Origin of the sequence: Polynucleobacter sp. AP-Nino-20-G2 (assembly GCF_018688235.1) — a bacterium.
GTDB lineage: Bacteria > Pseudomonadota > Gammaproteobacteria > Burkholderiales > Burkholderiaceae > Polynucleobacter.
The window spans coordinates 282776-340446 of the sequence record NZ_CP061313.1 but is presented as its reverse complement, the minus strand read 5'-3'; the positions used below and the strand labels follow the sequence as shown (position 1 = coordinate 340446).

The 57671-nt window shown below is 41.9% G+C and carries 58 protein-coding genes (2 of these 58 running past the window's edge); 17 read left to right on the top strand and 41 right to left on the bottom strand.

The window, feature by feature from the left end:
* Both FD960_RS01860 and FD960_RS01855 read left to right on the top strand, forming a co-directional pair.
* Nucleotides 1-185, top strand: partial view of a sulfite exporter TauE/SafE family protein gene (locus tag FD960_RS01860; RefSeq protein WP_215299458.1) — the end only. The gene continues 640 nt to the left of window position 1, outside the view; 185 of the gene's 825 nt are visible here — the last part of the coding sequence; the start codon falls outside the window, past its left edge; the stop codon is at nt 183-185.
* An 83-nt stretch (nt 186-268) separates the two neighbouring features.
* Complete coding sequence (locus FD960_RS01855) at nt 269-769, top strand: hypothetical protein (protein ID WP_215299457.1); 501 nt, start codon at nt 269-271, stop codon at nt 767-769.
* 49 nt (nt 770-818) lie between these two features.
* On the opposite strand, the gene FD960_RS01850 is transcribed toward FD960_RS01855, so the two are convergent.
* The 6 genes from FD960_RS01850 to FD960_RS01825 form a co-directional block, all read right to left on the bottom strand.
* Complete coding sequence (locus tag FD960_RS01850; protein WP_215299456.1) at nt 819-1547, bottom strand: ABC transporter ATP-binding protein; 729 nt, start codon at nt 1545-1547, stop codon at nt 819-821.
* A gap of 31 nt (nt 1548-1578) precedes the next feature.
* Nucleotides 1579-3510 carry an ATP-binding cassette domain-containing protein gene (locus FD960_RS01845; RefSeq protein WP_371817437.1) on the bottom strand — a complete coding sequence of 644 codons (1932 nt, stop codon included), beginning with the start codon at nt 3508-3510 and terminating at the stop codon, nt 1579-1581.
* Complete coding sequence (locus tag FD960_RS01840) at nt 3510-4388, bottom strand: branched-chain amino acid ABC transporter permease (protein ID WP_215299455.1); 879 nt, start codon at nt 4386-4388, stop codon at nt 3510-3512. Before FD960_RS01840 ends, FD960_RS01845 begins: the two co-directional genes overlap by 1 nt.
* A gap of 153 nt (nt 4389-4541) precedes the next feature.
* The gene (locus FD960_RS01835; RefSeq protein WP_215299454.1) at nt 4542-5732 is read right to left on the bottom strand and encodes an ABC transporter substrate-binding protein; all 1191 of its coding nucleotides are present in this window, start codon (nt 5730-5732) and stop codon (nt 4542-4544) included.
* 146 nt (nt 5733-5878) lie between these two features.
* Nucleotides 5879-6763, bottom strand: a complete 885-nt coding sequence (locus FD960_RS01830; RefSeq protein WP_215300545.1) for an EamA family transporter — start codon at nt 6761-6763, stop codon at nt 5879-5881.
* A 37-nt stretch (nt 6764-6800) separates the two neighbouring features.
* On the bottom strand, nt 6801-8435 hold the full coding sequence (locus tag FD960_RS01825; protein WP_215299453.1) for a GMC family oxidoreductase: 1635 nt from the start codon (nt 8433-8435) through the stop codon (nt 6801-6803).
* 124 nt (nt 8436-8559) lie between these two features.
* On the opposite strand from FD960_RS01825, the gene yjgA reads away from it, so the two are divergent.
* Nucleotides 8560-9087 (top strand): ribosome biogenesis factor YjgA, encoded by a 528-nt coding sequence (gene yjgA, locus FD960_RS01820; RefSeq protein ID WP_215299452.1) that lies wholly within the window; start codon nt 8560-8562, stop codon nt 9085-9087.
* Between the two features lie 10 nt (nt 9088-9097).
* Here the strand turns inward: yjgA and FD960_RS01815 are convergent, their stop codons facing one another.
* From FD960_RS01815 to pcaD, 7 genes are all read right to left on the bottom strand, one after another.
* The gene (locus tag FD960_RS01815) at nt 9098-10183 is read right to left on the bottom strand and encodes an acyltransferase (RefSeq protein ID WP_251369815.1); all 1086 of its coding nucleotides are present in this window, start codon (nt 10181-10183) and stop codon (nt 9098-9100) included.
* Between the two features lie 29 nt (nt 10184-10212).
* Entirely contained in the window at nt 10213-10800 is a 588-nt protein-coding gene (locus tag FD960_RS01810) for a c-type cytochrome (RefSeq protein WP_215299451.1), read from the bottom strand.
* Complete coding sequence (locus tag FD960_RS01805; protein ID WP_251369814.1) at nt 10797-12029, bottom strand: sorbosone dehydrogenase family protein; 1233 nt, start codon at nt 12027-12029, stop codon at nt 10797-10799. The genes FD960_RS01810 and FD960_RS01805 overlap by 4 nt, the downstream gene beginning before the upstream one ends.
* A 121-nt stretch (nt 12030-12150) precedes the next feature.
* Nucleotides 12151-14307: a TonB-dependent receptor gene (locus tag FD960_RS01800; RefSeq protein ID WP_215299450.1), complete on the bottom strand. Its 2157-nt coding sequence runs from the start codon at nt 14305-14307 to the stop codon at nt 12151-12153.
* A gap of 26 nt (nt 14308-14333) precedes the next feature.
* Nucleotides 14334-14507, bottom strand: a complete 174-nt coding sequence (locus tag FD960_RS01795; protein WP_215299449.1) for a hypothetical protein — start codon at nt 14505-14507, stop codon at nt 14334-14336.
* A gap of 49 nt (nt 14508-14556) precedes the next feature.
* Complete coding sequence (locus tag FD960_RS01790; protein ID WP_215299448.1) at nt 14557-15135, bottom strand: HdeD family acid-resistance protein; 579 nt, start codon at nt 15133-15135, stop codon at nt 14557-14559.
* A 49-nt stretch (nt 15136-15184) separates the two neighbouring features.
* Nucleotides 15185-16000 carry a 3-oxoadipate enol-lactonase gene (gene pcaD, locus FD960_RS01785; RefSeq protein ID WP_215299447.1) on the bottom strand — a complete coding sequence of 272 codons (816 nt, stop codon included), beginning with the start codon at nt 15998-16000 and terminating at the stop codon, nt 15185-15187.
* 119 nt (nt 16001-16119) lie between these two features.
* Between pcaD and FD960_RS01780 the strand changes: the two genes are divergently transcribed.
* The 4 genes from FD960_RS01780 to FD960_RS01765 are packed head-to-tail and all read left to right on the top strand — an operon-like array spanning nt 16120 to nt 18681.
* The gene (locus tag FD960_RS01780; protein WP_215299446.1) at nt 16120-17112 is read left to right on the top strand and encodes a tripartite tricarboxylate transporter substrate binding protein; all 993 of its coding nucleotides are present in this window, start codon (nt 16120-16122) and stop codon (nt 17110-17112) included.
* Nucleotides 17090-18013: an amidohydrolase family protein gene (locus FD960_RS01775; protein WP_215299445.1), complete on the top strand. Its 924-nt coding sequence runs from the start codon at nt 17090-17092 to the stop codon at nt 18011-18013. Before FD960_RS01780 ends, FD960_RS01775 begins: the two co-directional genes overlap by 23 nt.
* 40 nt (nt 18014-18053) lie before the next feature.
* Nucleotides 18054-18281: a hypothetical protein gene (locus FD960_RS01770; protein ID WP_215299444.1), complete on the top strand. Its 228-nt coding sequence runs from the start codon at nt 18054-18056 to the stop codon at nt 18279-18281.
* A gap of 28 nt (nt 18282-18309) precedes the next feature.
* On the top strand, nt 18310-18681 hold the full coding sequence (locus FD960_RS01765; protein ID WP_215299443.1) for a hypothetical protein: 372 nt from the start codon (nt 18310-18312) through the stop codon (nt 18679-18681).
* A gap of 78 nt (nt 18682-18759) precedes the next feature.
* On the opposite strand, the gene FD960_RS01760 is transcribed toward FD960_RS01765, so the two are convergent.
* Nucleotides 18760-19485 carry an RES family NAD+ phosphorylase gene (locus FD960_RS01760; RefSeq protein ID WP_251369813.1) on the bottom strand — a complete coding sequence of 242 codons (726 nt, stop codon included), beginning with the start codon at nt 19483-19485 and terminating at the stop codon, nt 18760-18762.
* Nucleotides 19445-19822, bottom strand: a complete 378-nt coding sequence (locus FD960_RS01755; protein ID WP_215299442.1) for an antitoxin Xre/MbcA/ParS toxin-binding domain-containing protein — start codon at nt 19820-19822, stop codon at nt 19445-19447. The genes FD960_RS01760 and FD960_RS01755 overlap by 41 nt, the downstream gene beginning before the upstream one ends.
* A 197-nt stretch (nt 19823-20019) precedes the next feature.
* Between FD960_RS01755 and FD960_RS01750 the strand changes: the two genes are divergently transcribed.
* From FD960_RS01750 to cobA, 3 genes are read left to right on the top strand one after another with little or no spacing between them, the layout of a single operon-like run.
* The gene (locus tag FD960_RS01750; protein ID WP_215299441.1) at nt 20020-21753 is read left to right on the top strand and encodes a nitrite/sulfite reductase; all 1734 of its coding nucleotides are present in this window, start codon (nt 20020-20022) and stop codon (nt 21751-21753) included.
* Between the two features lie 12 nt (nt 21754-21765).
* Nucleotides 21766-22314: a DUF934 domain-containing protein gene (locus FD960_RS01745; protein ID WP_215299440.1), complete on the top strand. Its 549-nt coding sequence runs from the start codon at nt 21766-21768 to the stop codon at nt 22312-22314.
* Nucleotides 22315-22345: 31 nt separating this feature from the next.
* On the top strand, nt 22346-23227 hold the full coding sequence (gene cobA / locus FD960_RS01740; protein WP_215299439.1) for a uroporphyrinogen-III C-methyltransferase: 882 nt from the start codon (nt 22346-22348) through the stop codon (nt 23225-23227).
* On the opposite strand, the gene FD960_RS01735 is transcribed toward cobA, so the two are convergent.
* Entirely contained in the window at nt 23150-23518 is a 369-nt protein-coding gene (locus FD960_RS01735) for a sirohydrochlorin chelatase (protein WP_215299438.1), read from the bottom strand. The two genes, cobA and FD960_RS01735, sit on opposite strands and share 78 nt — an antisense overlap.
* Nucleotides 23519-23604: 86 nt before the next feature.
* Between FD960_RS01735 and FD960_RS01730 the strand changes: the two genes are divergently transcribed.
* Both FD960_RS01730 and FD960_RS01725 read left to right on the top strand, forming a co-directional pair.
* On the top strand, nt 23605-24624 hold the full coding sequence (locus FD960_RS01730; protein WP_215299437.1) for a calcium:proton antiporter: 1020 nt from the start codon (nt 23605-23607) through the stop codon (nt 24622-24624).
* Between the two features lie 76 nt (nt 24625-24700).
* The gene (locus FD960_RS01725; RefSeq protein ID WP_215299436.1) at nt 24701-25783 is read left to right on the top strand and encodes a glycosyltransferase; all 1083 of its coding nucleotides are present in this window, start codon (nt 24701-24703) and stop codon (nt 25781-25783) included.
* A gap of 59 nt (nt 25784-25842) precedes the next feature.
* On the opposite strand, the gene FD960_RS10505 is transcribed toward FD960_RS01725, so the two are convergent.
* The 3 genes from FD960_RS10505 to FD960_RS01715 form a co-directional block, all read right to left on the bottom strand.
* Complete coding sequence (locus tag FD960_RS10505) at nt 25843-25974, bottom strand: hypothetical protein (RefSeq protein WP_256441753.1); 132 nt, start codon at nt 25972-25974, stop codon at nt 25843-25845.
* Nucleotides 25975-26283: 309 nt separating this feature from the next.
* Complete coding sequence (locus FD960_RS01720; RefSeq protein WP_215299435.1) at nt 26284-27168, bottom strand: hypothetical protein; 885 nt, start codon at nt 27166-27168, stop codon at nt 26284-26286.
* A gap of 3 nt (nt 27169-27171) precedes the next feature.
* On the bottom strand, nt 27172-27411 hold the full coding sequence (locus FD960_RS01715; protein WP_215299434.1) for a helix-turn-helix domain-containing protein: 240 nt from the start codon (nt 27409-27411) through the stop codon (nt 27172-27174).
* A 71-nt stretch (nt 27412-27482) separates the two neighbouring features.
* Here FD960_RS01715 and FD960_RS01710 point away from each other — a divergent pair, with 71 nt between their 5' ends.
* The 3 genes from FD960_RS01710 to FD960_RS01700 all read left to right on the top strand — a co-directional run bounded on the left by FD960_RS01710 (nt 27483) and on the right by FD960_RS01700 (nt 29785).
* A complete protein-coding gene (locus FD960_RS01710) occupies nt 27483-28061 on the top strand; it encodes a site-specific integrase (protein ID WP_215299433.1) in 579 nt (192 codons plus the stop codon).
* Nucleotides 28025-28507, top strand: a complete 483-nt coding sequence (locus FD960_RS10545) for a tyrosine-type recombinase/integrase (protein ID WP_215299432.1) — start codon at nt 28025-28027, stop codon at nt 28505-28507. Before FD960_RS01710 ends, FD960_RS10545 begins: the two co-directional genes overlap by 37 nt.
* A gap of 264 nt (nt 28508-28771) precedes the next feature.
* Complete coding sequence (locus FD960_RS01700; protein ID WP_215299431.1) at nt 28772-29785, top strand: hypothetical protein; 1014 nt, start codon at nt 28772-28774, stop codon at nt 29783-29785.
* 238 nt (nt 29786-30023) lie between these two features.
* Here the strand turns inward: FD960_RS01700 and FD960_RS01695 are convergent, their stop codons facing one another.
* The 6 genes from FD960_RS01695 to FD960_RS01670 all read right to left on the bottom strand — a co-directional run bounded on the left by FD960_RS01695 (nt 30024) and on the right by FD960_RS01670 (nt 35582).
* Complete coding sequence (locus FD960_RS01695) at nt 30024-30773, bottom strand: glycosyltransferase family 2 protein (RefSeq protein ID WP_215299430.1); 750 nt, start codon at nt 30771-30773, stop codon at nt 30024-30026.
* A gap of 184 nt (nt 30774-30957) precedes the next feature.
* Nucleotides 30958-32082 carry a glycosyltransferase family 4 protein gene (locus FD960_RS01690; RefSeq protein WP_215299429.1) on the bottom strand — a complete coding sequence of 375 codons (1125 nt, stop codon included), beginning with the start codon at nt 32080-32082 and terminating at the stop codon, nt 30958-30960.
* Complete coding sequence (rffA, locus tag FD960_RS01685) at nt 32083-33213, bottom strand: dTDP-4-amino-4,6-dideoxygalactose transaminase (protein WP_215299428.1); 1131 nt, start codon at nt 33211-33213, stop codon at nt 32083-32085.
* Nucleotides 33210-33986, bottom strand: a complete 777-nt coding sequence (locus FD960_RS01680; protein WP_215299427.1) for a bifunctional 2-polyprenyl-6-hydroxyphenol methylase/3-demethylubiquinol 3-O-methyltransferase UbiG — start codon at nt 33984-33986, stop codon at nt 33210-33212. The genes rffA and FD960_RS01680 overlap by 4 nt, the downstream gene beginning before the upstream one ends.
* Complete coding sequence (locus FD960_RS01675; protein ID WP_215299426.1) at nt 33979-34914, bottom strand: glycosyltransferase family 2 protein; 936 nt, start codon at nt 34912-34914, stop codon at nt 33979-33981. Before FD960_RS01675 ends, FD960_RS01680 begins: the two co-directional genes overlap by 8 nt.
* A complete protein-coding gene (locus FD960_RS01670) occupies nt 34911-35582 on the bottom strand; it encodes an FkbM family methyltransferase (protein WP_215299425.1) in 672 nt (223 codons plus the stop codon). The genes FD960_RS01675 and FD960_RS01670 overlap by 4 nt, the downstream gene beginning before the upstream one ends.
* A gap of 72 nt (nt 35583-35654) precedes the next feature.
* On the opposite strand from FD960_RS01670, the gene FD960_RS01665 reads away from it, so the two are divergent.
* Nucleotides 35655-37583: an acyltransferase family protein gene (locus tag FD960_RS01665; RefSeq protein WP_215299424.1), complete on the top strand. Its 1929-nt coding sequence runs from the start codon at nt 35655-35657 to the stop codon at nt 37581-37583.
* A 4-nt stretch (nt 37584-37587) separates the two neighbouring features.
* Here the strand turns inward: FD960_RS01665 and FD960_RS01660 are convergent, their stop codons facing one another.
* The 8 genes from FD960_RS01660 to FD960_RS01625 all read right to left on the bottom strand — a co-directional run bounded on the left by FD960_RS01660 (nt 37588) and on the right by FD960_RS01625 (nt 48157).
* Entirely contained in the window at nt 37588-38661 is a 1074-nt protein-coding gene (locus FD960_RS01660; RefSeq protein ID WP_215299423.1) for a Gfo/Idh/MocA family protein, read from the bottom strand.
* Nucleotides 38643-39674 carry a zinc-binding alcohol dehydrogenase gene (locus FD960_RS01655; protein WP_215299422.1) on the bottom strand — a complete coding sequence of 344 codons (1032 nt, stop codon included), beginning with the start codon at nt 39672-39674 and terminating at the stop codon, nt 38643-38645. The genes FD960_RS01660 and FD960_RS01655 overlap by 19 nt, the downstream gene beginning before the upstream one ends.
* Complete coding sequence (locus FD960_RS01650; protein ID WP_215299421.1) at nt 39671-41356, bottom strand: hypothetical protein; 1686 nt, start codon at nt 41354-41356, stop codon at nt 39671-39673. The genes FD960_RS01655 and FD960_RS01650 overlap by 4 nt, the downstream gene beginning before the upstream one ends.
* A gap of 950 nt (nt 41357-42306) precedes the next feature.
* Nucleotides 42307-44100 (bottom strand): ABC transporter ATP-binding protein, encoded by a 1794-nt coding sequence (locus FD960_RS01645; protein ID WP_215299420.1) that lies wholly within the window; start codon nt 44098-44100, stop codon nt 42307-42309.
* Between the two features lie 18 nt (nt 44101-44118).
* Nucleotides 44119-45198 carry a phytanoyl-CoA dioxygenase family protein gene (locus tag FD960_RS01640; RefSeq protein WP_215299419.1) on the bottom strand — a complete coding sequence of 360 codons (1080 nt, stop codon included), beginning with the start codon at nt 45196-45198 and terminating at the stop codon, nt 44119-44121.
* Between the two features lie 497 nt (nt 45199-45695).
* Nucleotides 45696-46379, bottom strand: a complete 684-nt coding sequence (locus FD960_RS01635; protein WP_215299418.1) for a PIG-L deacetylase family protein — start codon at nt 46377-46379, stop codon at nt 45696-45698.
* Nucleotides 46376-47362 carry an N-acetylneuraminate synthase family protein gene (locus FD960_RS01630; RefSeq protein ID WP_215299417.1) on the bottom strand — a complete coding sequence of 329 codons (987 nt, stop codon included), beginning with the start codon at nt 47360-47362 and terminating at the stop codon, nt 46376-46378. The genes FD960_RS01635 and FD960_RS01630 overlap by 4 nt, the downstream gene beginning before the upstream one ends.
* 84 nt (nt 47363-47446) lie before the next feature.
* Nucleotides 47447-48157 carry a WbqC family protein gene (locus FD960_RS01625; protein WP_215299416.1) on the bottom strand — a complete coding sequence of 237 codons (711 nt, stop codon included), beginning with the start codon at nt 48155-48157 and terminating at the stop codon, nt 47447-47449.
* Nucleotides 48158-48329: 172 nt separating this feature from the next.
* Between FD960_RS01625 and FD960_RS10540 the strand changes: the two genes are divergently transcribed.
* Nucleotides 48330-48803, top strand: coding sequence for a GNAT family N-acetyltransferase (locus FD960_RS10540; protein WP_215299415.1), 474 nt, complete (start codon nt 48330-48332; stop codon nt 48801-48803).
* A gap of 91 nt (nt 48804-48894) precedes the next feature.
* Here the strand turns inward: FD960_RS10540 and FD960_RS01615 are convergent, their stop codons facing one another.
* The 8 genes from FD960_RS01615 to gmd form a co-directional block, all read right to left on the bottom strand.
* Nucleotides 48895-50001 (bottom strand): N-acetylneuraminate synthase family protein, encoded by a 1107-nt coding sequence (locus tag FD960_RS01615; protein WP_215299414.1) that lies wholly within the window; start codon nt 49999-50001, stop codon nt 48895-48897.
* A 718-nt stretch (nt 50002-50719) separates the two neighbouring features.
* Nucleotides 50720-51745, bottom strand: coding sequence for a UDP-2,4-diacetamido-2,4,6-trideoxy-beta-L-altropyranose hydrolase (gene pseG / locus FD960_RS01610; RefSeq protein ID WP_215299413.1), 1026 nt, complete (start codon nt 51743-51745; stop codon nt 50720-50722).
* Nucleotides 51738-52463, bottom strand: a complete 726-nt coding sequence (locus FD960_RS01605) for a cytidylyltransferase domain-containing protein (RefSeq protein WP_215299412.1) — start codon at nt 52461-52463, stop codon at nt 51738-51740. Before FD960_RS01605 ends, pseG begins: the two co-directional genes overlap by 8 nt.
* Nucleotides 52460-53641 (bottom strand): UDP-4-amino-4,6-dideoxy-N-acetyl-beta-L-altrosamine transaminase, encoded by a 1182-nt coding sequence (pseC, locus tag FD960_RS01600; protein ID WP_215299411.1) that lies wholly within the window; start codon nt 53639-53641, stop codon nt 52460-52462. Before pseC ends, FD960_RS01605 begins: the two co-directional genes overlap by 4 nt.
* A 2-nt stretch (nt 53642-53643) precedes the next feature.
* Nucleotides 53644-54642 carry a UDP-N-acetylglucosamine 4,6-dehydratase (inverting) gene (gene pseB, locus FD960_RS01595; RefSeq protein WP_215299410.1) on the bottom strand — a complete coding sequence of 333 codons (999 nt, stop codon included), beginning with the start codon at nt 54640-54642 and terminating at the stop codon, nt 53644-53646.
* 193 nt (nt 54643-54835) lie between these two features.
* On the bottom strand, nt 54836-55711 hold the full coding sequence (locus tag FD960_RS01590) for a Wzz/FepE/Etk N-terminal domain-containing protein (protein ID WP_215299409.1): 876 nt from the start codon (nt 55709-55711) through the stop codon (nt 54836-54838).
* A gap of 60 nt (nt 55712-55771) precedes the next feature.
* Nucleotides 55772-56752 (bottom strand): GDP-L-fucose synthase, encoded by a 981-nt coding sequence (locus FD960_RS01585; RefSeq protein ID WP_215299408.1) that lies wholly within the window; start codon nt 56750-56752, stop codon nt 55772-55774.
* 7 nt (nt 56753-56759) lie between these two features.
* Nucleotides 56760-57671: the 3' portion of a GDP-mannose 4,6-dehydratase gene (gene gmd / locus FD960_RS01580; protein WP_215299407.1), read on the bottom strand. 216 nt of this gene lie beyond the right edge of the window; the window shows 912 of its 1128 coding nt (coding positions 217-1128); its start codon lies off the right edge, out of view; the stop codon is at nt 56760-56762.

The window sequence follows — 57671 nt, the reverse complement described above, 5'->3', positions numbered from 1 at the left end:
TGTCTGGCGGCCTCAATGTGATTGTTGCAGCTCCTTTTTCCTTAGCCGCCCTTGGAGGCTTACTCCTTGGACAAGTGTTTGGGAAAAAATTGAGTGGCCCCAATATTCAGATGATTTTTGCAATTTTCACCTTCATCATTGCTGCTACGCTTCTTGTTAACGCGCTGATCAATTTCACTCTTTAAAAGCCATTTAGCATCACGATATGAAACGCCCTATCATTTCTATTCTTCTGATAATTTGCTTCAGCCTATTCGGAGTCCTGCTGATGTCCACCATCAAACCAAGCACTTTTTTATCAAGCTCAGTGAGCGCCATCTCTGGTACGGTGAGCAATCTCAATAATGAATTACTGGAATATGTGAATCCTGAAAAGCCGACTCACGATCATTCTTCCGTTTACTACAAACGTTTCTTTATCTCGAAATTCAATTTGGATCAACGCGCTATCGAAGCCAAGTTTTCCTCACCAATGACTATTCATGATGGTGATACGGTGGTGGTATCTGGCTATACCAAAGGCGATACCTTTCAGGTACTAGCCTATACGAATAAAACTCAACAAGTCAGCGGTACAGAAAACTGGATTGTGCTGGCCATTGGCGCCCTGTTCTTTTTGGCGGTAGCACTTGGATTGCTTAATTCAGAGCTAGTCATAGAGGGGGCCTGGATCCCAACACTCTTTCTCCTAGGCTTTGTCGGAGTAGCTTTCTATATGGGCCATCGTGCCCTGTTGATTAGAGAGGCAGTCAAACTACTGCAACAATAGAAAAAGCCCTCAAATGAGGGCTTTTTTAACAACAGTTCAGACTGATTGCTTAGTGGCCACCTGCACCACCCAAGTAAGCAGCCTTCACCGCTGGATCATGCATCAACTTATCGGCTGGTCCATGAGTCGCAATTTTGCCGTTCTCGAGAACGTAACCATAGTCAGCCACATTCAAAGCTGCAGCAGCAAACTGCTCAACCAACAACATTGTCACGCCCTGAGATTTGAGATTAGAAATAATCTTAAATACTTCCTCAACCAAAATTGGCGCAAGACCCATGGATGGCTCATCCAAGAGGATGATTTCTGGGTTGAGCATCACCGCGCGTGCCATTGCTAGCATTTGCTGCTCACCACCCGATAAAGTTCCAGCCAACTGATTACGACGCTCTTTCAAGCGTGGGAACATTTCAAGTGCACGCTCTAAATCGTTCTTGATATCGCCCTTTGGACGGCTTCCAGTAAAGCGTGGGAAAGCACCCAACAACAAGTTATCAGTCACGGACATTGTCGTGAACACACGACGACCTTCGGGGCTGTGAGCTAAACCTAAGCGGGCGATTTTATGAGAGTCGTAACCATCAATTTTTTCACCACCCAAAGTCACTTCACCAGCGCTGGGTTTAATCATGCCAGTGATAGCACGCATGGTTGTAGTTTTACCTGCGCCGTTAGAGCCAATCAAAGTAATCACTTGCCCTTTAGGCACATCAATATTGATGCCGTGCAACACTTTTACTTTGCCGTAGCCTGCTTCAAGATTCTTAATAGATAACATGGTATTTACCGATTCAATATGGTTCTAGTGATTAAGTACCCAAGTAGGCATGAATCACCTTCTCGTCTGCCTGAACTTCAGCTGGCTTACCTTCTGCAATCTTTTGGCCGAAGTCCAATACAGAAACGGTATCGCAGACTGACATCACCACATCCATGTGATGTTCAATCAAGATAAAGGTAATACCGCTATCGCGGATCTTACGAATAATGCGCAGAAGCTCTTTAATGTCTGGTGCAGTCAAACCAGCGGCTGGCTCATCCAACAAGAGCAATTCTGGGTCGAGGGCCAAGGCACGAGCGATTTCCAATAAACGCTGCTTACCGTAAGGCAAGTTACGCGCCTCTTCATTCGCTAAATCATCCAAACCAACAAACTTGAGTAGCGCCATTGCGCGAGCGTGCGCTTCAGCTTCTTCCTTCTTGTAACGCGGAAGATGCAAAGCGATCTCAACCATATTGGATTTAAAGGTGTGATGCAAACCAACCAAAATATTTTGGATGGCTGTCATTTCACCAAAGAGTTGCACGTTTTGGAAAGTACGGGCGATACCGGAAAGCGCGATATCGGAAGAGGTGCGACCGACAACGCTCTGACCAGCATACAAAACGTTACCGGCTGTTGGTACATAAATACCTGTCAACACGTTCATCATCGTGCTCTTACCGGAACCGTTAGGACCGATCAAGCCATGAATTGTGCCGCGCTTAATGCTGAGGTTAACGTTATTGAGGGCTTTTAAGCCACCAAACTGCATCAATACAGAATCGACCTTCAAGAGCTCTGCACCAGTATTTTGATTGGTAACAGCGCTAATAAAGCTGACAGAATCATCCACCGCCTCAACAGCATCGCCGCGAGTAGTTTTGGTTTTGCCAACGATCGATTGGTAGAAGCTCTTTGCGAAACCAACGATACCGTTTTGCAAGTAGTACACCACCAACAAAATCATGAAGCCGAAAATACTCAAGCGCCAGTCAGCAATATTGTCCAACCAGAATGAGAATGCTGCCAAGCCGATCACACCAGCTAAAGGTACTGCAACACGTCTTGGGGTGGTAACTTTCTTAGACAGGGCCATCGCTGCGCCAACCGCAACTACGATTGCAATCACAGATGCAACGATGCGGAACAAGTTAATGTCATCCAAGAGTTTTGGCAACAACACAATAATCGCTGCACCAATCACCGCCCCCAAACGTGACTTGCGGCCACCCATAATGATGCCGAGCAAAAATAGAACGGCTAATTCATTGTTATAGGTATTTGGTGAGATGTACTGCTCAGAGTATGCATATAAACAGCCAGCCAAACCAGCAAAGCCAGCACTAATCACAAACGCAATCACTTTAAAGCGATATACAGAAACACCCATACAGTCGCAAGCGATTGGGGAATCACGTAAAGCCTCGAAGGCGCGACCCATTTGTGACTTTACAAAACGATCCACCACAATCAAGGCAAGGATCAAAATGACCGATACCAACCAGAAATACTCAGCCTTTGTCATCGGTACGCCCATGAGCTCTGGCTTAGGAATCTTGATGCCCAATGGGCCCTCAGTCAACCATGTCATTTCGTTAATCAAAATCTGCGCGATCGTACCGAATGCCAATGTCACCATCGCCAAATAAGGTCCGACAACCTTGAGCGCTGGGAGTGCCAAGATACCGCCAAAGAACGCTGTTACTAAAACAGAAGAGGGGATAGTGACCCAGATTGGCAGACCAAAGTGGAAGTACAGAACACCTGCTGTATATGAGCCAATACCAAACAGGGCAGCGTGCCCCAAAGACACTTGACCCACATAACCGACCACAATATCCAAACCAAACAAGAGAATGGTGTAGATCAGAATGGTTTCAGCTAAGTGAATGTAATAAGGATTGTGAACGAACAAAGGCAAACACAGCAGACCCAGGATCGCAATTAATAGAGGTAATGGAGACTTCAATTTCATCATTAAACTTTCTTAATTGCAGATTTACCGAAGAGGCCAGATGGTTTGTATGCAAGAACTAGCAAGAGCAAGATCAAACCTGGAACATCTTTATAGCCAGTAGAGACATAGAAACCAGTTGCAGTTTCAACAATGCCCAAAATCAAGCCACCAACGATGATTCCCATACCGCTTGAAAGGCCACCAATAATCGCGACCGCAAAAGCCTTCAGGCCCAAAGCACCGCCCATGGTCGCGCCAGTCAATGTCAACGGTGCAATCAATACACCAGCAAACGCCGCAGTCAATGAAGACAAGGCATAAGAAAAGGTAATCACCATGCTGGTGTTAATACCCATCAGACCAGCAGCATCACGATCGTTTGCTGTAGCAACTACTGCTTTACCGTAAATGGTTTTACGGTTAAAGAACTCTACCAACAACATCATGACCAAAGCGCCAACCACTACCAAGATTTCCATTGGCAAAATGTTCGCGCCCAAGAAACTCATTGGCTCCATTGGCAAAGGTGATGGGAATGGCAATGCATCACGTCCCCAGATATTCTCTGCGACGTTTTTGAAAATAATACCGAGCGCGATGGTAGACATAATCCAACCAAACTCAGATTTAATTTTGATAGCTGGTCGTACACCAATAAGCTCAACAAAACCGCCCTGGAGCATTCCGAACAAACAAACCACCGGAATCATCACCCAGTAATTCATGCCGAATGTATCCACGCAAGTTAAACCGACTAAGGCGCCCAACATCAAGGCCTCGCCTTGACCGAAGTTCAATGTGCCTGAAGTGGCGAAAGTGAGCTGAAAGCCGAAAGCAATGACCGCATAGATCATGCCTACCGCTATACCGCTCGAGAGGATTTGTGCAAACATTTCCATTGTGTAGACCCAAAAAATCTAAAAACTGTTTTATTAACGAATTCGACATTGTAAGCAAAACGCCGCTTTGTGGGCGGCGTTTTGCTATTTCACAAACTTAATGTTGCAGTGCAGAATAAAAACCAGATTCTAGCTGCAAGTTAGGCAGATAAATTACTTCTTCTTAGCGCCTTTTGTAGCGTCTTCAGCATTCAAGAACTCTACGCGGCCATTCTCAACCACGCCCATTACAACGTCGTTCGCGGTAATCGCTTCGTGGTCAGTCTTGCTAAATGGCTTGTTGTAAGTCATCACAACGCCATCTACTGGAGCACTCAGATTTTCCAAAGCTGCCAAAATTTTTGGTCCGTCTGTGTTGCCAGCTTGCTTAATAGCAGCAGCCAACAAATAAACAGAGTCGTAACCTTGAGCAGCTGAAACTGGAGAAGCGATTACACCGTTCTTTGGCTTGAAGTCTTTGAGGTAAGCATCAACGAAAGCTTTACGCTTTGGAGTTGTAGCAGGCTGTTGAATGAAAGTCTCTGGCATTGTGGCGCCGTTACCGTTCTTACCGGCTGTATCAATGAAGCTAGCCATGGACAATGTCCAGCTACCAATCATTGGCTTTTTCCAGCCCAATTTAGCCATACCGTTAGCAATTTGTGCCAACTCAGGTCCAATTGCGTAAGTCAAAATAACTTCTGCGCCAGCATTCTTCGCCTTGAGCAACTGGGATGTCATATCAACGTCGCCAATATTGAACTTCTCAGTAGCTACTGGAGTGACGCCATATTTCTTGAGGGCCTTTTCCAAGTCCTCACGACCCAATTGGCCGTAGTTTGTTGAGTCAGCCAAAATCGCCACCTTCTTGAGGCCACGCTTTTCTACTGCCTCTTTAGCGATCATTGGCGCTTGAATTTCATCAGCCGCAGAAGTACGGAATACATAGTTTTCCGCTGCGTTTGGAAATTGATGAGTAATCAAAGTACCAGTAGCCACGTTGTTAATCACTGGAATCTTTGCATCTTGGAAAAAGCGTTGTGATGCCAAGGCAACACCAGTATTGATGTAACCGAGGGCTGCAGCAACCTTCTCGTTGTTAATTAATTCTTGAGCGATTTGTACGCCACGTTCGTTTTTAGCTTCGTCATCGCGCTCAACTAAAACAATTTTATTGCCGTTGATACCGCCAGCGGCATTGATTTCTTTAGCTGCTAAACGCACGCCATCACGCATGCTCACGCCCATTGAAGAAGAGCCGCCTGTGTAAGGACCAATAACACCAACTTTGATATCGGCAGCGTATGCGCCGGTTGAAAGCATTGCAGCTGTCGCAACTGCAAAAATGTGACGACGAATATTCATAAAGTCTCCATGACTAAAAATGCTAATTAAATAAATACTTTTTTGGGTCAAACCTAAAACGAATAGTCATCTTACTGTTAATGCAGGGGCAAAAAAAGAGGTTTGTATTAGGGTTTTACATTAGCCCCGAGAGATAAAGCGATGCGCTAAAAATACTGACGCGCCCGCTCTCGCAAGCTTGGCCAGAACAGGTTCACGACTAAGCCGGCAATAACCAATCCGGCTGCCATGATTTTCCAAATCGGCAAAGACTCGCCCAAGAAAAAGGCAGATGCCCCCATGCCGAAAATGGGTACTAATAGCGGGGCTGGCGCAACCACTGCAGCCGGGTGCTTGGAAAGCAACCAGGCCCATGCTGAATAACCAAAAATCGTATTACCCCAAGACTGCCAAAGCACCCCAGCCCAGGCACCCATTGGGGCAGAGCCAATGGAGTGACTCATATGAGACCAGCCACCCTCGAAAAGGAAGGAGATCGCAAACAGTGGCGGGATAGCAAAAGCGCTAGCCCAAACCACATAAGAAAGCATATTTACTGCCCCGGCACGGCGGCTTGCAGTATTGGCCACACCCCAAGAAAAGCCCGTAAATACCACCAAAGCCAAACCTAAGAAGGTGGTTGTCGCATCTGTGTGCAGCGCAATAATTCCCAGGCCAGTCATAGCCACCAACACAGCTACTGCCTGATAGCGCTTCAAGCCCTCTTTGGCAAAGAACATCGCAAAGCCAATAGTGAAAAATACCTGCGTCTGAATGACCAGCGAGGCCAAGCCAGGAGAAATTCGACCGTCAATAGCGTAATACAAGACTCCGAACTGCCCCACGCCTACAGCTAAGCCATAAATACAGAGATTGACCCAGGACGTCTTTGGCCTTGGAAGAAAACAGGCTAAGGGCAAGAACGCAAAGGTATACCGCAGTGCAGCAAAAAGAAATGGGGGAAAGCTCGCTAAGGAAAGCTTGATCACTACAAAGTTGGTGCCCCATACCGCCACGATGGCCAAAGCCAAGAGTAAATGGCTGGCCGGCAGCTGGCCATGGGATTGCTTGGCCTGGTGAGTATGTGGACTATTCACCAGCGAGCAATTCAGCAGCGCGTTGCGCAATCATCATGGTGGGTGCCGCAGTATTGCCAGAAGTAATGGTTGGCATGGCGGATGCATCCACGACACGCAAATGCCCGATTCCTCTCACGCGCAATTGAGAATCGAGGACAGCCATCGGATCACCATCGCGTCCCATTTTGCAAGTACCTACCGGATGAAAAATGGTCGTACCAATATCACCGGCCGCCTTGATGAGCTCTTCATTGCTTTGATATTGCTTACCGGGTTTGTATTCATCGGGCGCATAAGGCTTGAGAGCTGGACTCTCCACAATCTTGCGCGTTAAGCGTAATGAATCCGCCGCAACCTTGCGATCTTCGTCGGTCGATAAATAGTTTGGTGCAATGACTGGGGGCGCTTCTGGATCGATCGAGCTGATATGAATACTACCGCGAGAGGTTGGACGTAAATTACAAACGCTGGCAGTAAACGCATTAAAGGAATGCAAATCCTCTCCAAACTTTTCTAGGGAGAGTGGCTGCACGTGGTACTCCACATTGGCTGATGGTTGATCTGGCGAGCTATACGCAAACGCACCCAACTGGGATGGCGCCATCGACATCGGTCCAGAGCGCTTGAATACATACTCCATACCAATGAGTAATTTTCCCAATAGTGAATTCGCTTTGGTGTTGAGAGTTTTAATGCCATTGACTTTATAGATCATGCGCAATTGCAAATGGTCTTGTAAGTTCTCGCCCACGCCTGGCAAGTCAGCCATTACCGGAACACCCAACTTATTCAGATGTGCGGCAGCACCAATACCCGAGCGCTCCAGAATTTGCACACTACCAATCGCACCCGCACTTAAGATGACTTCGCCTCGATTAGCGACATTGCAATGCACTTCTAAAGTCTTGCCATTCTGAATGTATTGAACGCCGTAACAATCTTTTGTTGCGGGATCAATCAAGAGCTTATTGACGACCGCTTCAGTCAATACGGTGAGATTGGGCCGCTTGATAGCATCTCGTAAAAATGCTTTGGAAGTATTCAAGCGCCAACCTTTGCGCTGACTCACATCGAAGTAGCCCACACCAAAGTTGTCGCCTTGATTAAAGTCATCGCTCGCCGGAATGCCGGCCTCTACTGCCGCCTTTTTAAAAACATCCATGATGGGCCAGCGCAAACGCTGCTTAGATACCGTCCACTCACCGCCCTTGCCGTGCCATTCACTGGGAGCGCCGTGATAATCCTCAAACGACTTATAGCGCTTTAAGGCATTTTTCCAAGACCAAGACTCATCACCTGTTGCCGCAACCCATGAGGCGTAATCCCCCTCTTGGCCGCGCATATAAATCATTCCATTAATAGAGGAGCAGCCGCCCAACACTCTGCCGCGGGGATAGAGCAAAGATCTACCATTGAGACCCTTCTCGCTAGCCGTCTTAAAACGCCAATCTGCCCGAGGGTTATCAATACAGTAGAGATAGCCAACGGGAACATGAATCCAGATGTAATTGTCTTTCTTGCCAGCCTCAATTAACAGAACGCGCTTAGCGGGATTCTCGGTCAGACGCTTTGCCAGCATGCACCCTGCACTGCCGGCGCCGATGATGATGTAGTCGTAGGTGTTTGCTGAAGTCGCTAGGGTCATATCTCAGTTATCTAGATGCGGTTTTCAATGTGGGCTCTCAATCTCTATTATTTACCAACTTGTCCTTTAGCAATGAATCCTGGAAATTGGCTCAAATGACGCAATACCCGTCTAAAATGACCTCATGCACGTCAATGAAAAGAACCGCACCCCCAAGAAAGAAGATCTTGACGAGGGACCAAGCAAATCCGAGCTAAAGCGCCAGATGACCGAGCGCCAGAAATTGGCAGAGGTTTTGGCGGCGCTCAGTAGCGATGCTCTCAAGACCATTCCATTGGATGAAGCCATCAAAGCCGCTATTGCGGAAACTAACAAAATCAAAAGCTTCGAAGCGATTCGTCGCCACAAGCAATATCTTGGCAAACTCATGCGCTTCTTAGATGAAGAAGAGTTAGATGCGATTCAGAAGCGTTTAGATGCCATTCAGGGTGTCAGTAAAGCAGAGACTGCGAAACTCCATCATCTCGAGTCTTATCGCGATCGCTTAATTGCGAATGACGATGCATTTACCAAATTGATTGAACAGTATCCGGATATGGATATTCAGAATATGCGCACACTTATTCGTAATGCGCGTAAAGAAAAAGAAACCAACAAACCGCCTAAAGCGTATCGCGAGATCTTTCGCGTACTCAAGGATATGGGTATTTAATTCCCAAGCTTTAAATCTTGAGCTTGGCCGAGGGAACTTCTACCCAGCGGTATAGATAATTTGCCGCAATCCCACTGCTCAGAACCACTCCCAGCATTAAGCCAAGCGCGATCGCACCATTCTCATGATTGTGTAAGCCAGTAGCGATGTAAATCGCATTAGCTAGCAAGATAAAAGCAAAGTGAATCAGGAAGGCGCAGTAAGAGCGCTGACTAGTCCACTTAATAGCGCGCAGTAGAGCCACCTTCAGCTCTGAACTTGCCCCATTGATAGAGGGATAGTGGGTATTGCCTGCGATCAGCAACAGTAGAGCAACAAACCACGCTAAGAAATTACGCAACCAAATTTGGTGAAATGAAGACGCCACAATAATCACGCCAATCAGCATCAGTGCCAACTTTGCAAATCCTTGGATTTTCTTATCCGCAAAGTTCTTAGCCAGATAAGCTAATACGCCCAAGCCATAAGAGCCAATGAAGTAAATGAAATAAGCCTCATATTCACTAGAGCGATTGAAGTAGAGCAAAGAACTTACCGCAGTAATCCCAATCAACCAAATCAATGCTTGATAAGACGAGAAAGAAATCAACAACACTGCGAGGACGGAGTAAAGCTGCCAATCAATTGCCACATACCAAGCTCCCGCTGAAATAGAATCTAATCCCAAAATGCCTTGCAGAAAAAATAAGTGGGCAATAAATTGACTCAGAGTCTCGGTCTCGCCAACGAATTCATCGTTGACCCAAAAGCGCGCAAGCCAAGCGCAGGCGATAGTAAAGAGCAGTGCCGCAATATACGGCGCAAATAAACGTAAATAACGATTAATGATGACCCGTAATAATTGCCGAATGCTGAACTTCGCATTGGCGAAACGTGTGAGAGATTGGCAAGCTAAATATCCCGCCATCACCAAGAAGATTTGCACCGCGTAACGGCCATACTCAAACAGCCAAGTCATGAGCCCCGGCAAGACTGTCCTCGCATCCACCGCCACCTGCCCATAGCTGGAGAGATGATGGAGGATGATCAGGAGTGCTGCAAAGACCTTGAGGAAATCTATGAGTAGATTACTGTTTTTTATGGAGCTAACTTGCAAAGGCTTGACGATTCAAAGAGGTAAGGACCTTAGTTTAGCGAAGCGGCATAAGCTGCTAGAGCTTCAATGTCTTCATCACTCAAGCCACGCGCCGCACTCCCCATGGTGCCATCCATATCGATACGTGCACCGGAGCGAATGTTCTTTAGTTGAGTAATGAGATATTCAGGAGACTGTCCCGCCAATCGAGCGATATGCTTTTGCCCCTGAAACTGCGCTCCATGACAAGAGTTGCAATATTGAGCGCTTGCAATCTGCTGCCCCTTTGCAATCTTCTCAGAGTTACCCGACTTCGAAAGAGGTGCTGGCAACGCTGAATAGTAGGCGGCAATATCCCGCATATCCTGATCCGTCAGAGCCCCCGCCAAAATCTCCATTGCACCACCCTTGCGCTGCTGCCCACGAAATTGAATGAGCTGATAGGTAATTGATAAAGATGGCTGAGCAGCCAAATTAGGAATATCAGCAGAGACAGAAATTCCAGATTCACCGTGACACGCAAAACAGGTTTGGGCCTTTGCTTTTCCAGCGGCAGCATCCGGTGGAGCGGCATTTGCTAGGCCTGCCATGAAAAAGGCCACCACAAGGGTGGCCTTAGCACTAATAGTCAACTTCATTTGGCGTAAGAAACGCGGAAGATCGCGCCAGTCTCATCATCAGAAACCAACATAGAACCATCCTTCAACATTTGCACATCTACTGGACGCCCCCAGAACTTGTCACCGTCCAACCAACCAGTGATAAAGGGCTCTGATTTGACTACCTTATTTTTAGAGTCCAACACTACGCGTACCACTTGATATCCAACGCGTTGGGTTTTATTCCAAGAGCCATGCTCTGCAATAAAGATATTGCCTTTGTATTCAGGGGGAAATTGCTTGCCATTATAAAAACGCATACCCAAAGCCGCTACGTGCGCACCTAAGTTATAGACTGGCTTATCAAACTCATCGCATGAACGGCCTTTACCAAACTCAGGATCCAAGAAGTCGCCTTGATGGCAATGAGGGTAACCAAAGTTCATACCCTTAGGTCGCACCAAGCGATTCAATGTATCGCCAGGCTTATCTTCAGCAACCCAATCGCGGCCATTGTTGGTGAACCAAAGTTCCTTGCTACCAGGTTGGAAATCCATACCAACGCTATTACGAACACCAGTAGCTACAGTTTCCAAGATGTTAGTCTTCAAGTTCAGACGAACAATCGTTGCGTGGGTTGATGGTGGAACTACGATATTGGCTGGCGTGCCAATTTGGAAATACAGATATTGGCCGTCAGGACTCAATTTCATGAACTTCCAGCCATGAGGCTCATCCTTAGGAAGGGCATCAAACACAACTACTGGTGCAGGTGGATTATCTAAATTCTGCTCAATATTGTCGTAACGAATGATGCGTGACAACTCGGCCACATACAGTGAGCCATTTGCAAAAGCCACGCCGTTTGGACGATGCAATCCTTTGGCAATAGTCTTGACTTCGCGCTTGCCATCCTTTGTTACAACCGCATACACATTTCCAGTAAAGCGAGTACCTACAAATACTGTGCCGTTTGCGGATTCGGTCATAGAACGGCCATTTGGCATACCAGATGCCCACAGCTCAACCTTGAATCCTGCTGGCACCTTCAATTTATTGACTGGAATCTCATCGGCTGGCATTGCGGAAATACCAGGAGGGTTAGGTGCCAAAGATGGATTCATACCATCTGCTGTGCGGCCCTGAGCCCAAGTTGGCGGAATGCCGCTAGCTGGAGCGGCGGCAGGTGCTGGTGCCTGTGCCACTGCGAGAGTTGCAGCGGCCATGCCAGCTGCAAACATCAGAGAATGGATTGTCTTAAGTTGCATTACAAATCTCCTGTAGATTTTTTGTATATTTTTGTAATTTCTTGATTACTTACGCAATGCTATAGCATTTTGATAAATGCATTCTAAATAGCCCGTCTTACTGCAGCGCACAAATTGACACTTAAAAATTCATTCGGGCGCCTACGGTAATTGCCTGCGGCATGCCGGACTGATAAGCCGAAGCTTGAGAGGCGATATTAAAGGTGACGTACTGACGATTGAGCAAATTCACTACCGCAGCAAAAATAGACGCCTGTGGAGTCACCTGGTAATTCGCCTTTAAGCCAATTACTGCATAGGCTGGCACCGGCAAGGAGCCGGTAGACATCCAAGAATTACCCACATACCGAACTGTTCCCGTAAGACTAGCTTGTGGCACTGGATAGTAAGTTAGGCCTGCGTTTGCCATATTCTTAGGAACACCCCCAACCTGGGTGTTGATTGGATCGCTAGTGGCACTCCAAGTGAGCACTGTGCGTGTATAGCTATAACCGGCATCTATACCCCAATGCGGATTGAGATCGTGGTGATATTGCAGCTCTAAACCACGACTCAATAAATTTTGCTGATTGGTGTAGTAGTTGACATTGGTGTAGCCACTGCCGCTCACATTCGATACGCATCCGGAAATTCCTGAGGCGCTGCATAAGCTATTCGCAAATGCGGAATTAGCAGAGGTAATTTTGTAACTAGTGATGGCGTTATTAATGTAATTGTTAAATGCAGTGAATTGCGCAAATCCACTTTTCCACCGATAGTCAGCACCAATCTCATAGCCCGTCATTGTTTCCGGCGTTAAGTTGGGGTTGGCCAGATACCAACCGCCTACCGAGGACCCATAACTACGTAGAGTGTTGTTCATGCTGGGAGCATGAAAAGCTTGATATACAGCGCTGCGCAAATCCCAATCCGCCGTCGCCTTATATACGAGACCCAAGGAAGGGCTGAGTTGAGTCTTACTCTTATTAGGCACCCCTTGATAAGTTGGGGCAGCCCCACTGTTAGCGTTGTAGTACGTCGGTGTCTGACTCGTCCACGAATCCACCCGGGCACCTAAAGTTGCCTCAATCGGAATGGCAGAAGCTCTCGATTTCAACTGCCCTAACAAGCCATAGAAATTTTGTTGTCCTTGAGCATAGTTGACCGAATTCACGACGCCACTTGCCGCCAGATTATTGGTTTGATTAGATGCAGAGATATTGCGCGCATCTACCCCAACAATGTACTGATCAATACCGGCAACATCGACATCATGCGTGTATTGAGCAGATGCGCCTAGTGTGGAATAAGGGTCGGTGTAGTTAGCGTTGATATAGGGTTTATATGGCGCCACCGTTAAATTATTGGCGGTCTGTTTATAAAAATTAGTCGCCTGGTAGTAGGCATTCACTTGTACTTTTTTATTGGTATCGAGCTGCGTAGTAGATCCACTAGCAACATCAGTGGTTTGTATTAAGTTGGGGGCAATCGCATAGTTATTGCTGAGATCGGCCATCGTGCTATAGCCCAAGCGCAAAAATCCATTGGTATCTTGGCTTGGCTTGAAATAATTCTGAAGCCGCACATTGGAATTTTTGACAGCATCTGTACCCATGCCATTTTTGATATTGCTGGGCGAGCCTGGAGAGATTGTCGCGTAATTCTGGAATCCCTCACTCGAGAAATAGTCCGCAGAAAAACGCATTTGCATCCCGTCTGAAACAATCAAATCTTTAGAGGCTGATACATTCCCAGTGGCAAATGATCCATAGCTAGCAGTCACATCTTGAGAGCTATTCTTTGGCGTCTTGGTATTGATGTTGATCACACCACCCATACCGTAGTTCCCCCACAGGCTTGAAACACCGCCACGCACAAACTCTACAGACTCAATCGAGGACATGGGCACTAGATTCCACTGCACCGTCCCATAAAAAGCATCATTTGCAGGCAAGCCATCGATTAATACTAGAGTGCGTCCGTAACCTAGGCCGCGCACGTTAATACTTTGACCTGTAGGGTCCTTTTGGTAATACGGCACATCATTCAAAAATACGCCGGGGACATTCTTGAGGACTTGATCAATCGTTTGATCGGGAGCAATCTCAAGCGTCTCTTTGGTCAAGATGGTCGTATTGAGCGGCATCTGATCCAAGGGAGTGCCCGAACGAGTGGCATTGACAACCACATCGCTTAGGCGCTGATCGTAATTTGGCGGAGGCGCAATCTGAGCCCAAGCCACAGCAACTGGGGCGATGAACAGGGTAGCCAATGGCTTTGGAGTAAACCTATACTTCAACGCTGCGTCCTCTGCCTAGCTTGGCATTACTTAGATTTCGCTTTGCCCATTAAAGACGCGAGCATGGGGTTGCTGCTAGCAAGCTCTTTTTTGGTCTTGGCAACATTCTCTGCCACGCCTGGCTTAGGCACCTTCTTGGCATTCTTCATGCGCTGAGCAGTGGTCAAAGCCAGGTTTTTATAGAGGTCAGTTTTTTTCATTCCAGTAGCACTTTACGTATTTGATGAACAGTCTTATTGTTGCCGACTATTACTTCGTTAATGAGCGCGCAGCCAAGCCAAGAAACAGCAATGACCAACCTTGCAATAACAACTCAATTGCGATCAAGAGTCCAGGCAACCATAAACTGGTTTCTGGATAACCGTTCATGATCAAAACGCCCATCAAGATAGAAATGGCAGAAGACAACACCAACCAAAACCACTCACGGAAATGACGGTGCTGAAATGCAGAGATGAGACGTAGTGCGCCAGTCACAAAAAAGATTGCGGCGAGCCACAGCGTAATAGCCTCTAAAGCCGGAATGGGGTATGCCCAGGTATAAATACCGGCGGCAATATACAGAATGGCCAAGAGTATTTGAATGGAAACACTCTTCCAGCCAGATGACTTAAGTGCGTGAGCAAATTGCAGAGCGCCACCAAAGATCAAGAATGCACCCAATACATTAATTGTCACAAATGAAAATAATGTCTGACCTGCGACACCAATCATTCCCAAAGCAATAAATAGCACGCCCATGCCGATGAGTGCGCCTGGCACTTTAGCTGCAGCACCTAATACTGCCGCGCGGATTTCTTTCATTTGAGCTACTGATAATTCGGCCATCACAATCTCCTATGAATAAGGCAAAACAAAGAGAAAATTCTCTTACTGCTTATAAGCTATCGTCGACTGAGTCAATAAACTGACGAACTGCCTGATTAAACAACTCTGGCTGCTCAATATTCGATAAATGCGCCGCATCTTCCAAGATCACCATCTTTGATCCATCAATCATCCGATTCAGAACGATACCCTGCTCCACCGTACAAGCGGGATCTTTGCGTCCAGACAATACCAAGGTAGGCGCTTTAATCTTTAACAACATCGTACTTTGCGCCATATCCTGAACAGCGCGCCCACAAGCCATGTAACCATTGACGTCGGTACCCATGATCATTTCACGAACCTTTTGAATATCCTGCGGCGCGCGATCAATAAAGGGAGCAGTAAACCAGCGTTTAATCGTACCTTCTACTAGACCTGCAATGCCTTCAGTACGGGCGATTTCAAATCTTTCTTCCCAGAGGCTGCGGGGTGGCATTTCGCTTGCGCTATTGCATAGAGATAGGGAATAGATGCGCTCTGGATAACGAGCACCCAACTGTTGCCCAATCATTCCACCAATCGACAATCCAATGAAATGCACCTTATCAATCTTGAGCGCATCCAGCAATCCAACCGCATCATCAGCCAATTGCGCAATGCTATATGGGCCAGTTGTTGTGCCGGAGGCGCCATGGCCACGCTTGTCATAGCGCAACACACGATAACGATCAGCAAAAGCGGGCACATTCCAGTCCCACATTGCGCCATTGGCCATCAAGCTATTGGCAATCAAAATCACATGCCCATCTTTAGGGCCATCAAAACGATAAGCAATATCGACCCCGTTTACCTTGACGATCTGTGCATCTAGCAATTGACTCATTTATCTCCGCCTCTTTTGGCTAATTTCATGTTTTTACCTCCCTAATCAGGATCATGGAGATCTTGAAAGGAGCGTGGTAGATTATCCAACGAAACTATAAAAACAACTAAGGAGATACGATGTTCTCATTGCGCGATTCTGCTGCTCGCATTCCACACTTGCTCTTAGGCGCCCTAGCCAGCTTAAGCCTGATGAGCCATTCTGCTCATGCCCAGAACTTTCCAAATCGAACGGTCAAGATGGTGGTGCCCCTAACTACCGGTTCTGGTGCTGATATTGCAGGTCGCGTGGTAGCCAAAAGCTTGACCGAGACCTGGAAACAACCCGTCATTATTGAAAACCGGCCAGGAGCCGGCGGCCTGATCGGCACTGGCGTAGTCGTGAATGCCGATCCAGATGGCTACACATTACTAGTGCAATCAGCATCGTATGCAGCCAATCCCGCTATTTATAAGAAACTGCCTTATGACCCCCTCAAAAGCCTGATCGACGTCGATATCTTGGGTCAGACACCATACGTCATGATTACTGCCGCAGATAGCCCTTATCAAACCATCCGGGATCTGGTCATTGCCGCCAAATCCAAACCCGATGAAATCACCTTTGCTTCCGCAGGCGTTGGTAGTTCAACCCATCTCGCAGCAGAATACTTTAACCAGATGATGGGCATCAAACTGACTCATGTCCCGTATAAAGGCTCACCCGAAGCGATTCAGGACACCATGTCCGGCAGAACGGCTTTTTATATGGCGCCGTTAGATACCGCCATTGGGCAACTAAGAGGTAGCAAAGTTCGTGCTCTAGGCGTGACCAGCAAAACGCGTAATGCGACAGTCCCAGAAATTCCTAGCATCGCCGAGCAAGGCTATTCTAATTTTGATATTGGTCTGTGGTTTGGCGTCTGGGCACCTGCCGGAACACCTGCTGCGATTGTGAAGAAAATCAATCACGACATTAACGCAGCGATGCAAAGTCCAGAAGTAAAAGCAGCATACGAAGCAAAAGGAATTAAGGCAACACCTATGAGCCCACAAGAGTTCAGCAAATTTGTTCGTGAAGAAATGGCCAAGTATCAAAAGATTGCCAAAGATGCAAACATCGAACCTCAATAGTTCAATGCCAGTATTCGATGCTCCACTCTGCCAAGCTCCCGATGCAGAAATACGATCACCCAAGATTGCATTTCCAGCGGGGGCGGTAGATTGCCATGCCCATGTATGTGGGCCAGCCAGCCAATTTCCGTATGCCAAGGAGCGCATCTACACACCACCAGATGCAACACTTGAGCAATACGAACATTTGCTCAACATGCTGGGCATTGATCGTGCTGTTTTGGTTCAGCCCAGCGTATACGGAACAGACAATCGTGCAATGCTCTCAGCGCTATCACTAAACCCTAGTAAGTTTCGCGGTGTAGCGGTATTGGATCAGAATATCTCCGATACAGAATTGGAACAGATGCATCAACTGGGCGTTCGTGGGGTGCGCTGCAATATTGTCGATGTTGCTGATAAGTCTGCCGGCCTTCCCATCAAAGCACTGCGAGAACTGGCGCAACGTATTCAACCCTTTGGTTGGCATCTAGAGTTACTCATGCACGCCAATGAATTTCCCGATCTTGAAAAAACTTTTGAGAACTTTCCGGTAGATTTAGTCTTTGGGCACTTTGGTTATACCCATGCAAAACATGGAGTTCAAGACAAAGGCTTTCAAGGTCTATTAGGGCTATTACGAAATGCAGCGGCATGGGTCAAGATGACCGGCCCCTATCGCATTGGTGATGGTGATTTACCCTATGCTGATATGCGCCCTTTCAATGAGGCTGTGCTCCTCGCAAATCCAAGGCGCTTGATTTGGGGTAGTGATTGGCCCCATGTGATGGTGAAGAAGAAAATGCCGCACGATGCAGACCTATGCGACCTTTTTGGATCTTGGGTAAGCGACCCCGTCCTGAGAAAGACGATATTAGTTGATAACCCCTGTATCCTGTATGACTTTCCTGCCATCGGCTAGGAATTCGACAGAAATTCGCAATCAGAAAGAAGACCTTTAAATGGATACTACTTTTACCGTTGTTTTAGGCATTGTGGCAATGCTGCTCCCCCTCGTTGTTGCTCGTTTAGTGTGGAAGCGTTTTGACCAATACTTTGGTCGCAATGATGAAGCCTATATGGATAGCCTCGAATACTTTCTCAAGAAACTGGGCATTACGATTTTGGTGGCCTTCATTCTCTTATGGCTCGGCATCAGCCTAGTCTTTAGTGGCAGTCCGAACTACTAAACAAGTCCATCAATAGCCAGAAACCATCATGAACGATCAACTCAAAACTATTCTGATGAAGGCAAAGCTGAACTTTGCCATCCTGGGTAGCATCCTGGTTCTAGCCATTGTTGGCAAAATCGTCAACCCAGAACTCACGAACAGCATCTTCCTGATGGCCGATCAATTGGTTTCTGAATTGATTCTGCTATTTGTCGCCATTACCCTGGGCGCATTCATTCCGAACTTCAAATTGGTGGTGTTTGGAGCAATCGCCGCTTTCATTGCGGCAGCTGTAGCCATACAAACAGGACTTTTTACTTACCTCACCCTCGACTATCTATTTGCGGTTCTACTAGTTGTCTTAGGCTTTGCCTCTATTGCGAACCTCTATAGGCACTATAGGGAATTCAGCCTCTAGTCGCCCGACTGGCAATACAAGATGAAGAAATAAAGCCCCAATTGATTGGCGCTTTATTTTTAAGTGTTAGATAAGGCATTACCCACCTTCAACCCATGGAGACGTTGAAAAGGTGTAAGCCTCACTCTGACTCCTTAAGGTGACTGCAGCATGATTAACAGACAAAAACCAAGACTGTTCATCAATTTTTGGTTTTATTGTCCTGAAAACATCTGGATCCAGAATTGCGACACACCATGATGGATTCTTGTCTCGAACAGATTCGTAAACAATCGCCTGAATATCCGCCTTTCTTGCTACACGAGCAATTTCTTGTGTATTGAGATATTGACTAGAATCACCCCAGACTCTGGCATCTTCAGAAAAAGGGGGCAACCTCAGATCAACGGCATGGCAAGATGGGTCACAAGAAAACACCGTATGGGCAATAGGACCCAAGCAGTTCAATTCCAAAGCATCTTTTAAAAAACGCCAGCGCCAATATCCAAGCTCTGCACCTGCAGTTCGAATAGATTGGGCGCCATAGAAAACTCCTGGATCAATTTCCGATCGAAATCGAGATCCCCCTCGTTTTGGGTGATACCGAAATGGGGTTGCGAATAAGTAATCGAGGCTTGCAGTTCCTGGCCGAAAAGAAGGTTTACTAGCTTCAAGTAATGACTCCAGAGTCTGTTGCTCCTCCAAGCCATCCACCAACTTCATTGTCGAGGCAATATGTTGAGCCTCCACAATTCGCCAAACCTTTTCCTTCCAGGGAAATGCTTCAGACGATACCGCGTGAGGAGTCCAAGTATTGAACGACACGTACCAATCCTTCCGTTGTTACTATTAAGGCAATGGGCTTGGCATGCAAACCTAAATTGTCACTATTGAGCCATTGACGCGCTATCTGATCATCGCTCACGATCGAATCAAGGGATCGATATAAACGCACAAAAAGGAGTGAAAATTCCCATTCCTTTGCCCCCTCTTTTATCTCATATCCACCTTGGTAGAGACGGGTAATGGTTGGGGGGCTAAGCCCTAATACCCGAGATAACAATGCATGTGAAATCTGTAATCGATCCGCAACTCGAATAACCGCTTTAGCCAAGACGCTTGCTGGACTGGAGATGGGTTGCATTTGATGTGCTAGAGCCATGATGATGAAGTCTTTAGTTTCATTGGAAATATTATTACATAATAATTTCTATGGAAATTATCCCAGTTAAATCAAGGGGTATCAGCCCAATATCAAGGCTAAACCCAATTTTCATGGCTTTATATATCTTTTTAGTTATATAGACTCAATATTTAATTCGTTGTAGAAATACTCAAGCCACTAGACAATGTGTGCCTATGTATAAATACGACCATATTGACCAAACCCTTGTAGATCAACGGGTTGCCCAATTCCGAGACCAGGTTGAGCGCCGCCTCAATGGCACCTTAGCCGAAGAAGAGTTTCGCCCTTTACGCCTGCAAAACGGTTTGTACCATCAGCGCCATGCCTACATGTTGCGCGTTGCCATTCCTTACGGCTTATTAAGTGCCAAGCAATTACGCACCCTCGCCTTTATTGCCGACAAATACGATCGTGGTTATGGTCACTTTACGACCCGTCAAAATATTCAATACAACTGGGTGGAGTTAGAGCAGACCCCCGATATCTTGGCCGAGTTAGCCAAGGTCGAGATGCATGCCATTCAGACCTCAGGCAACTGTATTCGTAACATTACGAGTGATGCCTTCGCAGGGGTTGCTGGCGATGAATACATTGATCCAAGACCCATCTGCGAGCTACTGCGCCAATGGTCCACCCTGCATCCAGAGTTTGCACACTTGCCACGTAAATTTAAGTTTGCAATCAATGGTGCTAAAGAAGACCGCACTGTCTTGCTTTGCCATGATGTTGGCATTGAACTGAAGAAAAATCCCGAAGGTGAACTCACTGCTGATATCTATGCGGGCGGCGGCATGGGTCGCACCCCGATTTTGGGTTCATTGATTAAGCAAGATGTTCCTTGGCAAGTGTTACCCAGTTATCTGACTGCACTATTGCGCGTATATAACCGCTTTGGCAGAAGAGACAATCTATACAAAGCGCGTATCAAGATCTTAGTAAAGGCTTTAGGCCCAGAAGAATTCGCACGCCAAGTGGAAGGTGAATGGGCGCAGTTACACAACGCAAGCAAAAATAGCAAAGATAACTTCACTCAAGCTGAATGGGATCGTGTTGCGAAACACTTTACTAAGCCAAGTTATAAATCATTAACAGCTGTAGACAATGAGCAGTTAGCCGCTCGCTTCACAGCAGACTTAGATGCTAATGAAAAAATTGCCTTTACCCGTTGGTTAGAGCGCAATGTCAAACCGCATCAAGTGCCTGGCTATGCTTCAGTGATCTTGTCACTCAAACCCCATGGCACCGCCGCTCCAGGCGATGCAACTAGCGCCCAAATGAACGCCATTGCTGATCTCTCTGATCAATTTAGTTTTGGTGAATTACGCGTTACTCACGAACAGAACTTAGTGCTGGCAGATGTTGAACAAGCGGAATTACTCAATCTCTGGCGTGCTGCCAAACAGCAAAACCTCGTGCTACCAAACATTGGCTTGCTCACCGACATCATTGCATGCCCAGGTGGTGATTTCTGCTCATTGGCTAATGCCAAATCCCTGCCCATTGCTAAAGCAATTCAAGAGCGTTTTGATGACTTGGATTACTTGCATGACTTAGGTGGTATCACTTTAAACATCTCTGGCTGCATCAACTCTTGTGGCCATCATCACGTTGGCAATATCGGCGTTCTTGGTGTAGATAAAGATGGTGAAGAGTGGTATCAAATTACTCTCGGTGGCGAACAAGGCAATGATGCCTCCATTGGCAAAGTCATTGGGCCTTCTTTCTACGCCAATGAAATTCCCGATGTGATGACTAGCCTCATTAATACTTATATAGAGCAACGCACTGGTGATGAACCCTTTATCGATACTTACCGCCGTTTAGGTGTAACACCCTTTAAAGAGGCCGCCTATAAGAACGCATTAAATAAAAATGATGCTAAGCACTCCAAAGGGGCGACAGCCTAATCCTGGAAAACTATGAACAAGCAAATTATTTCTTTTCCAAAAGACGGCAAGCCCACCCTCATCGCCAATGAATGGCAGGTTTGGGATGGCGAGCGTGATGAAGGCGGCATTCCAGATCTGGAGCATGGATTCCACAAGGTATTGGTGCCATTTCATTGGTGGATTACTCATCATAAAAACACTGATGTAATAAATAGAGCAAGCAAAGGCGAGATTGGCGTTTGGTTTGCTGCTGATGATGACATCCTCAAGCATGCTGACATTATTGAAGCGGGTAAAGCCTTATGGCCCGTGGTTGGTGCGCACTTCCCTATCTTTAGAGACGGCAGAAGCTTTAGTACTGCAGCCCTCCTCAGAGATCGATTTGATTGGCAAGGTGAAGTTCGTGCGATTGGGGATGTCTTAATTGATCAACTCTTGCAAGGCGCACGAGTGGGCTTTGATGCTTTTGAACTGCGTCCGGATCAAAAGCTCGATGTTGCTCCCAAGCAATTCGATCTTTTCTCAGTGGTAACGCAAAACAGCTGGCGTGATCAACGCGCAACGATTGCGACAGCCTAAAAAACATCAAAGATCAAAGATTAAAAACGTCATGACAACTTCTACTCTCGGTAAAGTCTATTTGGTTGGTGCCGGCCCTGGCGCCGCTGACCTAATCACCGTGCGTGGCGCCAAGTTGCTCGAGCAAGCAGATATTGTGTTTCATGATGCGTTGGTAGATTCAGCAATGCTAGAGCTCTGCCCTCAAGCGATTAAGGTGCCTGCAGGAAAACGCTGCGGCATGCTATCTTCAGCGCAGCACTTCATCAATAAACGACTGATTGATGCCGCAAAAAAATATCAAGTAATCGTTCGCCTCAAAGGGGGTGATCCCATGATGTTTGGTCGTGCTGATGAAGAGATCCAAGCACTCAAAGATCACCAGATTGAAGTGGAAGTTGTGCCTGGCATTACTGCCGCATTGGCGGGTGCAGCAGCTATTCAGCAATCACTGACATTACGGGGCGTGAGCAGAAGTGTGGCTTTTGTAACCTTGGCACAAGCCACTGAAGGTACGGAAAACGTAGCAAGTAAATCAGAAGAAAAACGTAATCAATTACTACGTAATAAACCCCTACAAAATCCTACTGCAGATACTCTTGTGTACTACATGGGACGCAAGGACGCTGCCAAGATAGCGCAGCAATTAATACAAGGTAGCCCTAATCAGACTGCCGATACACCAGTACATATTCTGGAAGCAGTTAGCACCCAAAATGAGCGTCATTGGTCTAGCACTCTAGGCGAGCTCTCGAAAGGCAAGGCGGATCAGTGGTTTGATGGGAATTCACCAGCATTGATTATGGTTGGCGAAGCTTTACGAGAAAAGCAGCAGACAAAGAATCAAGCAATCGAGTTACAAAGCCCTAGCACCAAAGTCAATGATGGCTTGCAAGACAGCGAGATCATCACCAACAGCAGGCGTAGCGCTTAAAGTCACCCCGGGGAATTTTTCTCGACAGGCAGAGAGTAGTACCGGAAAGTCATTGCGCAAATGGCCGCCTTGGCCAAAAAAGACAGGCACAACCACCACCTCTGTAGCACCAGCAGCCACCTGCGAAGCAATCGCCTGCTCTAGGTTGGGCTCCATGAGCTCCAAAAAGGCCAATTCCACAGGAGTACTAGGATGTTGCGCTTTCCAGAGCGAAGCCAGGCGATCAAAAGGCTCGCGCCAACGCACATCACGGGCACCATGACCAAATAAGACGATTGCTTTCGTATTCATGCAAACCTTTTAAACTATCAATAATTAATTACCCAAGCTTACCCTGAATTTAAACGCCTCACCCATATATATAGACCAGATCGAATATGACAAATCTACTTAACCAAACCTGGTTCATCGTCTTGATGGGTGCAATTCTCATTGGGGCCGTACTTTCAGCAGTTCATCATGCCGAAGTGATTGCGCATAAAACCGGTGAGCCATACGGCACATTGGTCTTATCCATTAGCGTCACCATTATCGAGGTCTCACTCATCATTGCCATGATGTTAGCTGGTCATGAAGGTTCTGAATTTATCGCACGCGATGCCGTTTTTGCAACCGTCATGATTGTGATTAATGGGGTGATTGGTCTATGTATCTTCATGGGCGGATTTAAGCATTATGAGATGTCATTTCGCAATGAAGGAACAAATTCCGCATTAGCAGTACTTACCGCTTTGGCGACATTCATTCTGGTAATGCCGATAGTGACAACGAGCACACCAGGGCCGGACTTTACAAAGAGCCAGCTAGCATTTGCTGGCATTGCCTCCTTTGCTCTATATGGCGCCTTCTTATTCTTCCAAACAGTAAGCCATCGTGACTACTATCTACCTAAAGCAGAAGACCAAAAGGTCGATAGCGATACACATGCAGACAAGCCAAGCAATCTAAAAACTAGCATCAGCGTAGTTTTATTGCTAATCTCGCTTGCTGTGGTGGTGGGTTTAGCTGAAGCGCTCAATCCTGCAATTGAGGCTGGAGTAAAAGCAGCGGGCGCACCCAAGACAGTGGTGGGCATCGCCATTGCGATGCTAGTGCTGATGCCAGAAGCCTATGCAGCGGTGAGAGCTGCTAGAGCCAACCGTCTGCAAAGTAGCCTAAACCTAGCCTTAGGCTCGGCCTTGGCCAGCATTGGACTAACCATCCCAACAGTAGCGGCAATAGCCATCTTCTTCAATCTGCCATTAAGTCTGGGTATTAGCTCATTAAATATGACCTTGATGTACCTGTCATTCTTTATTGGCGCCTTAACTCTGGCAATTGGTAGAACCACCCTACTGCAAGGTGTGGTGCACTTAATTATCTTCTTTGAGTTCTTGTTTTTAAGTTTGGTGCCTTAATCATATTTAGGCATGTTGGAACTCGAACTATGGCTTATTTCTCCTATAAACCAGTTTAAGAATTTATAATGACCGAATGACTGGTTTATTGGCCGCATTTTTCTCTTCCTTTATCGCCACATTGCTGATTATTCGTTTTCAGCATTTGCATAATCATATTTCAGCAGATTCGGATTTATCAGGGCCACAGAAATTTCATAAAATTTCCGTTCCTAGAATCGGTGGCATTAGCATTGCAGCGGGGATTTTTACTGCCACACTCTTTCGCCTTCAATCCAATCCAGGCGCCAGTCTTGAAGCAACTCTGCTAGTTTGCGCAATTCCGACTTTTGCGATTGGCTTAACGGAAGACCTCACTAAAAGAGTGGGGGTCAAGTCCCGACTCCTGTTCACTGCGATCGGAGCTGCAATGGCAGCAATCTATCTCGGAGCAAAAATCACTAGATTAGATATTCCAGGCGTGGATTACTTGATTGCACTCCCAGGCGTTGGTTTAATTTTGACGATCTTTGCTGTTACCGGCCTAGCCAATGCCTATAACATTATCGATGGCTTCAACGGTCTATCAAGCATGGTTGGCATCATTACGCTGATGGGCCTAACGTATGTAAGCTATACCGTTGGTGATCCCCTCATGATGTATTTGAGCCTCGTCATGGCAGCATCTATTTTGGGATTTTTCCTATGGAACTATCCAAGAGGCCTCATTTTCCTAGGTGATGGCGGGGCCTACTTAATTGGCTTTTGGATTTCAATCGTTACCGTCTTACTTGTGGCGCGCCATCACAATATTTCACCTTGGTTTGCATTGCTTATAAATGCTTACCCGATCCTAGAAACGCTATTCACTATTTATAGAAGAAAAATTCATCAAGGTATAAATCCGGGATTGCCTGATGGCATTCACTTTCATACGCTCATCTTTAGAAGAATTCTGAATCCGATTTGCAATACGCAAAAGGGCGACATCTTCACAGCCAATGCTAAGACCTCGCCTTATCTTTGGGTCTTAACTGCGATGGCAATAGTTCCAGCCATCCTATATTGGAATTCAACCTACATCCTCATTACCTGCTCAATCATATTCACGGTAAACTATGTTTGGCTATACAAAAAGATTGTGACCTTCAAAACACCGGACTGGATGCATCCTTACTAATTCACAAAACCAAGTGAGCCAAGAATCTCACATAGTACGACACATCTTTGAATGACAAATCATTTAAAGAATTTGAGTGTACTCAAAATCTGCCACACCAAAATCAGAACAACTAAAGTGGCAACCACCACAAGACTCAACTCAATACGAAAGAGCTTTGATCGTTTATGAATATATTCAATGGATAGCATGGCGATTCCTTAAGCAATCGAAAGATTGAGCATAAAAATATCAATGAAATATTGCTATCAGATGTAGTTGATTTGAAAGAATGAAAATTCTTACAGCTGCAACTTAAGTGATTGATATATGGCATTAGCGGGCGCTTCTCATTACATAATCCCAGTAAAGTAGCGAGATCTAGCGAGTCCCCTACCATTCTCTAAATGAGAATGAGTCCGTTTTGTAAATTGGGTGATTTTTGCAGGGTAGCTCAAAATCCTCAATCTAAATACGTCTTATTTAGATTAACAGGTAAAAAAATAGGACTCGAAGACTCGTTACTCCGAGGCACTATCTTCGCCTGAATCGACTACGTTTCGCGAAGCCACATCAACCACTTGCATCTTGCGCTTCCACTCCTGGTGTTTGCGTAGCTCACTTAAGGTACGATAAAAGTTCCGACGTAAATCATCAAAGGCCCTGCTCGGCCTCTCGTTTTGCATGAGCTCCATCAGGCGCTTATCCTTAACAACCTGCAACTCTTGCTCAATCTGAGAGCGGTTGTCACAAAACCAAATCATTTGGTTTAAGTCTTCAATCGCAATTTTTAAGAAATAATTCCAAAAGAGCTCCGCCTCACCATCATCATTTTCAATCTCATAATGAAGCACATTCTTAGCTATTGGATTGGTAAACCCATAATGATCAATATACTCCACCAACTTTTTATGAATTAATGGATGAGACTTCTCAAGCCCTTCAAGCTCCTCGATAGTGGCTCCCTTGACTTGAAAGCGCTCGGCGTAAGCCTTAGCTAACTCTGCCTCGTTTTTAATCTCACCTGTATAGCTTGATAGACGATGGAGATTGGATTCAACTTTATGAGACGAAAGATATTGAGTATCTTTTTTATCAAAATAATCTAAAGGTGCATTAAGGCGAGCTAGCGTAAATCGTAGCTCGAGATTTTCAAGACGAATTTTCTTCCAAGCCAGCACTGCAAGATCACGCACCATCGCAATCTCGGCCATGTCTTCTGGATGAAAGTCTCTAACGAATTGATCTTCAATTTGACGAAACTGAGACTCGTCCTCACCCGGCAAAATCAAGGTATTGGAATAGGCACCAGTCTTTAATGCATTTTGTGACGCAATCTTTTTACCCTCATCCGTTTGTGGTCCGCCCGAGCGACTTGATTTGGTGACAGATGAGGACTCGGCCATGATTTAGCCCTTATTAAATAGTCGAACACCAGGACCATCATCAGGGGTGCCAATGAATTCGATGCCAGAGCTCTCAAGGGTACGCTTAACAGAATCAAGCGTCTTGATGTTGGCAGACGGCACACCGTCAAAGGACTCTAGACGCACAAGAGTTGTAAATCCAATTCCAGACAATTCAGCCAGTTTCGCCGTTGTAAGCCCAAGCAAAGCACGCGCAGCCTTAATTTGACCACTTGTAATCAAGATTAAATTAACCTATAATGATATTATTTATTGTATTTAAGTAATATTTGATATCTTATTGGAGATAAAAAATGCTTATTAATCAAGATTTTGCACAATCCAGACCCAAAAGTCCAGTTAAAAGAAAATTGAAGTTGGTTAAGAGTAACAATCTAGAGATAGAGGAAACCAGTCAGCTATCAGATATAAATCAAGATACAAAACTTTTTCAAGAAACCATCGTTAAAATTGAAGGCGCTTATGCACAGGCTACGATTCGCGCTTATCGCGCTGACTTTAATGATTTCATTTATTTTTGCCATGACAGAAATGCCAATGCACTTCCAGCTCAGCCCATCTTAGTTGTGCAATACATTTGTAAATTGACGGATAGTGGCAGATCATCAGCGAGTATTCGACGAGCCTTGTGTGGACTATCTGCTATTCATAAACTCAACCGCTTCGAAGACCCTGCTAAAGATCCTGATGTAGCTTTAGAGATGCGAAGAATGCATCGCAAGTTAGGACGCTCCTGCAGTCAAGCTGGCAGCATCAATATAGAAACCTTGGAGAAGTTGTTATTAGCTACCGATGATTCCATTAGAGGCATTCGCGAGATAGGGTTTTATTGCTGGTGGCCTATGACACCCTATGCAGACGTACTGAATTAGTCTCGCTACAAGTCAGGGATGTCAAAATCAACATTCAGAATGGTACTGAGACTTCATCCATTCTCCTGAGAAAAAGTAAGACAGATCAAGACTCCACGGGGAAATGGCTACACCTAAGTCAAAGAGCCCACCTAGCATTGGTGGAGTGGATGAAAGAGCTTCCTGAGGGACAGGAATACCTCATGGTCGGCATTAACCGTGGAGGAAGAATTTCATTTAGTAATCTGGGCTCAGGTCAGGTCAATCGCATCTACAAACGAATAGCTAGGAATGCAGGTCTTAATGAATCAGTTATTAAAAGGATCAGCGGACACTCAATGAGAGTAGGTGCCGCGCAGGATTTACTAAATTCGGGAGCAAGTATGCCAATCATCATGCAGCGCGGAAGATGGTCAAAGACTGATACTGTTATGAGATATTTAGAGCACATCGGTTGCGCGAGCTAGGCCTTAACAGTCTAGAGTTAAACACCAAATCCCACGGTAATTGTCCATAAAGAGAAGATGACCAACTCAAAAGGGGTGTATTTATCAAATATTCATTTCCAATCCTAAAATTAACATTTTAAAAATTAATAAATAGAAATATATATGCATATGATAAAGTTGGCATTAAAAATAAAGATTCCAGATTAGATTTATGATAATAGATTAGGAATTATTTATTAAATTTAATTAAATGATTAATAAGTTAAAGTAAAGAGAAATAAATTGAATATTCTAAATGCATCTGATAAATACATGACCATAAAAAGAAATTATAAATATATTCCTTATTATTTAGCAACATACACTTTCTTAATAAGTATTATTTTTATGCCACTTTATCAGAGCGGCGACCAAACACTTTATAGAACATTCCACGAAATAATGATAGAAAATAGTGAATTAGCTAAATCTTACTATATAGAAAAAATTGGTGCTTCTGATATGGGGTATTACTATCTTATAAAAATACTCTACTTTGTAAATAAAGACTGGCTAATAATATTAGCCAATACAGTTATAGGGATTTTATTTGGACTAATTCTGAGGGATTATAATGTTAGTAAATTAACAGTTCTATTTTTATCTACAAACTACTATTACTTTGTCCTACTATTTTCATTAGAAAGATTAAAATTTTCAATTATTTTTATACTGATATCAATATTAATACAAAAATTATACCTTCGCTACATACTTCAAGGTATTGCCTTATTTATTCATACACAAAGTATTTTTTTAATCTACCTAATAGATTCGTATATGCTATTAAATGTAGGTATAAAAGAAATTTTCTACTATATACGATATAATTTATTGTATGTGCTATTTTTATCAGCCTGTATTATTTTTTTATTTATATGCTTTATTGATTTAGAAAAAATAGTGAGTAAAATAAATTTTTATTATAGTCAACCAATTGATGATTTATCGGCTATAAAATCTATTATATTATTATCTATTATATTTTATTTAGGTGGAATAGAAAATATTAAGGTGCCATTTTTAACATTTCCAATATTTTTAGTTACATTTTTTTTGGGGGGTGAAAGGATTAACATAATTTTATTTAGCATTATTATTTATCTATCTATTATTAATAATAAATCAAATAAAATATTTTTCACAATTTGTACATACTATAGTATTTCTGGATTAGCATTCCTAATAAATATTATTAAATATGGCAATGGAGATAATTCAAACATATTTAAATTATTTATAAGGCTTTTAGAATAACTATAAATAAAAAATGATGTCTTAAAGGTGTGAAGATGTCCAAAACAGTTATTCCTTGGAATCCCTTCTCCAATCCTCACAAGATTTACTAAAAAAAATTTCTAACTGATGAGTTAAAAGCCTCGCCTACCCTCATTTATTTATAGTGAAGGTGAAGAAAATTGAAGTATAAATAGTTAAAATTAAAAGCTTATAGCATGCAGCAATTGGGCTAATTTAAAAGTCACCCACCTAAGATCTACAAAAACTGAAAAATCTTAGTGAAGTTTTTTAAAATTAATGCCTTAAGTGCGCTAAAGCGACAAAAACCAACAGAACGAAGCACCATCCAATCCTCATAAGACTTTTTAAAGATGGCTGAAAAAGAATGATTGCTGGTACCGCCCAGCCTCATTTGAACTAGAACCTTGTTAAGGTATACAGTCTTAAATTCAGGAATTGAAAACAATTTCAAAATACTCAAATAATCAGCGGCAATTCGATACTTATCATTGAAGCCTCCTATGCGCACATACCACTCTCGACGAACGAATAAAGTTGGATGGGGCGGCATCCAACCCGCGCCTAATAAATTATAAGAAAAACTTGAGGATCTCCATCTTCTGATAACTTTTTCAATATTATACTTATCAACATAGACAAGATCTCCATAGACACCCTCAACCGAAGGGTCCGAAAATGCAAAAGCAATATCACTCAAAACGCTGGAATTGGCAAAAACATCATCCGCATGTAAGAAACCAATAATCTCACCAGATGATATTTTTAGCCCCTTATTCAGTGCATCATAAATACCACGATCTGATTCACTGACCAAAATAGCAGACTTTGACATTGATTTATTAAGAATATCTAAAGTACCATCAGTAGATGCTCCATCAATAATAATATGTTCAACCTGAGGATAGTTTTGCTCGCGAAGACTGGCAAGAGAGGCGCCGATAGTTTCTGAGGCGTTAAATACAACAGTAATTATTGATATTTTCATTTAAATAAATTAACGGCAGTAAAATCAATCTTATATGCCTCCATCATCAGCTGGTGCACTAGTTATGGTATCTTATACATTAAATACATCAGTAATTACCGAAATTTTAATAGGCATTTGCAGTCGACTAAATTTATTTTATTAATAACGATGTCAATTAGTAAAAGTTAAATCATATGGGGAGCTAAGTAAGCCATACCACAGATAATGTTTCTCGATATTTTGCTTCAGCAAATGAATCTACGACAAAATCTCTAATTTTATTTCTGTCATAAGCCTGTGATGCCCCTAGAAATTTCTCAAACTGGTTGAAAATTGAGGTTACGCTTTCTTTATCTACCAAAGCACCGTTAAACTCATATATATATTTTGAAATATCCCCAGTATCACAAGATATCACGTAGCAACCACAGAGCATTGCGTCCAAAATAGATAGGGGTAAATACTCTGCCTTATAGAAGGTGGGCAATGCAAATATGTCTGTTTTAGATAATACCTGCCACTTTCTATCTCCATCTAAATATGGATAATATGTAATGCGTTTTTGATCAACCAATTCATCGAGTAATTCGTAATGACCATCAACAAATTTAGGTCCAGCGATCCATACTTGACAATCAGGATGATTCCTTAAGAAAAGAGTGCAGGCCTCTAAAAAATAGTTAAATCCTTTTTCGGGAATTAAGTTAGACATAAATCCCAAAGTAATCGTGGAATTTATTTTAGCGGACTCAAAAAATTCTTTTGAGCCGTCAATTGACCCATTGGAAATAAATGCTGGCAAATGGATAAATTCCTTCTCAAAGCTAAGCGGACAACATGTAGATATAGTATCATTTACCTCATCCTCCATACGAGAACCCAACACAACAAAAGTGCAGGTGTTTTTGCTTACAAGGATGAAAAAAAACTTTCTTTCAAATGCCGAAAGGGAATCTATAAAATCCCGAAAATCATTTCCGACTATATGATAGAAAAGTTTGGCGCCAGAAAAATAAGCCAGCGTCAGCGGAAAAAGATCTCGAAACCAAAAACTTTTTCTAGTCCTGTTTGCGACTATGTAAACACATTTAATATTATTGAAATATGATGTTTTTGCAAAATTTGCTAAATACTTAACCCAATTAAAAAAAAACATTTTCGATTTTTCTGGTTGCTCCAGCAACACAAGCCGGCTCTCATCTATATTTTCACCAAGGATTTTAAGAAGAAATCTTGCAGTATTTATCTGTCCAGTCACTTTTCCATCCATAACGGCGGAAAAGATAGTTTTACCACTGTTAAATATATTCTTAGATTGATTAAGCATCTAGAACCGGTTCAGTATCTCAATGGCGCTATCAATTACATAGTTTTGCTGTGGCTCCAGCCCTGGCCAGAGTGGTAACCTAACAATTCGATCCGCAAGATCGCTGGTGAAATTCATATCTGAGCCTACACGACCACTACGAATGCCGTGCGGAGATGAATGCAATGGTACATAATGAAATGTACAGGCAACCCCCTTCCCCTTCATAGCTTCAATAAATTTGGTGCGCAAAACTAGGGATGGCAAGATCAAATAGTATATGTGAGCATTATGCGTACATTCACTTGGCACAATAGGGCGCCTTACAATACCTGATTTTTCGAATGACTCAAATGCAAGATGGTATTTATCCCAAATATTAAGACGCATTTTAGTTATATCTTTGGCAGCATCCAACTGGGCAGATAAATAAGCGGCATTCAGTTCACTTGGAAGGTATGAGGACCCTGTTGCAACCCAGTTATATTTATCCACTTCTCCGCGGAAAAATTTACTTCTATTTGTGCCTTTTTCTCTCACCATTTCAGCTCGCTCAGCAATTTTAGGATTGCTCGTCAGAAAAGCACCTCCTTCGCCACAGCTAATATTTTTAGTAGCATGAAAGCTTATTGCTCCCATATCGCCAATTGCGCCCAAGGCACGTCCTTTATACGAGGACATTATTCCCTGGGCGGCATCTTCAATCACCAACAAATCATGATCGTTGGCAATTCTAAGGATTTCATCCATTTCGCATGCAACGCCAGCATAATGAACAGGAAGAATTAAGCGCGTTCGCTCAGAAATTGCACCGAAAATTAGCCTCTCATCTATATTTAAAGTATCAGGGCGAATATCAACAAATACTGGAATTGCTCCACGCAAAACAATAGCATTGGCTGTAGAAACGAAGGTGTAAGAAGGCATAATCACTTCATCACCAGGGCTTAAGTCAGTCAAAAGAGCGGCCATTTCAAGCGCGGCAGTTGCAGATTGCGTTAAAAGCGGAAATTGAGAACCCAATTCCTTACTCAACCAACTATTGCAACGTTTGGTATAGGCGCCATCGCCTGATAAAGCATTTGACTCAATTGCATCCCTTATGTATTCGAGCTCACGCTCTCCGACATGGGATTTATTGAATGGAATCATTGGCCCTCCAATTGCTTGAATAATGTAAGATTATTTGCATCTATATTTATATCAGCAAAAGGAAGGGGATTATCTGAAGCCCAAAAATAAAGATTTAAGCGATCTGGAGAATGCGTTTCAAATACAAAAACTTTACTAAAAAAATTTGATAGAAAGCCGTGTAATTCTTGCGCATTAGAAAAAGTAAGTTCAGGTATGGCCAAATTTTCTGATTTTTTTTGCGCGATAGTATATCCAGAAAAAATTCTTTTTTTTTCACTTATTCTAGATTTTATATTTTTAAATATATTTGTTACTTCAATTTGTGTAAAGTATTCCAATAACGGAAAACCAAAATCCCAAATGACATTATCAAATTGGCCCTCAGGCATCGAATTTGTGATATTTGCAATTTCGTAGCTAATATTTGGCGCTGAATTTTTAAGTCTTGCATTAGCAATTGCTTTTTCATCAGAATCGCAGGCCACGATACTACTGGCCCGTAATGAATAAAAATTACGACTATTAAATCCATCGCCACATGACAATTCAAGAACTTTACCACCACTTAAGATTATGGAAGAAAAAACCCCGCGCTGTAACCACATCGCGTCGCGTGTTTTCATCCATTTGTAAAACAAATCAATATGATGGTCAGTATGCTGGGGCTTAGGAGGCAAACCCCATTGCACCATCATAAGCCGCCAATGTGCATTAGCAGCCCAGCGCCTTGCAATGAATTCTTCAAATGAAATTATTCTCTCAAGAATGTCTTTAAAAAAATATTTATTCATGATTTTTTAAGCCTGAGTAGATTTTCAGAAAAAAATTGGCGATCTGGTTAAAAATATATCGCGCCAGTCGCCTTGGAAACCATCGAGTCTTCTTATAAAAAAGCTTAACAGCGTCTAGTGCTTGTATAGACTCGATGATTGGGACTCTATTGACCTCAATAGATCTGCAGCTAAGCTGCACATCAAAATCACTCGTGGCATTGCAATGTACTCCACTATTATCATTACCGATATTCCTCACAAGACTATGCCCCGGATAAAGCGTCATCATCCCTCTAAGAAATACACTGGCTTGCCAGCGTATTGCCCATGACTGATTTCGGCCCATTACTTGATTTTCAAGCATCTTTACGTAAGGATAGTATCCGCCGAGATTAAATTCGTGCTTTAAACCACGTGAGTTAATCTCTGAAAGTAAAGATGCGCCATCGGGATTAAAAAGGCTCCATGCTCGTCTCCAGGTAGCCCAACCCCAACAATCTGCGCCCTTAAGAAAAAAAACTTCTGGTAATTTAGTGCCTACGGGCAAAGAGTACCCATTAATAGCCGCCACGATAGGATCATCCTTGTATAGTTCTAACGCTTCATTCATATACTTTAAGAAGAATGGAGAGACCAATATGTCATCTTCTAATATTATGGCTTTGTTCTGAGTAGTCAAAACCTCGGTTACTCCAGAGATAATAGAACTGGCTAGCCCATAATTTTCTGATCTTTCAATAAGGTCTACTGACTTAAAACCACTAATGGATTTACAAAACGCTCTAACCTTTCTGACCTCAAAGACATCTGAATCACTTTTAGGGCCATCAGCATAAATAACGAGAGTAGAGTTTCTTGACTCTTCATTCTCTAATAAGGATTCAATTATCTTCTTTGTATGATCTAGTCTTTTATAGACAAACAAAACTATTGGAGCAAGATTCATATTCTTGCATTCTTAAAAAAAAGGGTGTCGTAAACCTTACAAATCGGTGTATAGTCTTGCGCGCAGAGATATCTAACAGAGTCTAAAGACGCGATATCCAAAAGGTCAACTCTTAATATTTCAACCAAAATATACTCTGGTCTAAAAATTTCCCAGTCATTAGACATCAATACTTCATATTCAAAACCCTCAACATCTATAGTTAGAAAATCAATTAATTTTCCCGAAGGTAGATGCTTATGAAGAATATCTGATAATGTGTTAACCTGAATAGAATCAACATTAATAATTTTGTAAGGATCAACCTGCTTTAGCAGTGCCTCCTGTTCATTGAAAGTGTTTAATGCCGGCTCATTAAATTGATAAAAGGATAAAGATCCGCTCTGAGTATAAACGCCCAACTCTAAGTTAATATCTCTTTTTCTCCTGCTATTAAATAAATTCATAGAGCTAGGGTTGGCATCAATATTAATCCCGCTCCAGCCTTTTTTATAAAATAAATATGTATTTGAAAACCTAGTGGGATGGTGAGCACCCACATCAACATAAAAGCCATTTCTTTTGCCCTGAAAATATCTATTTAGAACAAGGTCTTCCCCGTTTTGACCAAAACATTTCTCTGAAATATCTAGATATCTACGAATAAACTTCCCTAAAAAATTTTTCATCTAGCTTTCATTTTTCATAATCGGAATTTACAAGTTAAAATTTTACAACTCTAATTTAACATACAATATTTTATGACCCATAGAATTGGATACAGACCTGACATTGACGGATTAAGGGCTGTTGCCTTGCTTCTTGTTGTAGTGTTTCACGCATATCCATCGTATCTACCTGGTGGTTTTATTGGGGTTGATATTTTCTTTGTGATCTCTGGTTTTTTAATTTCTAGCATTCTTATCGAAGAAATTAGTGTAAATAAATTTTCGGTTTTTGATTTTTATAGTCGTCGAATACGTAGAATTTTTCCTGCTCTTCTTGTAGTTTTATTTTTCTCTTTATTTGTCGGCTGGTTCACCCTATTTTCAGATGAATATCTTCAACTTGGGATAAGCGTTATTGCTGGTGCTGGCTTTTTTGAAAATCTACTGCTAATAAGCCAGCTTGGATACTTTGACACCTCAAGCGACCTAAAACCATTACTGCATTTATGGAGTCTAGCGGTAGAAGAGCAATTTTATTTAATTTGGCCAGTTTTTATATGGTTTATATATAAAAGTAGATTTAGTATGTTTAAAACTATTTTTATTATATTTATTTCATCATTAGTTTATAACCTTTACGCCACTATAGTTGGCTTCGAAAATATTTTTTACTCACCAGTTGTTAGATTTTGGGAGCTTCTGTCGGGATCATTCATTTACTTTATTTATAAAAATAAGATTAACATTAAAAAATCAAGTATTCAAAACATTTCATCAATTTTAGGTTTAGCTCTCATTTTTTGTAGTGCCTTTTTATTAAATAAAGACTCTAAATTTCCAGGATGGAATGCGATACCTCCGGTTTTGGGTGCCTTTTTAATAATTGCATCGGGTAACAAGTCGCAGTTCAACAGCAAAATTTTATCGTCAAGACCAATGGTTTTCATTGGTCTGATAAGTTATCCATTCTATTTATGGCATTGGCCATTATTGAGCTTTTATAGAATAATTTTTTATCAAAAAAATTCTTTTATACCCTTTCTTATCATCTTAATCAGTGCGATTCTGGCATGGCTGACTTATATTGGAATTGAGCAACGGATTAAGAGACTTAAACATCTTATGCCAATTTTGTCAGGAATGATGATTTTTGCTTCAGTGTCTGGTGGAGTAATATTTATTAATAATGGCTTTCCTAATCGTCTCGCTAGCTATGAAAAATACAATGATCATCCATATATAAAGGACAGTCGATCTACGCCTAGTTGCATAAAACAATATTCCTATCTTTTTAAGCCAACTTTTGATATTAAGCGCGACTTTTGCATAAATTATCCATCTAGCGAGATTCTTATTCTAGGGGACTCCCACGCAGAACAGATTTTTGATAGCTTTACTGTGAGCAACGTTCAAAATATTACGAGGCTTGGACGAGGCTCATGCCCACCTATTCCATTTTTTAATGTGGTAGATAGCTGGTTAAAGTGTGAACCTACCGTCGAAAATTTATTCAACTATGCAAAAGAAGGTAACTTCAAACTGACAATTTTTGCAGGCGTTTTTGGAAGATTGTTTAATGGCGAGTATCAAACTACTCAATCCTTAGAAGAGAAGAAATTGAACATACAACGTTTTATGCGTGAACTTGGTAACTCAAAAATTACTACGCTTATTATTTTAGACAATCCTAAACTTCCATTTCAGGGGATTGAATGCCTTAAAAGGCCATTTCACTCTAGTCCATTGCGTGGCTGTTCTTTTAGCAGATCGTTTCATGAACAGACAATCTCAACATATAGGCAAATTTTTATTTCAAGCGCAAAGCCCTATCCAAATATAAAAATCCTAGACCCTACAAATTTATTTTGCAATTCAGATCATTGTTTTGCATACAACACTGATGGCTTGCTTTATCTGCTTGATGATAACCATCTGAATAGACGCGGATCAAAATTGATAACTGATCAAGTTATAAAAATGTATCCAGCTCTTTTTAATAAGAGCCATATGATCATTCGATAGCTGACTACGCAGTTAAATCCCCGAATTTCCCATGGACGGTAAATCCACGCGGAAGATTCCCTTGTCTGACTTTTTTACCATTCAATAGACCGGAATAAGCAATGGCTAGCAAAATCTCCTGCGATAACTCTATTTCATCAGGATCAATTGAGAGAGGCTCATTATTTTTTATTGCAAGCTCTAACTCGTTAAATGAGCGTTGCGCCCCGCTCATTATGGCTTCGCAATCTACATGGACTACCTCATTGAAATAAGGGCCTGCCTGACCTCTTTTGCGCAGCTGTATAAAAGCCCCATCTCCAGCTATCAAGATCGTTCCACTTTTTCCATACAAAACTACATCATTACCGCCGCCCTGAGTAATGAGCCCAGAAATACCATTGCTGAATTGAATAAAAGCACTTTGAACTACAGGATCGCATTCAATCGCATTCTCATTACCCTGATATTTTTCTCTAAATAGACAACTTGCCTGTACAAAATCAAAAGTTTTTGCATTTGAAAAATATGTCATGATATCCACCGAATGGGGATGGCTCCACATTAGCAATGTTGAGCCAATACTCACTGAAATTTGTACAAGCTCACCTATAACTCCATCTGCGACCATCTTTTTACAAAGCCGAAAGGCGTCCATATACCTACGTACAGTTCCATAAGCAATTTTTGTACCATATTGACGTACAAGATTTAGAGTTTCTACACAACTTTCCTGATTGGTACTTAATGGCTTTTCAATGTATATACCCTTTACACCACTTATTATTGAAAAGTTAAGAATATCGCATCGCCCCGGCGTTCTGGTTGCCACTGAGATAATATCTGGCTTAACCTGATTTATAAGGTCTCGGTAGTCATGATAACAATTTGTTATGTTGAACATTCCAGCTGCACGTTGTAAATTTTCAGAATTTAAATCACATAATGCAACTAATTCCAAACCAGAATTAGCTTTAATTGCTTCTGCATGATTTACAGGATAGGCACCCTGGCGTGTGCTATCATTTAGCTCCGACCTTGTATAAGCTCCAATTCTTCCACACCCAATAAGACCAACAGTTAATTTTCTATTGTCCAATCTAGAACCCCAGTAATTAAATTCTGATCTCTTAATGCCATTCTTTCATACAGAGAATTCAAATCTCTCCATGGTATTACCGCCGAAATAATCTTAGACGCTGGCAATCGATTATTTTTAATCTGCCCAAGCAAAAACTCGCAGTTGCGCTTAATCGTAAACCTTATGTCATGGGGTGGAACATCTACATCTGGAGAGTATCCACAACATATAATTTTGAGTTGTGAATCATAAAAGTACTGGGAATCCAGTGGATTAAACGATGGGATTGGTTCAGCCCGCCCTGGAAATCCGAGTACACAAATCACACCCTCCTTGCGAACAGAGCTAATTGCCACTCTCCAGTCTGACCATGAGGATGATGTGCTTACTAACAAATCAACGCCTCCATTTGTAATAGCCATAAGCTCCTGAGAACAATCAAGCCCGGTCTTCTGATATATTTTTTTAGCGCCAAATTCTAGTGCTAATTTTTCGCGATACCCTTGATTGCTAATTCCATAAACCTCCGCTCCAAATGCATTTGCAAGTGCAATTGAGGTAAGCCCCAGTGCACCCAGCCCTAATACTGCGACACTATATCCAGGCCTAAATCCACCTTTTAGAAGTGCGTTATAACCTAAATGGAATAGGTATGTAGTTGATGCATTCACTAAATTTGCATTTTCAGGAACTATGCATGCAATCTTATCTTCGTCGCAAATAAAAGCAGATCTATGCGATTGAAAATTAAGCACCAAATCACCAACCATAAAGCGTGTCACTGCATTTCCAACCGCCAGGACCTTAGCAATATTACAGTAGCCAATTACCCTGGGATAAATTGGTCCTGGTCGCAAAGGTGGCTCACCTTTATAGGCAGCAATCTCAGTCCCCGGTGAAATTGCAGAATAAAGTGTTTTGCAAAGAACCTGATTGCCAAGCATTTGAGACTCATACAGCATCTCTGTTTTGATAGTTAAATTCTTGGGGCCTAGCAGCTCATACTTATTCGAATTTAATATTAAACTCAATTACCCACTCCAATTCGTCTAATGCATCCATAGTATTTGTATATTTCATTTCTAAATACGTTAAGCATTTTGATGCACTCTTCACTATCATCTACTGGATGAGATTGTGTTGTGACTCGAATTTCACCATTAGAAATACTGGTTTCAATTATATTCTTATTTCTATAATAAAAAAATATCCCAAATAACTTAGGAGATAAAAGAATATACTTCTCTAGATGCGAGCGCATAAAGGCAAAAAATTTTCTACGATACCTTACACCCATTACTCTTATGCCAATAGCTCGATAATTAATACCAATCCACTTCAAGACCTCCATATCATGCTCAAGAGTTCTTTTGGGCTGAATCTTGCCCTGAATAAATAACTCAAGCTCCGCCAAATCTTTAGGCTGATGAGACATCTTCTCAATGGGAAATGCAGAGTTTCCAGGGAAGCATGCCACCACAGGAATGTTTAGTACTGCACTTTCTAAACCCATCATTGACCAACTCACCATAGAAAATGAGGAGTTAAGAAGTACATAATAGCTTGATATAGTTTGCTCAGCTTCAATGATATAGAAATTTTTTAGTGCTCTAGCCTTTTGAAGGGCCGCATAAATATATTGATGCTCAACAGCTTCAACTGAATCCCTTTTATTTGGCTTTAATCTAGGATGAATTCTAATAACATAACCAATATCTGGACTGGCCTTATCAATGATAAAGTTTAGCCATTCAATTTGATTTCCGAAAAATGTATTGTCTTGTTTAAAGCCATATACAACCTCATGAACTCTTAATTCATCACTGCTGCTAATAAAAACTGATGCTAATTGCTCAAATTTACCCCTAAACTCATCGAAGCTTTTCCAATCAGTCGTTCGAGACGGGCTGGTGTAACTGTTATGATCAACCCCTCTAAATCGAGATCTAAATCCTTTTAATGCAACTTCTGTGTCTGCAATAATGCATTTATAGCCCTGAGAAACTCTGGTAAAGGAAGGCCACTCTCTACAGTGAACTAGCCGATTTTCCTCCAAATAAACCCTTTTTTCTGTTGCAGTATTTGCAAATGTGTATTCAATAGACCAGCATCTAATCTTATTTTTTAAAAATCTTTCCCTGGCAATAGAATTTAAACTATAGTTGCCATTCACATAAATTGCAGCATCGAATTTTTCAGTGATTAAGATTCTATCTATAAAATTCCAAACCTTAAAAACATCAATAAGGTGGAATTTAAAATTAGCAATTTGTTCTTTATTAATCTTAACTTTATCATCGATTTTATTATGCATTGCAAAGTCATAGAATGCAATTTTTCCAAATGGCACATTCAAATACCGAATGCGCAGTAGATCTCTGGAATCACTTACTTCCTCTTCTTTAATTCCATCAATTATTCTTTGCTGTTCAATATTTAATTGGTCTAGTTGATTATTTAATCTAAATTGAGAATTATTAGAGAGTTGATTTTGTTTACTTATGCACTTTTTGCAAGTTTCTTTACGCAACGTATCAGGCAAGTATTGATCCGCCTTAATGCCTAAGGAGATAATGTTGGTACATCGACCTAAGTGACCCGAACACCCCAGTATCGATATCGTATTATCAATCTCTAAATAGCGTTGAAAAAACAATAGGCTCTCATGATACATTCCGAGATTTGCATCGAAATTAATAACTGCTATATTCATTCTTCGCTAACTATTTAAATTTTACTAATAATTTTTCCAACTAATATAAAGGCCTCTACAACTTCAACCGCCTTACACCCAACCCATCTAAATACTCAACAGCTTTTAACGTTAAAGCATATTGCCAATGTCTCATTTCTGAGGAATAATAATCTAACGCTATCATTTTAGTCTTTAAGTTTTGAGATATATCAACTTGCGAATTTTGATTAAATGATTTATCTGCCCCTTACAACCACAATTAATTGCCTGATGGTACTTCAAAATCCAAAATAGTGAATTTTTTAGCATTCTGTATAGGGCGACCCGCAACACTCACAGCTCACAGCCTATTGAACAATCCTATTATCTAAAGTCAGATCTCTAAAATCATAAATCCCTGTCCTCCATATCATTTAACGCGTGCCATACTAGCTCAACACCTTGCTCTAAAGTATTTATGAAGCTAGGTATTATTTAATTAGTAATTAGAATCTCATTATCTTGCAATGTTTAAGTGAATAGGGTTACATACTCTATAGACCCCATCAAGTTCAATACCTCACCACAGAAAATCGCGTATCATGCAGCGAAATAGGTATCCTAAAATAAGTATAGTGGCTCCATTTAAATTAATTGGACTACTATCCTTATCACTCAACGTTACTAATACGGTTTTACCCCCTTATCTATACACGCATCGATGAGATTCTTTGCCCTGTAAATGTTGATCTCTATGCCCTAAAAAAGAACTGCATTCGGCGTTAGGGACAATTTTTGTTGTAGTAGCACGCACTACAAAATCGACGTTATTCATAGCCCGATACAAATATTCCCGATCCTTTGCATTCCAGATAATAAGACATACTCGAGCATCACCATGAAACTTCTTGAATATCTGCCATTTTTTCATCTCATCCCTAATAAGTAATAATTTTCTTTAGATTAAATTTGTAAGGGTTACAGCATCATTAATCATAATTTTTATTTTTTTTATCCTTCAAGATCATCTCTTCATAGGTGCCGAGGCAATAGCAAATAGCATCTTTGAGCTCATAGATACTTGTACACAATCTTAACGTAGACAACCGATGGGCCACAATGATGATAGTAGTTTGCCTATCAATCATATCTATTGACTTCATAATGGCCCGTTCCGTCTCATCATCAAGCGCGCTGGTAGCCTCATCAAAGATGATAATTTCTGCCTTTTTATAGAGCGCTCTTGCTAATCCAACTCTTTGGCGCTGCCCCCCTGATAGTCGCACGCCCCGCTCCCCGACATTAGCGTCATATTTTCCGGGGAGAGAATTAATTAATTCAGCCAATTGAGCTTTTTCAGCTGAATCCATAACACGATCATGATCAACTTGATCTTTCGGAACTCCAAATGCGATATTTTCTGTAAAAGAAGCATCCGTTAAAAATATCGTTTGAGGTACATGGGCGATAAGTGCTTGCCAACAGTCAACATTATGATGACCAAGACAAGTTCCATCGACCCTTACCTGACCACTATCGGGCGACAAAAGTCCCATGATAATATCAATAAAGGTAGTTTTTCCGGCACCAGATTTACCAACAAATCCAATTCGAGCGCCTTTTTCAATGGATAAATTTGCCCCCTGCAATACCCATGATGCAGTGTCTTTATATCTAAAAAAAATATTTTCTAATTCAAGCTTACTCATAAAAGTTATATTATTTAAATTGCTATCTTGCAACCCATCTGGTATCTTTTTATGCAAAAAAAATAAAGTGTCTTCCAGCGTATTTCCACTGGCTAAAAGTGACGACCATGATCCATATGTCATTTGTAAAACTGGAACTAATCGCTGCGCACCTAAAGCCATGGCCCCTAAAATAGGTATTGCTGAGTTAATCCCAGCTGAATTAAGAGTGAGTAGATATGCAATGACTGCTATAAGAACAATGCCTAGCGACTCAACAAAGTAACGAGGAGACTGTGTAATAAAAATATTGTTTGACTCCACTCTCCTCAGAGGGACATTTAGCGCATTGTAAATTTCAGCATAAATCAATTGCGTCTTGTCTATGATGACATCTCTAATGCCACCAACACCCTCTTGCAACGCTTTTATAACCCTAGATGAGTTCCTCGCCACTAAATAGCTGTTTTGTTGCAAGCGGCTCTTAGAAATCAATATCAGTATGAAATAAATTGAGCCAAATCCAAAAATCCCAGAAAATGCAACCAAAGGATTCATAAAGACTAAGGCGCCTAGAATAATTATTAAAAGAATAAAAGAGCCGATTAGATTCACTACTGGCAGAATGACGTTATAGATTAGCGTCTTACCTTTTCCGGTAACAACTTCAATTAATTCACTGCTATGTTGATTTAAATGCTCTATGTAAGGTTGGTGGAGCGCCTTTAAATATACAGAATAACTTAATTCCGCCCCGACCATAAAGGCAAGCCTCGTACTAATCCACAGCACCGCTATCCTCATGGCTCCAGCTAAGACTGCAGCAATGCAAAATAAAAGGGTTAATATAAATAATAATTTTGGGGTGGTATAACTACCAAGGTAAGCATTAATCAAAGAAAAAGTTGGGTTTACCTGAATATCTTTAGCCGTTGTTAAAATCGTCAGAAATGGAATGAGGCTGCCAATGCTAATAATTTCGGCGAATGCCGCGCATATCATCAAGCAAAACATAATGCTAAATTGAAACTTCCTCCTTGGAGAGATGCACCCCCATAATTGCAGAAGTAATTTAAAAATTTTGGGCGCTTTCATTCCCCAAATGCCTTTTTACTAGACTTCATTAAAATCGAAATTAGAATATAAGCGTGGGTAGGCCGCAATTAAGTCACGGAAACGGGGGCTGTGAATTTTAGTTATTGTGTGTCGCTTGTTATTTCCAAATGTTGAATTAGATAATTCAAAAGCCATCAATAGACGCTCCTTAGAAATTGCGCCCAATCCTTTATGTAAGCCCCTACTATCCTCTATAACTATGGTTCCCTTTTTACCAACAAATTCCAGAATTCGAGTAGCACCAAATACATTGAGCACCTCTTCATCTGAAATTCTTGCGTAGCCACGATTAATTAAATTTCTTGGAATGCTTCCACTTAAGTGAGTGCCTTTTACAAAACAGTGCGGACCACTTTCGTGATCAACATCAGTTAAATATATAAAAAATCTTATCCACTTAATTCGCTCCATATCCCAATGATATAACTGGGCTGCAGCATCATCTTTAATTCCACCTAATGGGGGCGTCCAGTCCAAGGTAAGGCCTGTAAAAATTGCTTGGGACCGCAAATAGCTTTGAGCAATGCGAATGAGTACTGGATCAGAAATAAGCTCCTGAACTTCCGACAAACTAGTGACAGCATTTCTTTCGAGAACATAGTGAGGTGCAATAATATTACTTCGATCGTATTTATATAATCTAGCCAGTTCTTCTGGCTTGAGTTTATCACCCCTGATTTGATAACTGAGGTCTGATAACTTTGCTTCCAATTTTTCACAGTATTGAGCCGAGAGTCTATTTTCCAAAACGTAATAGCCATCCTTTTCGAGTTTGGACTGAATCTCATGATATTCAGATTCAGCAACCCCCCCCAAAAGACCATCTGATAATGAGTGCAGATGAAGGGGGGGATAAACTATGCTTAAGAAAAATGAAATTAAATCATTCATTTTTCCGTCGGTAAAAATAAATACCCTAACCAAAGCTAGATGCGATATTTTTGGGGTTAGGCCAAAGAGTTTATGGTAAGTTGCCCCATAGACCAACAATAAGCAATCAACGGGAAATCTAATTGTTCTTATTAATGCGCCAAAAAAGGGGGATCCATTCTTCAGCCTAATTAGTCTATCAATCAAAATGCTCTCCTTAACCCTTTTACCAAACCTCTTTAGTCATGCCAGTTCTTAGCTCATAACTAAATTGATATTTTAACAGCCCGTCAATCACAATTTCATTTATATTCTGGAAATATAGCTTTGCATTGATCTAATTTATTTTTTAGGTATTTGCATTTAATTGTAAGATCATAAATTGAGACGCTAGTCATGCAATTAGCATGTAAAAACTCTCATCTTGGATGCCCATTCCTGAAATGACAACCTCTAGTGCATTAGCTACTTTTGCGTCATAAAACCATTCCAAATAAATTTTTGCGCGATGTTGGTGTCGCTAAAAACGTAATCGACTCACCGATACTTATTACTTCGGAGAGCCCAGAAACGGTCACCAAAAAAGAAAAATTCCGACTGTATCCGCCTTCTCATTTCGAGGTGAAGCCATAACTTGGAAATTAACTCAAATATCTCTATTGCTTGTAATGTTTACCTAAGGAGGTTAAAGGTTAGATTTCTTCTCAATAAATACAACGTGCCAACATAAAAGCCTCAGCGGCATGGATCCCTACAGAGCTTCCTCTATATTTCGCTAGATTTTCCACCGCACTTATTGAACGAGGGTGCGGCCATTCCCGAAGCTCGGTCTGATATGCCTCTAGTGCCTTCAATTTAATTGAGAGGGTGGCACCTATATCTATAAAAAAATTAGGCGAAAACTGGGTACAGCCCACTGACGGCTGCCACTCAGTAGAGGATAATGTTTCGCATGTAAGCAATGTTGTAACGGACATTCCTGGCTGAGGACGACATGCCGTAACAACTGCTCTAAAACAAATCTGATGGTCTATATTTACATCACCTGAAAATGTTGTATACACAACAGAAGGCTGTAAACGCTTCACATGCTTCTCAACAACTTTTATAACGTCTAAAAGCGGTAAACTATCCATCCTGTTATCCGGAAAATTATGAAGTACGGTATCTTTAACACCTAAAATTTTGCTAGCTTTTAATGTAGCCCTCCTCAAAGCTTCCAACCTCTTGGGGTCCATCCCTAATTCACGAGAGTCTGCACGAGAGGTTATGCCTTCCGCAAGTATAAGAATCGAGACAGTATCGCCCTGCTCGATATGACGTGCAATCGATCCTCCGCAACCCAACACTTCGTCGTCTGGATGCGGAACAACTATCAATACGTTCATGAGAAATCTTTTGGGGTTATTAAAGTATTAATTGGTATGTCTCTTGCCGCCCTCTTGCCTAATAAAGTATTCAGCATACTAGTTGGCATTCCTGTTCCAGGCCTCTTAGCCCCAATATTGGCGGAAGTAAAGATGTCTCCGGATTTAATTGGCTCAACAGAGCATATACTTCTAAAGTGCTCTTTACTTAATTGAATATCCCTGTCAGAGGGAATAATTTCTGCTTGCCCAAGAGCCCTTTCTACATGCCGTATTCGATCAACCCAAAGTTTTAGCTCTTTGGGTTCCAAAGATTCATGAGCATGGAAAGTAAAGTCTGAGCGATTCAATATCAATCTCTTTTCAATATAGGCCGAACCCAAAGCCAAAGCCGCGATATCTAAATCATGGTCGTGAGCTGGCGAAGAAAAACCAACTGGCCAAGGAAGCATTTCACTAAGCTTACTAATACATCTCAAATGCATCTGCACATCATTCTCGGTGTGGAAGTCATGCATAAATAAGACGGCGCCACCACCCGCCTCTTTATACCAAGAAACTAAGTCATCCAAGTGCCGCTGCGTTATAGGGCCTAGGTCAACAAACATAGGCTTTCCAGTATTTCCTATTTTTTTAATTAATTGCATGTAAGTTGAATCCCAGGCACCAATTTTATGAACATTGACACCCAACCTATCAAGTAAATCCACCCCGTCGATATAATCCACAGTCGCAAAGAAATCCAGGTGCGCATCTCTAGATGCTGCAGCAATTACCTTCCAGCTTGCCTCATCAAACACCAATTTCTGAAACATTTCTTTCATGGACGCTTGGGTTACCACACCATTCTGGGATATTGGATAGGTAACACTATCATCGGATAATTGATCGGGATCGATCAATTGAAATTTAATTGCATCGACGCCTGCAAACTTTGCCGCAGCTATAAGCTCAAGAGCCTTATCTAGGTCCCCCATACAAGTTGTACCAACTTCAGCAATCAAATAACAGGGCTCCCCATGCCCTATTAATCTAGATCCAATTTTGATGTGTTTTGCCTTGGCATGCATTATATTTACCCCTAAAATTTACTTAACTAATTCCCATGGTGTTGTGTTACCAGAGAGTAGGATGTCTTTACTCTCATCCCCGCAATTAAAAATTAAATCGATCACACTTAAATTGGGAGTAAATTCACCATGTAATTGCGAGTATATCGGATGAGCATAATCCTGAAAGACTGTCTCAATGCCCTCTCGCTTGAATACCTCTAAATCTGCGTAATCTCGACCTAATGCGCCAAAAATAAATTTTTCAGCGTGAAGTTGCTTGCAGATATCCAAGACTAAGTCTCCTTTCCTACCAACAAATTGATAATTGGAAGCTGGTCTAACCTCAACCTGAATCTTCAGAGTTTCCAGAAACCAGCCCAACATGTATCTGTTAAGATCAACCAATGAATACCATTTTTTGTCATAAGTATCTGCGAAAAATTCTGAATATCGATAAAAAAATGGGGCTTTTGAATATGCATTTTGTATGCTTTTCCAATGCTTCTTGCCCCAAGGCTCAGAAGCATTAATCTCGACATCTTTTATCTTCTTATTTAAATGATTTTTTCGCAATATTGGAACGGTAAGCCACATAGCCCCTTGGTGCGTTTTAATCCTATTGCGGTTATTCCAATCATTAACCTGGTATTGAACTTCATCAAGATAAATAAATAAATCTGCACTAGCAAGCTTTTGAAAAAATCCCAGCCAAGGAATATAGCAGGGTTGATGGGCTGTTAGAATCATGTGTAAATCATTTTACAGCATAAAAATCTTAAAAAAAATTAAGGTTAAATAAATACTCATCTAGATTGAAAAAAACTAAAAAAAAACCGTTTATTTGGAAAATCTTAAACATCATACGGCAGAAGTGAAATCATATTACAGCCTCTAGATTATTTATCAATCAAAAAAAATTATGGTCTACATTAAACAACAAGATATTACCTACCGCCTAGCGAATTGTTCCGACTGTAAAGACGTCTACACCTGGGAAAACGATAGTGCTACAAGAGCTAACTCAAAAAATATTGATCAATTTACGTACTCTAGTCATGTTGCGTGGTTCAAAAAATCACTAGTCAACGATAAACGCTGCCTATATATTGCAATAAAAAATGTTCAGAGGGTTGCTCTCATTCGCTTTGACCAGCTTGGGCAAGGGGTCTATGAATCTAGTCTGATTTTGAATCCGATAATACGCGGAAAAGGGATAAGCAGTCAAATTTTGCAGGGTAGTATGTCATTATTTTTAGAGGGGCGATATGGAGTGGCAACGCTGAAGGCCTCCATAAAAAATACCAATCTAGCAAGCAAGAAATGCTTTTCGAAATGCGGCTTTATACTTAATCATGTAGATGATGAATATAGCTATTATAACTATTTTAGTTAATTAACTTTACCTGTAGATTGTATTCGAGATAGTGGGGCTAAAGGATTGAACTATATATATGCAATTGAATAAAAAATAATAATTCTTTTAATTAGAACTCAATACTTGAAAATCTTGAAAAATCACGCCAAGCAGTTTTACCTAGAAGCTTGAAGTACATACTGGGAGGAAACCCTCCACCACCTGAGACTCTTCTCATAGATAAATTAGCTTCTGTGAATTTTTCGCCAAACTTAATATCGGCGGACGCAACAATTGAACGCTGAAATTCAAATTTAGAGACCCCTTCTTTTTGGGTTGGACGTACCAGTGGACTTCCAAGCATCACCTTCGCGGTCTTGATATCTCTCACCCAATTGGCCAAACCAATTGGGTCCTCAGAGAACCAATGATCTGGTCCTGGCAGATCATGGGATAAAGTAAAGTGCTTTTCAAAGAAAACTGCGCCCAATGAAACGGCTAAACTTGATGCTAACGAACCTTGGGTGTGGTCCGAAAAGCCTATAGGAACCATTGGAAATGCAGCTCGTAAAGTGCTAATTCGCCTAAGATTAGCATCTTCTGGCGGGGTGGGATATTGTGAAGTACAAACCAAAAGAATTACTGGATAACCTTCAAATACCCCCGCTACCTCAAGAGCCTGATACACATCTGATAGGTCAGACATACCACTAGATAGAATTAAGGGCAATCCCGATCTAGAGTAATCTCTTATTAAGGGAAGATTTGTGAAATCATCAGAACCGACTTTGATTGCAGGAATGCCCAATTTCACAAGAGTGTTTAGATCTGATAAATTTTGAGGAGTAGATAAAAAAATTATGCCCTCTCTTTCACATTCCTTTTTGATAATTGACCATGATCTTTCAGGGAGCTCATGGCGCTCGAACATTGCAAGCATAGATTCAGTGACTTCAACCCCTTGTGACTTATATGTAAACATTTGAGATGCGTCATTAACAAACTCAGCAGCCTTAAAAGTCTGAAACTTCACAGCATTACAGCCGGCCTGAGCCGCAACTGAGATCATTTCTAGGGCGCGCTCAAGACTACCATTGTGATTTATTCCAACCTCAGCAACAATAAATGGGGGAAGCTCGGACCCAACTAATTGCCCAGCAATATCAATACCATTGACCATGTTACTAACCCTCTTCCTTAAAATAACCCTCGGAGAATCGACTAAATAATTAGCCATCAATTAATTACAGTAAAGCAATTAAGAAGCCCCAGGAGTCGTTAAAATTCCTCAAAATTTAGTTACATCCTGACCCATGCAGTATATATCTTTCAGCTTTGCCGTTGATCGATATCGCCTACTATGTTTATAAATATTTGAAGTCATAGGAGGGCTATTACAGTACTTGAGTTTGGTGATGGCAAAAGTGAAAGCACTCCCTTTCTTAAGCATAGATATTGAATTATCTAAAATGGTACTGAATGGGCTAGCTGTAAATTCACTAAAAGAAATTTTTAGATATTCAAGAAAGAAAACCTGTGATAACCCCACAATATCTATTCTAATTTAACTCCAATTTGATACGAATCCTGAGAAAGTAACTCTCAAAATCAATAACATATAAATCATAAGAAGATGCGTACAAAGCTTATTAAAAATCAGGGCACAGTTAATATTTATAGCATTCGTTGGTTGTCAATTCAGGATGAAAACTAAAAAATTAGAATTCATTCAATTAATATGTTCGCAGACATATTTTGTCGTACAAATTCAGAGGCATTGAAAATTTTTAATTTTAGACAAGTATCATCTTGTGATGCTGTTTCAAAAACCTCATTTCAAATAAAATATTTAATTAGAGAATAGTCTTAATAGAAGGGAGTGGGACAAATAGATCTCTAGTAAATATTTTTCGCAAATAATTGACTAACAGATAAAAATATAGCGTTTATGCCAATTATAAAAACATCATCATCTCATTAACAACCTTTGCTGCACCTTGACCATCAACCAGCCTCATGCTACCGACGCTAATTTTTTTCCTTAATGACTTATCTTTAGCAAAATTAGAAATTTCTAAGGCAATTTTTTCAGCTGTCAATGTTTCGTACCACCCAAGAGATACTCCAGCTTCAGCCTTGGCCATAGCAATTGCAGTATCTTTTTGATTATCCGCCAGGGTAATAACCAGTGATGGAAGGCCCATATATGCAACCTCAAGAGTTGTTGTGCCGCCACCAATAATTGCAAAATCTGCCCACGCCATTAATGCTGCCATATTCTCTATATATCTAGCAGCATTAATTTTATGCCTGGTATATTTATTAAGGATATCAATATTTTCTAGCGCCTTATTCCAATGCAAATTACTTGAACCACCCACTAAAAAAATATCAAGCTCAAAGTCTTTTACTAACTTCAGTGCCTCTAAAACCTTAAGCATCACCCTCTTTTCGGCACCCCCCCCTAGAGTGATTAATAAATTCTTATTACCTCTTGACACTTGCTCTCTACTGTAGTCAATAAACTCATTACGTAATAATGAGTAGGCGGGGCCCATTAGCAATTTAGCATTGGACACAACCCTGTATTTATATGAGGCATGTGAAAAGTTTTGATTTAGGATAATATCTGCATCGTAAATATCAAGATTCGCCATATCATCGATGATAAGCAATCGACATCCTAAATCTCGAATGGCCCTATGATCCGTTGACTGAAATTCATACCCATCTAAAACTACCCAGTCCAAGGGGTTAACATCCTCCGGTAAAAGGCGCCCTAAGTTACCGGCTCTATCTAAGGATGAAACCTTATGACCCAAAGCTCGAAGACGGTTAATCAGAATTTCATCCTCTATAAAACCAAAGAAGCATGTTGACAGCCCAACGGCAGCGGCAGCATTTGCTAAGGCCATGCAGCGCATTAAATGGCCAGTACCAACTTCTGGATTAGCATCGACCCTAAAGATAATTTTACTCAACAAGCTCTGGCATCCTACTAGCAAGAAATTCTGCAAATTGAAACTCAAGTTCGGTATCAATATCAATACTGCGCTCTAGTGGCATCTCATATGCCGCCAAAGGATAGGAATAATAATTCTTAGTTTTTTTAAATTCCTCTACATTGCAGATCGATATTGCACCATTGCACCTTGCCAATAAAGGAACTAGCGCATTGCTTCGAGACCCGGTTTGATTTAAGTATTCTGGATGGAGCGGTGTTAACCATCCATCATCTAAAATAAGGCTACTAAAGGGTGAATGCACTTCACGTGAGACGCTCATCAGAAACTTGGCACCAGTTTTTAGATATACGTCTACTGCACCTTCAATATCCGAACTTTTACAAAAAGGGGAGGTTGGTAGCAAAATAATCAGAGTATCAAAAGCCTCACCATGTAATTCAAACCATTCAAGAGCATGCAAAGCCACCTCAACCACACCCGCAGGATCTTTTGATAAAACTTCGGGGCGCATAAAAGGAATGTCGACATTGAATTTCCGTGCCTCATCGGCCACCTCATCATCCTCGGTGCTGACACATATTCGATCAATTAAAGAAAGATTTTGAGCTCGCTTAATCGCGCGTCCAAGAAGGCTAACCCCTAAAAAATTTCGAATATTCTTACGAGGCAAGCGAACTGAACCAGCCTTTGCAGGAATCAGCACCAAAATTTTACCGAGCGACTGATGGGTCATGGCTGATATTTAATCCCTAAAGCTTGACGGAGTGAGGCAACCACATAATCAAAGTCAGCATCCACTAATGAGGGGTACATAGGCAAAGAGATTGCCTCCCTGTAATACGCCTCCGCATTAGGGCAGCAACCAATATCAAATCCATGACGATTCTTGAAGAAAGGTTGATGATAGATCGGAATATAGTGAACATTTACCCCGATACCCAGGGCGCGCATACTCTCAAAAACCTCAAGCCTGGTCTTTTTAATCGCATCCGTCTTTATTCGAATTACATAAAGATGAAAACTGGAATAACTATCTAGATCTTGCCAAGGGATAGTCACCGGCAAAGAAGCTAAAGCAACATTATATTTTTTAGCGATACTTTGCCGCGCCTCAACAAATTCATTCAGTCTTTGTAGCTGACTTAACCCTAAGGCCGCTTGAATATCTGTCATTCTGTAATTAAAGCCAAGCTCAATTTGCTCATAGTACCAAGGACCAACATTCTGATTCATCATTTCGTTTGAATTTCGGGTAATTCCGTGACTTCTAAATATTTGCATGCGACTTGCCAACTCCGCATCATTTGTAACGGCAACCCCACCCTCACCCGTAGTAATAATTTTGACTGGATGAAAACTAAAAACGGTAATATCGGAATATCGACAATTTCCTACTGGTTCATTTTGGTATCTTGCACCAATGGCATGTGATGCATCCTCGATAATTTTAAAGTTGTATTCATCGGCCAATTGCCGCACTCTTTTCATGTCGCAAGATTGACCTGCAAAATGTACGGGTACAACTACCTTGGGTAAGACACCCTTCTTTTTTGCTATACGAAGTTTCTCTTCCAAAGCATCCATAGAGAGGTTATATGTAAGAGGATCGATATCAATAAAATCAACTCGCGCACCACAATACAAACCGCAATTAGCCGAGGCGACAAACGATATCGGAGATGTCCAAAGCCAATCACCAGACCCCAATCCCAGAGATAAGCAGGCGATGTGAAGGGCAGATGTCGCACTATTTACAGCGACGGCAAAATTGGCGCCACAGTACTCTGTAATAGCATTTTCAAACTGCGGCACGACTGGCCCTTGGGTCAGCCAATCAGATCTTAAGACATTAATAACAGCGTCAATATCCCCAGCTGAGATATCTTGTCGGCCATAGGGGATATTTCTCACTACTAAATTGCCCCAATTTTTGCGCGGTGACTTTCTATCCAACCCTGAAGCTCTAACACACTCATCTTTTGTTGATTACTCAAGGAGTCATAACTAAAGCCTTCTACTACCTTCACTCCATTTTTAATGCGCAGTGGGTCAGAACTCCACTGATGGATGGCGGGTAAAATTTTAAAATATTCAGGATGCTCATAAGTATGATAGGAATCCTCTGGGCTAATCATCTGCTCATGGAGCTTTTCCCCTGGACGAATGCCAATAATTTCGTGTTCGGCATTAGGAGCGACAGCCTTCGCAATATCCACAATATTCATCGAGGGGATCTTTTTTACATAAACCTCGCCACCAACCATATCCTGAAAAGCGTGCCAAACCAACTCTACTCCCTGCTCTAAACTAATCATAAAACGCGTCATACGCGTATCAGTAATTGGAAGCCTTCCTGAATCTGCTTGAGACATAAAGAAAGGAATAACGGATCCACGAGACCCCATTACATTTCCATAGCGAACAACAGAAAATCTAGTCTCTTGACCACCAGCATAAGAATTTCCAGCGACAAATAGTTTATCGGACGCCAACTTTGTAGCGCCATATAAATTAATTGGGCTGCTGGCCTTATCCGTTGATAAAGCAACAACTTTCTTAATACCTTGGTCTATGCAAGCATCAATCAAATTCATGGCGCCATTAATGTTAGTCTTGACACACTCGAAAGGATTGTATTCAGCAGTAGGAACAATTTTAGTCGCGGCTGCATGCACCACAAAATCGATGCCATGCAGAGCTCTGTGCAATCTCTCTTTATCCCTGACATCACCAATAAAGAAACGAATACGTGGATCAGCCCCATAAATTTTAGCCATTTCCCACTGTTTCATTTCATCGCGGGAAAAAATGATCAATTTTTTTGGCTTAAATTTTTCCAACGTCATGGCAACAAATGCATGCCCGAAAGAACCAGTGCCGCCAGTAATTAAAATACTTTTATTTTCAAACATTTATTGTATTTAAGGAGATGGAAAAAATTAATTAAAAATTACATTCATAAGATACGTTACGTAAAACGTTTTTTCTTATAGCTCGTCAAAAAAATCAGACCTGGCACAACCTTATAATCTTCAGTAACAACAAAGTTACCACTCAAGCCCGCTAATGCCCGATCCCGTGCCTGCATTTGCCCAGAACCCTGCATCATCGTACCGCCTGCCCTTGCTCTTGCTCTTGCATATCTGCTTTGAGCTTAATCCACATCTGGCCGGCCAAGGCTAGCAGCAGACCCAAAAAGAGTCCGCCCAACAATCCAGCAATTAGAACTACCCGCTTCTTGGGGGCAATTGGAGTGTCGCTCACATAAATCGGGGCAATTAAGCGCGTGGCTCTATTCTGGTTGCCGGTCACCACATTTTTGAGGGAGGTGATTTCGTCTAAAAGATAGCGAATCTCATCCCGGGTAGAAAGGTAGGCTGCGCCCACTGCTTGGCCTGTCTTATCGGCCTTTGTAACCAAATCTTTAGCCTTGATTAGGCGCTCCTCATCATCTGCTAACTTGGTTTTAGCTTCTTCAATATAGGGTGCGAGAATTTGAGCTTGGGTCACTTTAATCAACTCAAAGATTGCCTGTGTGCAGGTAGAAGCTGCTTCTGGTGATTGGCCAAAGGTTTTGAGCTCAACCACATTAGCAACCCCTTTAGGCGGCGCTAATTTAATCGCTTTGGCTAAGCTAGCCCCTGGATTAGTAGTATCTTCCTTACCACAACTGCTAAGAACCTGCGGAGTAAAACTGGTTGGCAAGGATAGCCGAGCAATCAAGAGAGATGGGTCCTCAATATTGATACCTAGCGGATTCAGGTTGTTGTTAGCAGCACCAAATTGCGCCATGGCAATTTGAGCAACCGCTTCGTACTGTTTTGGGGTCACCGCTAGGTAGGCTAAAGCGATGACCGATCCCGCTACACCAAAAACCAAGATGATTTTATAGGCGACTTTAAAGAAGCATAAGACATCGAGCAGAGAAATTTCATCATTCACCTGAGTTTTAATCTCTGACTGTTGAATATTATTACCCACTAAACACCTTCACCATTAAATCGACCCTATTATCTCATTATAAAAGTTAGGGCGATTAAATTAATCAACTGAAACCCTTAAGAAGTCCTCATAGGCCATGCTTAGCCCTAAATTGAGGTCAACTTTTGCAAACCACCCCAATTGATTTAGTCTTGTTGAATCCATCCACTTTCTTGGAGCGCCATCAGGCTTAGTGGAATCAAAAATCAGCTGGCCTTTGTAGTCCGTCGCTTTTAAAATCGCCTCTGCTAGTTCGGTGATGGTGACATCACTCCCAAAGCCCACATTAATGTGACTTTGCATCGGCTGCGTGTGCTGGTCATAGATTGCTTTATCCAGATCCATTACAAAGACTGAGGCAGCCGCCATATCATCAACATAGAGAAATTCACGCCTTGGGGTACCGGTGCCCCAAATCACGACCTCGGGTGCATTACTTATTTTTGCCTCATGAAATCTTCTGATGAGTGCTGGTATCACATGGCTATTTTCTGGGTGGTAATTATCCCCAGGCCCATACAAATTGGTTGGCATTACCGATCGATAGTCAATTCCGTAACTCTGACCATACTGGCGGTTATAGCTCTCACACAGTTTAATTCCCGCAATTTTGGCAATTGCATAAGGTTCATTTGTCTCCTCTAGCTTTCCAGTGAGTAGCGCATCCTCCATCATTGGCTGAGGGGCTAATTTAGGGTAAATACAGCTCGACCCTAAAAATAAGATCTTTTTAACGCCAGCCTCAAATGCTTGATGAATGACGTTAGCCTCCATCATCAAATTTTGATAAATAAATTCTGCTGGATAGGTATTGTTCGCATGAATGCCGCCTACCTTGGCAGCGGCTAGATAGACTTGATTCGGCTTTTCAGCCTCGAAGAAAGATCGCACCGCCGCTTGATTGGTTAAATCTAACTCTGCATGCGTTCTGGTAACAATATTTTGATAACCCTGAGCTTGCAAATTACGGATGATGGCTGACCCCACCATACCGCGGTGACCTGCCACATATATCTTTTGATTTAAATCAGAGCTCGTCATATGGCAATTAATTCTCTTTACCCACAGCTACTGAGTAACCATGTTTATGAAGTAATGCATGCTGCCTGGCCCGATCTAAGTCGTTAGCTACCATCTCTACAATCATTTGATCAAGCGTAATTTCCGGCACCCACCCTAATTTTTCTTTAGCTTTTGCTGGGTCACCCAAAAGGGTTTCGACTTCAGTAGGTCGATAGTAACGCGGATCAATTTGCATGATCACATCGCCTACTTTTAAAGCAGGGGCTTTGTCACCTTCGATTGCAACAACAATGGCTTTTTCATTCTCGGCAGAGCCCTCAAACTTTAAGGTAATACCAAGTTCTTTAGCGCTGCGAGTAATAAATTCACGAACAGTGAACTGCACACCAGTAGCAATGACAAAATCTTCTGGTTGATCTTGTTGCAACATTAACCATTGCATGCGGACATAGTCTTTTGCATGACCCCAATCACGCAAGGCATCAATATTACCCATGTATAGGCATTTTTCTAAGCCCTGCACAATATTGGCCAAGCCACGAGTCACTTTACGAGTAACAAAAGTTTCGCCACGGCGCTTGGACTCATGATTAAACAAAATACCATTACAAGCATAAATACCATAAGCTTCACGATAGTTCACAGTGATCCAATAGGCGTACATCTTTGCGACCGCATAAGGACTGCGTGGATAAAACGGCGTAGTCTCTTTTTGCGGAATCTCTTGTACCAAACCATAGAGCTCTGAAGTAGAGGCTTGATAGAAGCGAGTCTTATTCTCTAAACCCAAAATACGAATAGCCTCCAGCATTCTTAAGGGGCCCATTGCATCAACATCAGCGGTGTACTCAGGAGATTCAAATGAAACAGCCACGTGGGACTGCGCACCCAAGTTATAAATCTCATCAGGCTGGCATTCTTGAATAATGCGCACCAA

Excerpts from the sequence above, each read along its gene's own strand:
- FD960_RS01855 (WP_215299457.1), top strand. The coding sequence starts at position 269 with ATGTCCACCATCAAACCAAGCACTTTTTTATCAAGCTCAGTGAGCGCC.
- FD960_RS01850 (WP_215299456.1), bottom strand. The coding sequence starts at position 1,547 with ATGTTATCTATTAAGAATCTTGAAGCAGGCTACGGCAAAGTAAAAGTG.
- FD960_RS01845 (WP_371817437.1), bottom strand. The coding sequence starts at position 3,510 with ATGATGAAATTGAAGTCTCCATTACCTCTATTAATTGCGATCCTGGGT.
- FD960_RS01840 (WP_215299455.1), bottom strand. The coding sequence starts at position 4,388 with ATGGAAATGTTTGCACAAATCCTCTCGAGCGGTATAGCGGTAGGCATG.
- FD960_RS01835 (WP_215299454.1), bottom strand. The coding sequence starts at position 5,732 with ATGAATATTCGTCGTCACATTTTTGCAGTTGCGACAGCTGCAATGCTT.
- FD960_RS01825 (WP_215299453.1), bottom strand. The coding sequence starts at position 8,435 with ATGACCCTAGCGACTTCAGCAAACACCTACGACTACATCATCATCGGC.
- yjgA (WP_215299452.1), top strand. The coding sequence starts at position 8,560 with ATGCACGTCAATGAAAAGAACCGCACCCCCAAGAAAGAAGATCTTGAC.
- FD960_RS01810 (WP_215299451.1), bottom strand. The coding sequence starts at position 10,800 with ATGAAGTTGACTATTAGTGCTAAGGCCACCCTTGTGGTGGCCTTTTTC.
- FD960_RS01805 (WP_251369814.1), bottom strand. The coding sequence starts at position 12,029 with ATGCAACTTAAGACAATCCATTCTCTGATGTTTGCAGCTGGCATGGCC.
- FD960_RS01795 (WP_215299449.1), bottom strand. The coding sequence starts at position 14,507 with ATGAAAAAAACTGACCTCTATAAAAACCTGGCTTTGACCACTGCTCAG.
- FD960_RS01790 (WP_215299448.1), bottom strand. The coding sequence starts at position 15,135 with ATGGCCGAATTATCAGTAGCTCAAATGAAAGAAATCCGCGCGGCAGTA.
- pcaD (WP_215299447.1), bottom strand. The coding sequence starts at position 16,000 with ATGAGTCAATTGCTAGATGCACAGATCGTCAAGGTAAACGGGGTCGAT.
- FD960_RS01780 (WP_215299446.1), top strand. The coding sequence starts at position 16,120 with ATGTTCTCATTGCGCGATTCTGCTGCTCGCATTCCACACTTGCTCTTA.
- FD960_RS01775 (WP_215299445.1), top strand. The coding sequence starts at position 17,090 with ATGCAAACATCGAACCTCAATAGTTCAATGCCAGTATTCGATGCTCCA.
- FD960_RS01770 (WP_215299444.1), top strand. The coding sequence starts at position 18,054 with ATGGATACTACTTTTACCGTTGTTTTAGGCATTGTGGCAATGCTGCTC.
- FD960_RS01765 (WP_215299443.1), top strand. The coding sequence starts at position 18,310 with ATGAACGATCAACTCAAAACTATTCTGATGAAGGCAAAGCTGAACTTT.
- FD960_RS01755 (WP_215299442.1), bottom strand. The coding sequence starts at position 19,822 with ATGGCTCTAGCACATCAAATGCAACCCATCTCCAGTCCAGCAAGCGTC.
- FD960_RS01750 (WP_215299441.1), top strand. The coding sequence starts at position 20,020 with ATGTATAAATACGACCATATTGACCAAACCCTTGTAGATCAACGGGTT.
- FD960_RS01745 (WP_215299440.1), top strand. The coding sequence starts at position 21,766 with ATGAACAAGCAAATTATTTCTTTTCCAAAAGACGGCAAGCCCACCCTC.
- cobA (WP_215299439.1), top strand. The coding sequence starts at position 22,346 with ATGACAACTTCTACTCTCGGTAAAGTCTATTTGGTTGGTGCCGGCCCT.
- FD960_RS01735 (WP_215299438.1), bottom strand. The coding sequence starts at position 23,518 with ATGAATACGAAAGCAATCGTCTTATTTGGTCATGGTGCCCGTGATGTG.
- FD960_RS01730 (WP_215299437.1), top strand. The coding sequence starts at position 23,605 with ATGACAAATCTACTTAACCAAACCTGGTTCATCGTCTTGATGGGTGCA.
- FD960_RS01725 (WP_215299436.1), top strand. The coding sequence starts at position 24,701 with ATGACTGGTTTATTGGCCGCATTTTTCTCTTCCTTTATCGCCACATTG.
- FD960_RS10505 (WP_256441753.1), bottom strand. The coding sequence starts at position 25,974 with ATGCTATCCATTGAATATATTCATAAACGATCAAAGCTCTTTCGTATT.
- FD960_RS01720 (WP_215299435.1), bottom strand. The coding sequence starts at position 27,168 with ATGGCCGAGTCCTCATCTGTCACCAAATCAAGTCGCTCGGGCGGACCA.
- FD960_RS01710 (WP_215299433.1), top strand. The coding sequence starts at position 27,483 with ATGCTTATTAATCAAGATTTTGCACAATCCAGACCCAAAAGTCCAGTT.
- FD960_RS01695 (WP_215299430.1), bottom strand. The coding sequence starts at position 30,773 with ATGAAAATATCAATAATTACTGTTGTATTTAACGCCTCAGAAACTATC.
- FD960_RS01690 (WP_215299429.1), bottom strand. The coding sequence starts at position 32,082 with ATGCTTAATCAATCTAAGAATATATTTAACAGTGGTAAAACTATCTTT.
- rffA (WP_215299428.1), bottom strand. The coding sequence starts at position 33,213 with ATGATTCCATTCAATAAATCCCATGTCGGAGAGCGTGAGCTCGAATAC.
- FD960_RS01680 (WP_215299427.1), bottom strand. The coding sequence starts at position 33,986 with ATGAATAAATATTTTTTTAAAGACATTCTTGAGAGAATAATTTCATTT.
- FD960_RS01675 (WP_215299426.1), bottom strand. The coding sequence starts at position 34,914 with ATGAATCTTGCTCCAATAGTTTTGTTTGTCTATAAAAGACTAGATCAT.
- FD960_RS01670 (WP_215299425.1), bottom strand. The coding sequence starts at position 35,582 with ATGAAAAATTTTTTAGGGAAGTTTATTCGTAGATATCTAGATATTTCA.
- FD960_RS01665 (WP_215299424.1), top strand. The coding sequence starts at position 35,655 with ATGACCCATAGAATTGGATACAGACCTGACATTGACGGATTAAGGGCT.
- FD960_RS01650 (WP_215299421.1), bottom strand. The coding sequence starts at position 41,356 with ATGAATATAGCAGTTATTAATTTCGATGCAAATCTCGGAATGTATCAT.
- FD960_RS01645 (WP_215299420.1), bottom strand. The coding sequence starts at position 44,100 with ATGAAAGCGCCCAAAATTTTTAAATTACTTCTGCAATTATGGGGGTGC.
- FD960_RS01635 (WP_215299418.1), bottom strand. The coding sequence starts at position 46,379 with ATGAACGTATTGATAGTTGTTCCGCATCCAGACGACGAAGTGTTGGGT.
- FD960_RS01625 (WP_215299416.1), bottom strand. The coding sequence starts at position 48,157 with ATGATTCTAACAGCCCATCAACCCTGCTATATTCCTTGGCTGGGATTT.
- FD960_RS10540 (WP_215299415.1), top strand. The coding sequence starts at position 48,330 with ATGGTCTACATTAAACAACAAGATATTACCTACCGCCTAGCGAATTGT.
- FD960_RS01615 (WP_215299414.1), bottom strand. The coding sequence starts at position 50,001 with ATGGCTAATTATTTAGTCGATTCTCCGAGGGTTATTTTAAGGAAGAGG.
- FD960_RS01605 (WP_215299412.1), bottom strand. The coding sequence starts at position 52,463 with ATGACCCATCAGTCGCTCGGTAAAATTTTGGTGCTGATTCCTGCAAAG.
- pseB (WP_215299410.1), bottom strand. The coding sequence starts at position 54,642 with ATGTTTGAAAATAAAAGTATTTTAATTACTGGCGGCACTGGTTCTTTC.
- FD960_RS01585 (WP_215299408.1), bottom strand. The coding sequence starts at position 56,752 with ATGACGAGCTCTGATTTAAATCAAAAGATATATGTGGCAGGTCACCGC.